This is a genomic window from Micromonospora sp. RL09-050-HVF-A (assembly GCF_019374995.1).
GTDB lineage: Bacteria > Actinomycetota > Actinomycetes > Mycobacteriales > Micromonosporaceae > Micromonospora > Micromonospora antibiotica.
The window spans coordinates 2,965,489-3,021,228 of record NZ_JAGKQP010000002.1; the positions used below are offsets into that span (position 1 = coordinate 2,965,489).

At 73.2% G+C, this 55,740-nt stretch carries 56 protein-coding genes, 4 pseudogenes and 1 riboswitch (2 of these 61 cut by a window edge); of the genes and pseudogenes, 22 read left to right on the top strand and 38 right to left on the bottom strand.

Annotated features, from left to right (window positions below; genetic code table 11):
* The 6 genes and pseudogenes from J7462_RS12695 to J7462_RS12715 form a co-directional block, all read left to right on the top strand.
* Nucleotides 1-694 carry the 3' portion of a metal ABC transporter ATP-binding protein gene (locus J7462_RS12695; RefSeq protein WP_219464258.1) on the top strand. The gene continues 68 nt to the left of window position 1, outside the view, so 694 of the gene's 762 nt are visible here — the last part of the coding sequence; its start codon lies beyond the left edge, outside the window; the stop codon is at nt 692-694.
* Nucleotides 695-697: 3 nt separating this feature from the next.
* Nucleotides 698-1,564, top strand: a complete 867-nt coding sequence (locus J7462_RS12700) for a metal ABC transporter permease (RefSeq protein WP_219464259.1) — start codon at nt 698-700, stop codon at nt 1,562-1,564.
* Between the two features lie 43 nt (nt 1,565-1,607).
* Nucleotides 1,608-1,910: pseudogene (locus tag J7462_RS12705) on the top strand (ArsR/SmtB family transcription factor); the annotation flags it as partial.
* A 67-nt stretch (nt 1,911-1,977) separates the two neighbouring features.
* Nucleotides 1,978-2,208, top strand: coding sequence for a hypothetical protein (locus J7462_RS32185; RefSeq protein ID WP_255597694.1), 231 nt, complete (start codon nt 1,978-1,980; stop codon nt 2,206-2,208).
* A complete protein-coding gene (locus tag J7462_RS12710; RefSeq protein WP_255597696.1) occupies nt 2,184-2,582 on the top strand; it encodes a hypothetical protein in 399 nt (132 codons plus the stop codon). The genes J7462_RS32185 and J7462_RS12710 overlap by 25 nt, the downstream gene beginning before the upstream one ends.
* Nucleotides 2,583-2,697: 115 nt before the next feature.
* Nucleotides 2,698-4,185, top strand: coding sequence for a cellulose binding domain-containing protein (locus J7462_RS12715; RefSeq protein WP_219464260.1), 1,488 nt, complete (start codon nt 2,698-2,700; stop codon nt 4,183-4,185).
* A gap of 90 nt (nt 4,186-4,275) precedes the next feature.
* On the opposite strand, the gene J7462_RS33280 is transcribed toward J7462_RS12715, so the two are convergent.
* A complete protein-coding gene (locus J7462_RS33280; protein WP_308290883.1) occupies nt 4,276-5,532 on the bottom strand; it encodes a cellulose binding domain-containing protein in 1,257 nt (418 codons plus the stop codon).
* A gap of 241 nt (nt 5,533-5,773) precedes the next feature.
* On the opposite strand from J7462_RS33280, the gene J7462_RS12730 reads away from it, so the two are divergent.
* Nucleotides 5,774-5,941, top strand: a complete 168-nt coding sequence (locus tag J7462_RS12730) for a hypothetical protein (RefSeq protein ID WP_204926308.1) — start codon at nt 5,774-5,776, stop codon at nt 5,939-5,941.
* Nucleotides 5,942-6,034: 93 nt separating this feature from the next.
* On the opposite strand, the gene J7462_RS12735 is transcribed toward J7462_RS12730, so the two are convergent.
* A complete protein-coding gene (locus J7462_RS12735; RefSeq protein WP_219464261.1) occupies nt 6,035-6,538 on the bottom strand; it encodes a DUF6328 family protein in 504 nt (167 codons plus the stop codon).
* A gap of 133 nt (nt 6,539-6,671) precedes the next feature.
* The gene (locus tag J7462_RS12740; protein WP_219464262.1) at nt 6,672-7,502 is read right to left on the bottom strand and encodes an alpha/beta fold hydrolase; all 831 of its coding nucleotides are present in this window, start codon (nt 7,500-7,502) and stop codon (nt 6,672-6,674) included.
* 111 nt (nt 7,503-7,613) lie between these two features.
* A riboswitch (TPP riboswitch) is annotated at nt 7,614-7,719 on the top strand.
* A gap of 75 nt (nt 7,720-7,794) precedes the next feature.
* Here J7462_RS12740 and J7462_RS12745 point away from each other — a divergent pair.
* Genes J7462_RS12745 through J7462_RS12755 form a run of 3 tightly spaced genes read left to right on the top strand, consistent with a single transcriptional unit; the run spans nt 7,795 to nt 10,649 of the window.
* Nucleotides 7,795-8,391 carry an ECF transporter S component gene (locus J7462_RS12745; protein WP_208570095.1) on the top strand — a complete coding sequence of 199 codons (597 nt, stop codon included), beginning with the start codon at nt 7,795-7,797 and terminating at the stop codon, nt 8,389-8,391.
* 33 nt (nt 8,392-8,424) lie between these two features.
* Nucleotides 8,425-9,852, top strand: coding sequence for an ABC transporter ATP-binding protein (locus tag J7462_RS12750; protein ID WP_219464265.1), 1,428 nt, complete (start codon nt 8,425-8,427; stop codon nt 9,850-9,852).
* Entirely contained in the window at nt 9,849-10,649 is an 801-nt protein-coding gene (locus tag J7462_RS12755) for an energy-coupling factor transporter transmembrane protein EcfT (RefSeq protein ID WP_219464266.1), read from the top strand. The genes J7462_RS12750 and J7462_RS12755 overlap by 4 nt, the downstream gene beginning before the upstream one ends.
* A 159-nt stretch (nt 10,650-10,808) precedes the next feature.
* Here the strand turns inward: J7462_RS12755 and J7462_RS12760 are convergent, their stop codons facing one another.
* Nucleotides 10,809-11,060, bottom strand: a complete 252-nt coding sequence (locus J7462_RS12760) for a hypothetical protein (RefSeq protein WP_219464268.1) — start codon at nt 11,058-11,060, stop codon at nt 10,809-10,811.
* 495 nt (nt 11,061-11,555) lie between these two features.
* Here J7462_RS12760 and gndA point away from each other — a divergent pair, with 495 nt between their 5' ends.
* A complete protein-coding gene (gene gndA, locus J7462_RS12765) occupies nt 11,556-13,001 on the top strand; it encodes an NADP-dependent phosphogluconate dehydrogenase (protein ID WP_208570099.1) in 1,446 nt (481 codons plus the stop codon).
* A gap of 173 nt (nt 13,002-13,174) precedes the next feature.
* Here the strand turns inward: gndA and J7462_RS12770 are convergent, their stop codons facing one another.
* From J7462_RS12770 to recO, 3 genes are all read right to left on the bottom strand, one after another.
* Nucleotides 13,175-13,363, bottom strand: coding sequence for a hypothetical protein (locus J7462_RS12770; RefSeq protein WP_219464271.1), 189 nt, complete (start codon nt 13,361-13,363; stop codon nt 13,175-13,177).
* A 71-nt stretch (nt 13,364-13,434) separates the two neighbouring features.
* Nucleotides 13,435-14,211 carry an isoprenyl transferase gene (locus tag J7462_RS12775; RefSeq protein ID WP_208570145.1) on the bottom strand — a complete coding sequence of 259 codons (777 nt, stop codon included), beginning with the start codon at nt 14,209-14,211 and terminating at the stop codon, nt 13,435-13,437.
* Between the two features lie 32 nt (nt 14,212-14,243).
* Nucleotides 14,244-15,140: a DNA repair protein RecO gene (gene recO, locus J7462_RS12780; protein WP_208570101.1), complete on the bottom strand. Its 897-nt coding sequence runs from the start codon at nt 15,138-15,140 to the stop codon at nt 14,244-14,246.
* A 102-nt stretch (nt 15,141-15,242) separates the two neighbouring features.
* Between recO and J7462_RS12785 the strand changes: the two genes are divergently transcribed.
* Entirely contained in the window at nt 15,243-16,019 is a 777-nt protein-coding gene (locus tag J7462_RS12785; protein WP_219464273.1) for a DUF4097 family beta strand repeat-containing protein, read from the top strand.
* Nucleotides 16,020-16,033: 14 nt separating this feature from the next.
* On the opposite strand, the gene J7462_RS12790 is transcribed toward J7462_RS12785, so the two are convergent.
* The 11 genes and pseudogenes from J7462_RS12790 to hrcA all read right to left on the bottom strand — a co-directional run bounded on the left by J7462_RS12790 (nt 16,034) and on the right by hrcA (nt 26,889).
* Entirely contained in the window at nt 16,034-17,116 is a 1,083-nt protein-coding gene (locus tag J7462_RS12790) for an acyltransferase (RefSeq protein ID WP_219464274.1), read from the bottom strand.
* 130 nt (nt 17,117-17,246) lie between these two features.
* A complete protein-coding gene (era, locus tag J7462_RS12795; RefSeq protein ID WP_208570104.1) occupies nt 17,247-18,143 on the bottom strand; it encodes a GTPase Era in 897 nt (298 codons plus the stop codon).
* A complete protein-coding gene (locus J7462_RS12800) occupies nt 18,140-18,526 on the bottom strand; it encodes a cytidine deaminase (RefSeq protein WP_208570105.1) in 387 nt (128 codons plus the stop codon). The genes era and J7462_RS12800 overlap by 4 nt, the downstream gene beginning before the upstream one ends.
* On the bottom strand, nt 18,519-19,901 hold the full coding sequence (locus J7462_RS12805; RefSeq protein WP_219470287.1) for a hemolysin family protein: 1,383 nt from the start codon (nt 19,899-19,901) through the stop codon (nt 18,519-18,521). The genes J7462_RS12800 and J7462_RS12805 overlap by 8 nt, the downstream gene beginning before the upstream one ends.
* Nucleotides 19,877-20,350: an rRNA maturation RNase YbeY gene (gene ybeY / locus J7462_RS12810; RefSeq protein ID WP_208570106.1), complete on the bottom strand. Its 474-nt coding sequence runs from the start codon at nt 20,348-20,350 to the stop codon at nt 19,877-19,879. Before ybeY ends, J7462_RS12805 begins: the two co-directional genes overlap by 25 nt.
* Before the next feature lie 18 nt (nt 20,351-20,368).
* Nucleotides 20,369-21,424, bottom strand: a complete 1,056-nt coding sequence (locus tag J7462_RS12815; RefSeq protein ID WP_219464275.1) for a PhoH family protein — start codon at nt 21,422-21,424, stop codon at nt 20,369-20,371.
* Nucleotides 21,425-21,561: 137 nt separating this feature from the next.
* Nucleotides 21,562-22,959, bottom strand: coding sequence for a serine hydrolase (locus tag J7462_RS12820; protein ID WP_219464276.1), 1,398 nt, complete (start codon nt 22,957-22,959; stop codon nt 21,562-21,564).
* 85 nt (nt 22,960-23,044) lie between these two features.
* Nucleotides 23,045-23,404, bottom strand: coding sequence for a histidine triad nucleotide-binding protein (locus J7462_RS12825; protein ID WP_219464277.1), 360 nt, complete (start codon nt 23,402-23,404; stop codon nt 23,045-23,047).
* A 379-nt stretch (nt 23,405-23,783) separates the two neighbouring features.
* The gene (locus J7462_RS12830; protein WP_219464278.1) at nt 23,784-24,518 is read right to left on the bottom strand and encodes a 16S rRNA (uracil(1498)-N(3))-methyltransferase; all 735 of its coding nucleotides are present in this window, start codon (nt 24,516-24,518) and stop codon (nt 23,784-23,786) included.
* A 130-nt stretch (nt 24,519-24,648) separates the two neighbouring features.
* Nucleotides 24,649-25,793 (bottom strand): annotated as a pseudogene (gene dnaJ, locus J7462_RS12835) (molecular chaperone DnaJ).
* Between the two features lie 73 nt (nt 25,794-25,866).
* Nucleotides 25,867-26,889, bottom strand: coding sequence for a heat-inducible transcriptional repressor HrcA (gene hrcA, locus J7462_RS12840; protein ID WP_208570111.1), 1,023 nt, complete (start codon nt 26,887-26,889; stop codon nt 25,867-25,869).
* Nucleotides 26,890-27,125: 236 nt separating this feature from the next.
* Between hrcA and J7462_RS12845 the strand changes: the two genes are divergently transcribed.
* Nucleotides 27,126-27,746, top strand: coding sequence for a DUF4870 domain-containing protein (locus J7462_RS12845; protein ID WP_219464279.1), 621 nt, complete (start codon nt 27,126-27,128; stop codon nt 27,744-27,746).
* A gap of 91 nt (nt 27,747-27,837) precedes the next feature.
* Here J7462_RS12845 and hemW read toward each other — a convergent pair whose 3' ends face one another.
* Complete coding sequence (gene hemW, locus J7462_RS12850) at nt 27,838-29,061, bottom strand: radical SAM family heme chaperone HemW (RefSeq protein ID WP_219470289.1); 1,224 nt, start codon at nt 29,059-29,061, stop codon at nt 27,838-27,840.
* 19 nt (nt 29,062-29,080) lie between these two features.
* Between hemW and J7462_RS12855 the strand changes: the two genes are divergently transcribed.
* Entirely contained in the window at nt 29,081-29,863 is a 783-nt protein-coding gene (locus J7462_RS12855; protein WP_219464280.1) for an enoyl-CoA hydratase-related protein, read from the top strand.
* A 97-nt stretch (nt 29,864-29,960) separates the two neighbouring features.
* The gene (locus J7462_RS12860; RefSeq protein WP_208570114.1) at nt 29,961-30,824 is read left to right on the top strand and encodes a hypothetical protein; all 864 of its coding nucleotides are present in this window, start codon (nt 29,961-29,963) and stop codon (nt 30,822-30,824) included.
* A 21-nt stretch (nt 30,825-30,845) separates the two neighbouring features.
* Here the strand turns inward: J7462_RS12860 and J7462_RS12865 are convergent, their stop codons facing one another.
* From J7462_RS12865 to J7462_RS12900, 8 genes and pseudogenes are all read right to left on the bottom strand, one after another.
* Nucleotides 30,846-31,487: an MOSC domain-containing protein gene (locus tag J7462_RS12865; protein ID WP_219464281.1), complete on the bottom strand. Its 642-nt coding sequence runs from the start codon at nt 31,485-31,487 to the stop codon at nt 30,846-30,848.
* 42 nt (nt 31,488-31,529) lie between these two features.
* The gene (locus J7462_RS12870; RefSeq protein ID WP_219464283.1) at nt 31,530-32,360 is read right to left on the bottom strand and encodes a carbohydrate ABC transporter permease; all 831 of its coding nucleotides are present in this window, start codon (nt 32,358-32,360) and stop codon (nt 31,530-31,532) included.
* On the bottom strand, nt 32,357-33,343 hold the full coding sequence (locus tag J7462_RS12875; protein WP_219464285.1) for a carbohydrate ABC transporter permease: 987 nt from the start codon (nt 33,341-33,343) through the stop codon (nt 32,357-32,359). Before J7462_RS12875 ends, J7462_RS12870 begins: the two co-directional genes overlap by 4 nt.
* Nucleotides 33,340-34,629, bottom strand: coding sequence for a sugar ABC transporter substrate-binding protein (locus tag J7462_RS12880; RefSeq protein WP_219464286.1), 1,290 nt, complete (start codon nt 34,627-34,629; stop codon nt 33,340-33,342). The genes J7462_RS12875 and J7462_RS12880 overlap by 4 nt, the downstream gene beginning before the upstream one ends.
* 299 nt (nt 34,630-34,928) lie before the next feature.
* Nucleotides 34,929-35,216, bottom strand: coding sequence for a GlsB/YeaQ/YmgE family stress response membrane protein (locus J7462_RS12885; RefSeq protein WP_208570119.1), 288 nt, complete (start codon nt 35,214-35,216; stop codon nt 34,929-34,931).
* A 212-nt stretch (nt 35,217-35,428) separates the two neighbouring features.
* Nucleotides 35,429-35,716 carry a GlsB/YeaQ/YmgE family stress response membrane protein gene (locus J7462_RS12890; protein ID WP_219464287.1) on the bottom strand — a complete coding sequence of 96 codons (288 nt, stop codon included), beginning with the start codon at nt 35,714-35,716 and terminating at the stop codon, nt 35,429-35,431.
* Between the two features lie 366 nt (nt 35,717-36,082).
* Nucleotides 36,083-37,960, bottom strand: a complete 1,878-nt coding sequence (lepA, locus tag J7462_RS12895) for a translation elongation factor 4 (protein ID WP_219464288.1) — start codon at nt 37,958-37,960, stop codon at nt 36,083-36,085.
* A 181-nt stretch (nt 37,961-38,141) separates the two neighbouring features.
* Nucleotides 38,142-38,677: pseudogene (locus J7462_RS12900) on the bottom strand (DUF4240 domain-containing protein).
* Between J7462_RS12900 and J7462_RS32195 the strand changes: the two are divergent.
* Both J7462_RS32195 and rpsT read left to right on the top strand, forming a co-directional pair.
* Nucleotides 38,676-39,677, top strand: a pseudogene (locus tag J7462_RS32195) (phosphotransferase family protein); the annotation flags it as partial. The pseudogenes J7462_RS12900 and J7462_RS32195 overlap by 2 nt on opposite strands.
* Nucleotides 39,678-40,127: 450 nt before the next feature.
* Nucleotides 40,128-40,394 (top strand): 30S ribosomal protein S20, encoded by a 267-nt coding sequence (gene rpsT, locus J7462_RS12910; RefSeq protein ID WP_067311213.1) that lies wholly within the window; start codon nt 40,128-40,130, stop codon nt 40,392-40,394.
* Between the two features lie 175 nt (nt 40,395-40,569).
* Here rpsT and J7462_RS12915 read toward each other — a convergent pair whose 3' ends face one another.
* The 5 genes from J7462_RS12915 to J7462_RS12935 form a co-directional block, all read right to left on the bottom strand.
* The gene (locus tag J7462_RS12915; RefSeq protein ID WP_208570149.1) at nt 40,570-40,998 is read right to left on the bottom strand and encodes a hypothetical protein; all 429 of its coding nucleotides are present in this window, start codon (nt 40,996-40,998) and stop codon (nt 40,570-40,572) included.
* Between the two features lie 80 nt (nt 40,999-41,078).
* Nucleotides 41,079-42,059 (bottom strand): DNA polymerase III subunit delta, encoded by a 981-nt coding sequence (gene holA, locus J7462_RS12920; RefSeq protein ID WP_208570124.1) that lies wholly within the window; start codon nt 42,057-42,059, stop codon nt 41,079-41,081.
* Nucleotides 42,060-42,282: 223 nt separating this feature from the next.
* Entirely contained in the window at nt 42,283-44,595 is a 2,313-nt protein-coding gene (locus tag J7462_RS12925; RefSeq protein WP_374197518.1) for a ComEC/Rec2 family competence protein, read from the bottom strand.
* A 236-nt stretch (nt 44,596-44,831) separates the two neighbouring features.
* Complete coding sequence (locus J7462_RS12930) at nt 44,832-45,665, bottom strand: helix-hairpin-helix domain-containing protein (RefSeq protein ID WP_374197576.1); 834 nt, start codon at nt 45,663-45,665, stop codon at nt 44,832-44,834.
* A 404-nt stretch (nt 45,666-46,069) separates the two neighbouring features.
* Nucleotides 46,070-46,288 carry a flavin reductase gene (locus J7462_RS12935; RefSeq protein WP_219464290.1) on the bottom strand — a complete coding sequence of 73 codons (219 nt, stop codon included), beginning with the start codon at nt 46,286-46,288 and terminating at the stop codon, nt 46,070-46,072.
* 68 nt (nt 46,289-46,356) lie between these two features.
* Between J7462_RS12935 and J7462_RS12940 the strand changes: the two genes are divergently transcribed.
* Nucleotides 46,357-46,746 (top strand): DUF5753 domain-containing protein, encoded by a 390-nt coding sequence (locus J7462_RS12940; RefSeq protein ID WP_255597701.1) that lies wholly within the window; start codon nt 46,357-46,359, stop codon nt 46,744-46,746.
* A gap of 19 nt (nt 46,747-46,765) precedes the next feature.
* A complete protein-coding gene (locus J7462_RS12945) occupies nt 46,766-46,954 on the top strand; it encodes a DUF397 domain-containing protein (RefSeq protein WP_219464291.1) in 189 nt (62 codons plus the stop codon).
* A gap of 75 nt (nt 46,955-47,029) precedes the next feature.
* Here the strand turns inward: J7462_RS12945 and J7462_RS12950 are convergent, their stop codons facing one another.
* The 5 genes from J7462_RS12950 to pepN all read right to left on the bottom strand — a co-directional run bounded on the left by J7462_RS12950 (nt 47,030) and on the right by pepN (nt 52,255).
* Entirely contained in the window at nt 47,030-47,881 is an 852-nt protein-coding gene (locus tag J7462_RS12950) for a DegV family protein (RefSeq protein ID WP_219464293.1), read from the bottom strand.
* Between the two features lie 48 nt (nt 47,882-47,929).
* Nucleotides 47,930-48,559, bottom strand: coding sequence for a histidine phosphatase family protein (locus J7462_RS12955; RefSeq protein ID WP_208570130.1), 630 nt, complete (start codon nt 48,557-48,559; stop codon nt 47,930-47,932).
* A complete protein-coding gene (gene rsfS / locus J7462_RS12960; RefSeq protein ID WP_208570131.1) occupies nt 48,556-48,960 on the bottom strand; it encodes a ribosome silencing factor in 405 nt (134 codons plus the stop codon). The genes J7462_RS12955 and rsfS overlap by 4 nt, the downstream gene beginning before the upstream one ends.
* Before the next feature lie 110 nt (nt 48,961-49,070).
* Nucleotides 49,071-49,667, bottom strand: coding sequence for a nicotinate-nucleotide adenylyltransferase (gene nadD / locus J7462_RS12965; protein WP_219464295.1), 597 nt, complete (start codon nt 49,665-49,667; stop codon nt 49,071-49,073).
* Nucleotides 49,668-49,738: 71 nt separating this feature from the next.
* Nucleotides 49,739-52,255 (bottom strand): aminopeptidase N, encoded by a 2,517-nt coding sequence (gene pepN / locus J7462_RS12970; protein ID WP_219464296.1) that lies wholly within the window; start codon nt 52,253-52,255, stop codon nt 49,739-49,741.
* Nucleotides 52,256-52,321: 66 nt separating this feature from the next.
* Between pepN and J7462_RS12975 the strand changes: the two genes are divergently transcribed.
* On the top strand, nt 52,322-52,540 hold the full coding sequence (locus J7462_RS12975; protein WP_067312494.1) for a DUF397 domain-containing protein: 219 nt from the start codon (nt 52,322-52,324) through the stop codon (nt 52,538-52,540).
* A 122-nt stretch (nt 52,541-52,662) separates the two neighbouring features.
* On the opposite strand, the gene J7462_RS12980 is transcribed toward J7462_RS12975, so the two are convergent.
* On the bottom strand, nt 52,663-53,055 hold the full coding sequence (locus J7462_RS12980; RefSeq protein WP_219464298.1) for a hypothetical protein: 393 nt from the start codon (nt 53,053-53,055) through the stop codon (nt 52,663-52,665).
* A gap of 228 nt (nt 53,056-53,283) precedes the next feature.
* On the opposite strand from J7462_RS12980, the gene J7462_RS12985 reads away from it, so the two are divergent.
* Both J7462_RS12985 and J7462_RS12990 read left to right on the top strand, forming a co-directional pair.
* Nucleotides 53,284-54,531 carry a cytochrome P450 gene (locus J7462_RS12985; protein ID WP_219464300.1) on the top strand — a complete coding sequence of 416 codons (1,248 nt, stop codon included), beginning with the start codon at nt 53,284-53,286 and terminating at the stop codon, nt 54,529-54,531.
* A 386-nt stretch (nt 54,532-54,917) separates the two neighbouring features.
* On the top strand, nt 54,918-55,740 hold the 5' portion of the coding sequence (locus J7462_RS12990) for a glycosyltransferase family 2 protein (protein ID WP_255597702.1). Its footprint extends 266 nt past the window's final position; 823 of the gene's 1,089 nt are visible here — the first part of the coding sequence; it begins with the start codon at nt 54,918-54,920; its stop codon lies off the right edge, out of view.

Consider the following 55,740-nt stretch of genomic DNA (forward strand, 5'->3'; position numbering starts at 1 on the left):
CGTCTCGTTGACCGTCACCGCCGGCGAGGTGGTGGCGGTGCTCGGCGCCAACGGCTCCGGCAAGTCCACCCTGATCCGGGCCGTGCTCGGGCTGGTCCCACTCGGCACCGGCTCGGTCGAGCTGTTCGGCGTACCGCAGCGCCGGTTCCGGCAGTGGCACCGGATCGGCTACGTCCCGCAGCGGCTCGGGGCCGGCAGCGGTGTGCCGGCCACCGTCCGTGAGGTGGTGGCCTCCGGGCGGCTGGCCCGCCGGGGTGTGCTGCGCCCACCGGGCCGGGCCGACCGGGCCGCGGTGGACGCGGCGCTGCGCGCGGTGGGGCTCGCCGACCGGGCCCGGGACCCGGTGGCCACCCTCTCCGGCGGCCAGCAGCAGCGCACCCTGATCGCCCGCGCCCTGGCCGGTGAGCCGGAGCTGCTGGTGCTCGACGAGCCGACCGCCGGGGTCGACGCGGCCAGCCAGGAGGCGTTCGCCGGGGCGTTGCACGACTTCGTCGGCACCGGCGGCACCGTGCTGCTGGTCGCCCACGAGCTGGGGCCGCTGCGTCCGCTGATCAGCCGGGCCGTGGTGGTGCACCAGGGCGGCGTCTGCCATGACGGCGCGGTGCCGGAACCGGCCGGGCACCACGCCGAGCCCGACCACGACCACGTGCACCCGCACGGTCCCGAGGAGCCCGCCGGGCTGTGGAGCAGCTGAACGATGGACCTCTTCCAGTACGACTTCATGCAGCGGGCGCTGGTCGGCGCCCTGGTGATCGGGCTGACCGCCCCGGCCCTCGGGATCTACCTGGTGCAGCGGCGGCTGGCCCTGATCGGTGACGGCATCGGCCACGTCGCGCTCACCGGCGTCGGGGCGGGCCTGCTGCTCAACCGGTCGCCGGTGCTGGTGGCGGTGGTCGCGGCGATCCTCGGCGCGGTCACCATCGAGCTGGTCCGGGCCCGGGGCCGTACCTCCGGTGACCTGGCGCTGGCGCTGCTGTTCTACGGCGGCATCGCCGGTGGCGTGATGCTGGTCGGCCTCTCCGACGCCAGCAGCGCCAACCTCAACGCCTACCTGTTCGGCTCGCTCACCACCACCTCCCCCGCCGACCTGACCACCATCGCGGTGCTCGGCGCGAGCATCGCGGTGCTCATGCTGGCGCTGCGCCCGGCGCTGTTCGCGGTCTGCCACGACGAGGAGTACGCCCGGGTGGCCGGGCTGCCCGTGCGGGCACTGAACCTGCTGCTGGCGGTCGCCACCGCGGTCACCGTCACCATCGCCATGCGGGCCGTCGGGGTGTTGCTGATCAGCGCGCTGATGGTGGTGCCGGTGGCCACCGCGCAGCAGGTCACCCGGGGCTTCCGCAGCACCATGACGGCGGCCATGGCGCTCGGCCTGTTCGCCGCCGGGGCGGGGATCTGGGTGGCGGCCACCGCCGACACCGCCCCCGGCGCGTCGGTGGTGCTGCTGGCGATCGCGTCGTTCCTGGTGGTGGCGTTGGCCGCCGCCGGCTGGCGGGTGCTGCGCCGCCGGGCCACCCCGGCCGCCGTCACCGCCCCGGAACCGCACGAGGTGGTGCTGCGGTGACGCCGACCGACGAACCGTCACTGGTATTGGTTACCGTTACGGGGTGACCGGCACCCAGGGCTACGACGCGTTCGAGGGCGCGGGCGAGCTGCTGCGGGCGCTGTCCGCCCCGATCCGGCTGGCCATCGTCAGCGAGCTGGCCCAGGGTGAGCGGTGTGTGCACGAGCTGGTCGAGCAGCTCGGCGCCCCGCAGCCGCTGGTCTCCCAGCACCTGCGGGTGCTCCGCGGCGCGGGGGTGGTGCGGGGTTCCCGGCGCGGCCGGGAGATCGCGTACGCCTTGGTCGACGAGCACGTCGCGCACATCGTGGCCGACGCGGTCAGCCATGCCGGGGAGGGGCCGTCGTCCCCCGGTGAGCCGGCGACCGGGCGCGCGGGGGGTGCCGGGCGGCCCGCGTCGTGGCACGCTGTCGGCCGTGAAGATCTACGCTGACCGTTTTCCGGTCGCCCTCCGCCAGTTCCTCACCGATCTCCTCGTCGTCGTCTGGGTCTACGCGGCGATCCGCTTCGCGATGTGGCTGTACGACCTGGTGGAGAAGCTCGCCGTACCGGGGCGGAAGCTGGAGGGGCCGGCGGCGGCCTCGCCGACAACCTGGCCGAGGCCGGCGGCAAGGTGGGCCGGGTGCCGCTGGTCGGCGACGAGCTGACCGGCCCGTTCACCAAGGCCGCCGACGCCGCCCGGGCGGTGGCCGAGGCCGGCCGCGACCAGCAGGACCTGGTCGGTCAGCTGGCGTGGGCGTTGAGCATCGCGGTGCTGGTCTTCCCGCTCGGGCTGGTGCTGTTCGGCTGGCTGCCGCTGCGGCTGCGCTGGATGCGTCGGGCCGCGTCGGCGAAGGCCCTCGCCGCCGGGCCGGCCGGCCGGGACCTGCTGGCCCTACGCGCGCTGACCAGTCAGCCGCTGCGCCGGCTGACCCGGATCGACCCGGACGTGGCGCAGGCGTGGCGGCGGGGCGACGACGCCACCGTCGACGCGCTCGCCGCCCTGGAGCTGCGCCGACTCGGCCTGCGCGGCGGTCGCTAGGCACCGTCACCTGTTGTGTCCCCCCGGCCCGCAGGCTTAGATGATGGTGAATGTCTTAAGTCTGCAAGCCGTCGTCGTGCGTCGGCACGGACGGCCCGGAGAGGGAGCGTCCCCCATGCCCGTGTCCCGCAGTCGGTCGATCCTCGCGGCGGGAGCCGCCGGGGTGGTGGCGGTGCTGGCCGCCACACTCATCGGCCTGCCCCCGGCCAGCGCCGCCACCGGTGACGGCTCCCCCACCGACGCGAACATCGCCTTCGTCGGCCGCTGGGACCGCAGCAACAGCAGCGCGTACGTGCCGAACTGGGCGGGCGCCTACCTCAGGACCGGGTTCACCGGCACCACGGTCAAGCTGCGGCAGCGCCGCACCATCGACCTCTACTACAGCATCGACGGGGCCGACTTCCGCTACCTGACCAACGTCAGCGGCACGGTCAACCTCACCCCGACCCCGCTGCGCGCCGGCAACCACACGCTGGTGGTGTCGTACCGGGTGGTCGCCGGCTCGTACACCGGGGACGCGGTGTTCCAGGGGTTGACCCTCGACTCGGGGGCGCGGACCCTGCCGGCGGCGGTGCGGCCCCAGCTGATCGAGTTCGTCGGCGACTCCATCACCCTCGGCACCACCTCGTCGCGCACGGCGCTGACCGCGTACGGGTGGCTGACCGGGGAGCAGCTCGGCACCGAGCACACCCAACTCGGCTACGGCGGAGGCTGCCTGGTCGCCACCGCCGACGGCTGCGTCAGCGTCGCCAGCCAGTTCCTCCGCACCGGATACTCGGCCACCAGCCCCGCCTGGGACTTCAGCCGCTACCGGGCGGACGCCGTGGTGATCAACCTGGGCACCAACGACCGCAGCCACGGGGTGAGCGGCGCGGACTTCCAGAACCAGTACGCCACGTTCATCCGTACCGTGCGGGGGAAGTACCCGCGCGCGGCGATCTTCGCGCTGCGCACCTTCAGCGGCCGGTACGCCGCGGAGACCGCCGCCGCCGTCAGCACGGTCACCGGGGGCGGCGACCGCAACGTGTTCTACGTGGACACCACCGGCTGGCTGCCGGCCGACGGGCTGAGCGACTCGGTGCACCCCAACGACGCCGGGCACCGGGCGATCACGGCCCGGCTCGCCCCGATCGTCGCGGCGAAGCTGACCACCACCCCGACGCCGACCCCCACCACCGCACCGCCCACCACGCCCCCGCCGACCACCGGACCGCCCACCACGCCCCCGCCCACCACCGCACCGCCCACCACGCCGCCGGTGACCACGCCGCCGGCCGGCGCGACCGGTTGCGCCGTCGGGTATTCGGTCACCGGGCAGTGGCAGGGCGGATTCCAGGGCGAGGTGACGATCCGCAACACCGGCACGGCCCCGGTCGACGGCTGGACGCTGCAGTGGAGCTTCGCCGACGGCCAGCGGATCAGCCAGGCGTGGAACGCGAGCTACACGCAGAGCGGCGGCACCGTCCGTGCGACCAACGCCGACTGGAACGGTGCGATCGCGGCCGGCGCGACGACGAGCTTCGGTTTCCTCGCCGACGCCACCGGCGCGAACAGCCGACCCACCGGGTTCGCCCTCAACGGCACCGCCTGCGCGCTGCCCTGACCGTGGTCGGGCGGCCCCGGTCCGGGGCCGCCCGACCGCACGCCAGCTATTCAGCTCACCACTGCTGAACCGACTCCACCAGGCTCACAGTCAGCGCAGGTAGGCCGCGAGGCCCAACTGCTGGTTACGCAGGGCGGTGGCCACCACACCGGCGATCTGCCGGGCCCCGGCCGTCTCGAAGTGGGTGTGGTCGGCGCAGAAGAACGCCCCCACCGCGCCCGAGTTGTAGTCCCCGTTGTTCGGGCACAGCTTGAGCGTGTTGTAGAGCGTGTAGCTCAGCTTGTGCAGGTCGATGACGGGGACGTTGTTGGCCCGCCCCGCGTCGAACGTCTCGGTGAGGAAGCCCCGGTTGCCCACGGCGGTGCTGCCCGAGCAGGTGATCGCGGCGGCCGGGGTGAGGAAGACCGGGTACGCGCCGCGCTGCTGGGCCGCGCGGGCCATCACGCCGAGCAGTTCCTTGTAGCGGGCCGAGCCGACGTGCCGGTTGCAGGTGGCGCTGCCGTCGTTGATGCCGAACTGGATGAACAGGTAGTCGCCGGCCTTCATCCCGCCGTTGGCGTTGAGCATGGCCTGCCAGCGGGTCGAGTAGGTCTGCGGGTTGATCACGCACTCGCCGGCCGAGTTCATCGTGGTGGTGACGTTGGGGTCGTACAGCCAGGTCTGGATGCTGCGCCCGCCGACCGCGCTGTTGACCACGGTGGCGTTGCCGTTGAGGTACTGGCCGAACTGGTTGCCCCAGCCCACCGGGCAGGCCCCGCTGGACGACGGGTTGGCGACCGTGGAGTCCCCGGCCAGCCACACGGTGACCCGCGGCTGCGTCGAGGGCGTCGGGGTGGGGGTGGGCGTCCGGGTGGGGGGCGGCGTGAGGGTGGGCGTGGGCGTCGCGGTCGGCGGGGTGGACGGCGGTGGGCAGGGCGTCGCGGTCGGCGTCGCGCCGGTGCACGACACCCCGTTGAGCGCGAACCCGGTGGGGACCGGGTTCGCGGTGGTCCACGCACCGTTGAAGCCGAAGCTGACGCCGGCACCGGTGCCGATGGCGGCGTTGTAGCCGACGTCCTTCGCGCTGACCGCCGTCCCACTCTGGGTGACGGTGGCGTTCCACGCCTGGGTGACCTGTTGCCCGCTGGCGAAGGCCCAGGTGAGCGTCCAGCCGGAGACCGGGTCACCGAGGTTGGTGATGGTCACGTCCGCGCCGAAGCCACCCTGCCACTCGCTGGTGACCTTGTAGTCGACCCGGCAGCCGGTCGCCGCCGCGGTGGCGTTCCCGGCCGCGACCGCCACCCCGCCCGCGAGGACCGCCAGCGTGATCGCGCCCAGTCCGGCGACACGTCGTCGCGCTGCTCTCATGATCTGCTCCTAGTCGCCGGTGCCGGGCCGGCGTCGCCCGCCCCCATCTGGACGGCCGCCCGAGCCCCGCGACGATGGCCGGACCCCGGGACGAGAGGAGGCGAAAATCGATGTTACTCGATATTAATCTGCTCTCCCACCTCCGCCCGGTCGAACCGGCACGCCAGATGACGCCGCACCGGGCCGCAGGCGGTCGCGCTCGGTCGCCAGGCACCGCAACCCCCTCGTCTAGGGTGGTGCGGTGCTCTACTTCCTGATCGTCATCGCCGTGCTGCTGCTGGCGTACGCCGCCGTACTGGTCAGCTTCGTCCGGCGCGGACGCAAGATCCCGCCGCAGGCGTACCTGGTGCTGGCGCTGCTCAACGGGCTCATCCTGGCCGCCGTGCTGGCCTGGGCCATCGCCCGCTGACGATCCGGCCGACACGCGAAGCGGGGCCCACCCCGACCGCCGTCGGCCCGGGTGGGCCCGGCCCACTGCGTCCCTCACCGCCCGAGGGCGGGATCAGTCACCGTTGGTCACCACCGGGTCGTCATCGTCGTCGTCGATGTCGTCCTCACCCCAGCTGCGCCGGACGAACGGCAGGATGACCCAGAACGTCAGGAACCACAGGCCGGTGACCACGGTGAGCACCACGGCGATGCCGGTGTCGAGCACGAAGTCGGCGATCAGCAGGACCGCACTCACCATGGCGACCAGCATGAAGGCCAGGCCGCCGGTGGCCATCCGGTGGGCGAACCGGACCAGCTCCGGCTTACGACCCTGGCGGAACAGCGCCCGGTGGAAGGCGACCGGCGAGATGATCATCGCGGTGGCCGCGGCGGCCGACAGCAGCGCGAGAATGTAGACGTCCCGCTGGAACTCGCTCGTCCGGGTGAAACCGTTGCTGAACGGCAGGGTCAGCAGGAAGGCGAAGAGGATCTGCACGCCGGTCTGGGCGACCCGCAACTCCTGGAGCAGATCGGCGAAGTTGCGCTGCCAGCGCTGCTTCTCGGATTCCTTCGACACGCGCTACCTCCGGATGAGACGGTACGACCGACGGGAGCACCTCCCGTCGGCAGCAACGCCAGTGCCCGATCCGCAATCGCCCGAAACCGATTCACGATCCCCGATCGGCCCGGTCCACCCTCGGCAGGGCGGCTCATGCCGCCGGGCACACCCGGGCCAGGATCGCCTCGGCCAGGGGCCCCGGCGCCTCGTCGGGAATCCAGTGCGTCACCCCGGCCAGCACCATGAACCGGTAGTCCCCCGTGACGTGCCGGGCACAGGCCTGCGCGGCGGTACGCCCGACTGCCACGTCCCGGTCGCTCCACACGTAGCTGGTCGGCACCGGCACCGGACCGACCGCCTTCAGGTCCCGCCCCGACATCGCCCGGTACCAGTTCAGCGCCCCGGTCAGCGCGCCCGGCCCGCGCATCGGCTGGGCGTAGCGGGCCACCCGGGCGGAGTCACCGACGCCGGCCAGCAGCCGACGCAGGACCACCGCCCGCCCGGCCAGCAGCACCCGCTCCGCCAGGCCCGCCCGGCGGAACAACGTCATGTACGCCGAACGCGCCCGCTGCCGACGGTCGGTGGACAGCGCGTACCCGAAGGCCGCCGGATGGGGCACCGAGACCGCGGTGAGGGTACGCACCCGCTCCGGGTGCCGCGCGGCCAGCGCCCAGGCGACGATCGCCCCCCAGTCGTGCCCCACCACGTTCGCGGTGTCGACGCCCAGCGCGTCCAGCACCGCCACCGCGTCGGCGACCAGTTCCGGCAGCCGGTAGCCGGCCACCTCCGTGGGACGGGCCCCGGGCGAGTAACCCCGCTGGTCGGGGGCGTACGTGCGCAGCCCGGCGGCGTGCAGGGCGGGCACCACCGCGTCCCACTCCCCGCCGTGCTGGGGGAAGCCGTGCAGCAGCAGCACGACCTCGCCGCCCTCGGGCCCACCGGCCCGTACGTCGAACGTCAGTCCCCGCGCCGCCACCCGCATGACCGGCAGCCTACCCAGCGCCCCGGTGTGCGCCCGGGACGTCGAATGCCGGGAACCATGACCTGCTGGGCCGTTGCCGCAGGTCGGTGCTAGCGTCTGCCGAGACAACTTCACATCCGACAGGGGAGCGCACAGCGCTGAGAGTGCGGGCACCGCCCGCAGACCCTCGAACCTGATCTGGGTAATGCCAGCGCAGGGAGTTCGGTCGACCTCCAGCCGCGCCGCCGTCCGGCAGCCGCCGGGCGCGGCGTGCGTCTTCTCCTGGTTCGATCGCTGGACTGGGAGCACCGACATGCCGCACACCACCACCAACAGCAACCGGTGGCGCACGATCGACATCGTGGTCGCCGCCGTGATCGCCGTGGCCTTCGGCGTCATCTTCTGGGCCTGGGGCCTGGTCTGGAAGGCCGCCGACCCGGCATTCGCCGCCGCACCCGCCAGCCAGGCGGTGATGTACGGCGTGTGGCTGGTCCCGGCGGTCCTCGGCGGCCTGGTGATCCGTAAGCCGGGGGCGGCCCTGTTCTGCGAGGCCGTCGCCGCCACCGTCTCCGCACTGCTCGGCGCGGAGTGGGGCGGGATCACCATCGTGCAGGGGCTGATCCAGGGCCTCGGCGCGGAGCTGGCCTTCGCCGCGTTCCGCTACCGGTCGTTCCGGCTGCCGGTGGCGGTGCTGGCCGGGGCGTTGACCGGGCTGAGCGCCGCCCTGTTCGACTTCTTCGTCTGGAACGCCGAGTACGCCCTGACCAGCTACCGCCTGCCGTACGCGGCGTTGACCGTGCTCAGCGCCGCCGTCGTCGCCGGGGTCGGCGGTTGGTACCTGACCCGCGCGCTGGCCGAGACCGGAGTGCTGGACCGGTTCCCCGCCGGCCGTGACCGCACCCTGGTCTGATCCTCTCCTGACGATCATGGAGGTGCCGGCGACGTGGCGAGTGTGAGGCTGGTCGGCTTCGGCTGGCGGCACGCCGGTCGGCGGGCCTGGGCGGTACGCGGGGTGGACCTGCGCATCGACCACGGGGAGCGGGTGCTGCTGCTGGGGCCGTCCGGGGCCGGCAAGAGCACCCTGCTGGCCGCGCTGGCCGGGCTGCTGCCGGCGGACTCCGGCGAGCAGGAGGGCACCGTCGAGATCGACGGCCTCGACCCGGCCAAGGCCCGCGAACGGGTCGGCACCGTCTTCCAGGACCCGCAGTCCCAGCTGGTGATGGCCCGCTGCGGTGACGACGTCGCGTTCGGCCTGGAGAACCGGGGGGTGCCCGGCGACGAGATCTGGCCCCGGGTGGACGAGGCGCTGCGCCGGGTCGGTTTCCCCTACCCCCGGGACCGGCCCACCGCGGCGCTGTCCGGCGGCGAGCAGCAGCGGCTCGCCCTGGCCGGGGTGCTGGCGCTGCGGCCGGGGCTGCTGCTGCTCGACGAGCCGACGGCCAACCTCGACCCGGCCGGGGCGGAGCTGGTGCGCGGCGCGGTGGCCGGCGCGCTGGACCCGGACACCACCCTGGTCCTGGTCGAACACCGGGTCGCCGACGCCCTGCCCCTGGTCGACCGGGTCGTGGTGCTGACCCCCGGTGGCGGGGTCCGGGCCGACGGGCCACCGGCGACGGTCTTCGCCGCGCACGGTGCCGCGCTCGCCGCCGAGGGTGTCTGGGTGCCCGGCCACCCCACCGGGTCCCGGCCGGCCACCGGGCCGCCCGGTGCGGGGTTGCTCACCGTCGACCGGCTCGGCCTGCCACCCCGGCTGGCCCCCACCGACCTGACGGTACGCGCCGGCGAGGCGCTCGCCGTCCTCGGTCCCAACGGGGCCGGCAAATCCACCCTGGCGCTGCTGCTCGGTGGGCTGCTCCGCCCCGGCGTCGGTCGACTGACCGGCACCGCCGCCCTGGCCGACGGGGACGCCCGTACGCCCCCGCACCGGTGGCGGGCCCCCGCGCTGGCCGGTCGGATCGGTTCGGTCTTCCAGGACCCGGAGCACCAGTTCGTCACCCGCACCGTCCGCGACGAACTGGCCCTCGGGCCGCGTCGGACCGGCCGCCCGGAGGTCGCCGTCCGGGCCACCGTGGACGGGTTGCTGGACCGGTTGCGGCTGACCCGGCTCGCCGGGGCCAACCCGTACACCCTCTCCGGTGGGGAGGCCCGGCGGCTCAGCGTGGCGACCGCCCTGGCCACCGCGCCCCGGCTGCTGATCTGCGACGAACCCACCTTCGGCCAGGACCGCCGCACCTGGGGTGAGCTGGTCGACCTCTTCGCCGACCTGCGTGACGCCGGGCACGGCGTGGTCACCGTCACCCACGACCGGGACTTCGTCGCCGCGCTCGCCGACCGGACGGTCACCCTGCACCCCGCCCGGGAGCAGCCGTGATCGGCCTGGAGCCCGTCGCGGTGCCGGGTGCGCCGCTGGCCCGGCGTAACCCGGTGGCGAAACTGGCAGCCGGGCTGATCTTCTCGTTCGTGCTGGTGGCCAGCCTCGACCCGGTCGCACCGGCGGTCGCCATCGCCGTCGAGCTGGCGCTGCTGCCGCTGTTCGGCATCCGCTACCGGGTGCTGGCCCGACGGGCGTGGCCGTTGCTGGCCGGTGCCGTCGGCATCCTGGTCACCCTGCTGCTGTTCGCCGCCGACCGGTCCGGCCCGGTGCTGTGGACGGCGGGGCCGCTGCTGGTCACCTCCGGGGTGCTGGTCACCGCGCTCGGGCTGGTGCTGCGGATGCTCGCGGTCGCCCTGCCCGGAGTGATCGTCTTCGCCACCACCGACCCGACCGACCTGGCCGACGCGCTGGTGCAGAACGCGAAGGCCCCGGCCCGGTTCGCCATCGGCGCGCTGGCCGCGTTCCGGCTGGTGCCGCTGCTCGGCCAGGAGTGGCAGATGCTCACCATGGCCCGCCGCGCCCGGGGCGTGGACGCCGGCCGCAACCCGCTGGCCCGGCTGCGGCTCTTCGTCGCCACGGCGTTCGCCCTGCTGGTGGGCGCGATCCGGCGCGGCACCCGACTGGCGGTGGCGATGGACGCCCGGGGGTTCGACGCCGGCACCCCGCGCACGGTGGCCCGCCGGCAGGTGTTCCGTCCCGCCGACTGGCTGCTGGTCGCCGGTGCCGCCACCCTGGCCGGCGGCGCGCTCGCGGTCAGCGTCGCCCTCGGCACCTTCCGGCCCCTGATCGGCTGACCCGCGCCCCACCGGGCCGTCGCCCCACCACCCCGTCGGGCACGCCAGCCACCAGGCGCACCGGCACACGCCGGCACCACTGTGCTGAAACAGCGGTATCCGGAGGTCCGGATACCGCTGTTTCAGCTATCTGGTGTGGGACGTCTGCGCCCGGGCGGCTCAGCTGCGCCGGAAGGCGTACCGGCGGCCCTGGCCCTGGGCGGCGGTGGAGCCGGCCCGGACCGACCGGCCCGACCGCGACGGCGGCCGGGGTGGGTTCGACCGGACGAGAGCGTCCGGGTGGGGCGGCGTCACGGCGACCGGGACCGGGTGCGCGGGCGTCACGGTGAGTGCCGCGAGCGCCGCCGGATCCACCTCCACCGGCGACGGTACGACAGGTCGGGACTTCTTGGGACTGCGCTTGGCGGGCATTCGCTGCCTCCTGGGACGTGCGGAGGACCACACCGTCGCCTCAGCGGCGGGCGGTCGACGGACGGGATCGGCTCCGGACGACCGGCCACGAGTCATCCCCGGTCAGCAGGGGACGGGAGACGCGGACGCCCGAGCACGCGGACCCGCGGCCACGGCGGCGGGTCGGCTCTCAGAAAGGGCGTCAGATGCGCATGTCGTCACGGTAGCCGACCCCCACGCCCGGCGCACCCGCTTTTCCCGACGAGCATCCCGGCCCGACGAGCATCCCGGCCCGACGGCGGAAGTCCCGACGACCCCGCCGCCCGACGACCATCCCGGCCCGACGACCCCGCCGCCCGACGGCGGAAGTCCCGACGACCGGCCCGGCCCGGCGGCGGGACGGTCGCTGCCGCACGCACGCGACCACCCTGTGACACTGGGTGGACGGCGGCTGCCGGCCGTCGCGGGCGCGCGATACGGTCGCAGCACACAGGTGACGTGAGAGGGCGGGTACGGATGACGCAACAGGCGACGGCGCAGATCGGCGTGACCGGGCTGGCGGTGATGGGTCGCAACCTGGCCCGCAACCTGGCCCGGAACGGGTTCACCGTGGCGGTGCACAACCGCTCCCCGGAGCGCACCCGCAGCCTGGTCGCCGAGCACGGTGACGAGGGCACCTTCGTGCCGTCGGAGTCCCTGGCGGACTTCGTCGGCTCGCTGGAGCGGCCCCGCGCGGTGATCGTCATGGTCAAGGCGGGCGCCCCCACCGACGCGGTCATCGACGAGCTGGTGCCGCTGCTGGAGGAGGGCGACATCGTCGTCGACGCCGGCAACGCCCACTTCGCCGACACCCGCCGCCGGGAGGAGACGCTGCGCGAGCACGGGCTGCACTTCGTCGGCACCGGTGTCTCCGGTGGCGAGGAGGGCGCGTTGCTCGGGCCGAGCATCATGCCGGGCGGCTCGGCGGAGTCCTACCAGAAGCTCGGGCCGATGTTCGAGAAGATCGCCGCGCAGGTGGACGGCGTCCCCTGCTGCCAGCACGTCGGCCCCGACGGCGCCGGCCACTTCGTCAAGATGGTCCACAACGGCATCGAGTACGCCGACATGCAGCTCATCGCCGAGGCGTACGACCTGCTGCGGGCCGGGCTGGGGGCGACCCCGGCGGAGATCGCGGAGATCTTCCGGGAGTGGAACACCGGCGAGCTGGAGTCGTTCCTCATCGAGATCACCGCCGACGTGCTGGCGCACACCGACGCCGCCACCGGCAAGGCGTTCGTCGACGTGGTGCTCGACCAGGCCGAGCAGAAGGGCACCGGCCGTTGGACGGTGCAGATCGCCCTCGACCTGGGCATCCCGATCACCGGCATCGCCGAGGCGACGTTCGCCCGGTCGCTGTCCGGGCACGCCGGTCAGCGGGAGGCCGCCCGCCGTACCTTCGGCGACGCGGGCGAGAAGTGGCAGGTCGAGGACCGGGACGCGTTCGTCGAGGACGTCCGCCGGGCGCTGCTGGCCAGCAAGATCGTCGCGTACGCGCAGGGCTTCGACCAGATCCGGGCCGGCAGCCGCGAGTACCACTGGGACATCGACCTGGGTGGCACCGCCACCATCTGGCGGGGCGGCTGCATCATCCGGGCCCGCTTCCTGGACCGCATCCGCGAGGCGTACGACTCGCAGCCGGAGCTGCCGACGCTGCTGGTCGCGCCGTACTTCGCCGACGCGGTGAGCGACGGCGTGCCGAGCTGGCGTCGGGTGGTGGCGGACTCGGCCCGGGCCGGCGTGCCCACCCCGGCCTTCTCCTCGTCGCTTGCCTACTTCGACGCGCTGCGCGCGGAGCGGCTGCCGGCGGCCCTGATCCAGGGCCTGCGGGACAACTTCGGGGCGCACACCTACCACCGGGTCGACCGGGAGGGCGCGTTCCACACCCTGTGGGCGACCGCCGACCGCTCCGAAGTGGCCGGCTGACCCACCACACCTTCCCGGCGTGCCGCGGTGTCCCTGGTGGGGCACCGCGACCACCGGACCCGCACCAGTGCCACGCGAACGCCCCGCCATCCCGGTGAACAACCGGGTGGCGGGGCGTTCGCCGTGAGGTCGGTGGTGACCCGCTGGTCACCGGGGAAGCCGGTGCCGGGTGGTCACCAGAACCGGCGACGTCGGGCGGCCTTGCGGGGGCGCAGCACGTCGGCTCCCTTGGAGAGCATCCGGCTCACTCCGCTGGGCCCCCGTCGGGACTCCAGGGTGTGGCTCAGCTGGCGGGCACCGGCTGCGGCCAGCGGCACGGCGACCGCCATGATTGCCCACTGCGCGATCCGCTTCTGAATCATGTGTGCTCACCTCCGCGATTGGCTGTCGGGGTGGTGGTACCCCGCAGGTGAGATCACCAATCGTGGGCCGGTCAGCGCGGCGGGGCCACCGGGTTGGGCAGCGCGCCGCCGAACCGGCGGTCCCGCTGGGCGTACAGCTCGCAGGCGTACCACAGGTGGCGGCGGTCGAAGTCCGGCCAGAGGGTGTCCAGGAACACCAGCTCCGCGTACGCCGACTGCCAGAGCATGAAGTTGGAGATCCGTTCCTCGCCGGAGGGGCGCAGGAAGAGATCGACCTCGGGGACCTCCGGGTGGTAGAGGTACTTGGCCACGGTCTTCTCGGTGACCTTGTCCGGGTCGAGCCGGCCGGCGGCCACCTCCCGGGCGATCGCGGCGGCGGCGTCGGCGATCTCAGCCTGGCCGCCGTAGTTGACGCAGAACTGGAGGGTCAGCGTCGAGTTGCCCCGGGACATCTCCTCGGCGGTCTGCAACTCGGAGATGACGCTCTTCCACAGCCGGCCCGCCCGCCCCGACCAGACCACCCGCACCCCCAGGTCGACCAGCTGGTCGCGGCGGCGACGGATGACGTCCCGGTTGAAGCCCATCAGGAAGCGGACCTCGTCCGGCGAGCGCCGCCAGTTCTCGGTGGAGAAGGCGTACGCCGACAGGTAGGGCACACCCAGCTCGATCGCCCCCTCGACGGTGTCGAAGAGGCTGTATTCGCCCTGCTCGTGGCCCTTGGTGCGGGGCAGTCCACGCTCCTTGGCCCAGCGGCCGTTGCCGTCCATCACCACGGCGACGTGCTTCGGCAGCGCCTCGGCGGGCAGCGCCGGTGGCCGGGCGCCCGACGGGTGCGGGGTCGGCGGCACCGGCGTCCGCCGGTCGGCCCTCAACGATCGGATCACTCGGTCATCTCCTTGTCCCCACCCTCCACACCGACCCGGGGCGGCGGCACCCGGCCACCCGGGGCACCCCCGTCGTCCCCCGTCGGCCCGCCGCCCACCGGGCCGGTGTCCGGCGCACCGGGCGTCGGGCCACCCCGGTCGACCAGCGGCAGCGAGCGTAGCGCGCGTTCCAGGTGCCACTGCAGGTGCGCCGCGACCAGGCCACTGCACTCCCGGCGTACCCCGGTGGCGGTGGCGTCGGCGACCTGCCAGTCGCCGCTGGTGAGGGCGGACATCAGGTCGATGGTGGCCGGCGCGGGGTGGGCCGCGCCGGGTGGCCGGCAGTCCGGGCAGACCGCACCCCCAGCGGGTACGGAGAACGCCCGGTGCCGCCCCGGGGTGCCGCAGACCGCGCAGGCGGTCAACGCGGGCGCCCACCCGGCGAGGCTCATCCCGCGCAGCAGGTAGGCGTCGAGCACCAGCGTGGTGGCGTGCTCACCCCGGGACAACGCCTTGAGCGCGCCGAGGGTGAGCTGGAACAGCCGCAGCGACGGTTCCCGCTCGACGGGGGTGAGGCGTTCGGCGGTCTCCGCGATCGCGCTGGCCGCCGTGTACCGGGGGTAGTCCCCGAGGAAACGTTTGCCGTACAGGTCGATGCCCTCGACCTGGCTGACGCTGTGCAGCGAACTGCCGGTGTTGCCCTTCGGGTCGCCGGCGAGTTGCAGGTCGACGTGGCCGAACGGTTCCAGCCGGGCGCCGAACTTGCTGGTGGTGCGGCGTACCCCCCGGGCCACCGCGCGCAACCGGCCGTGCCGGCGGGTCAGCAGCGTGATGATCCGGTCGGACTCGCCCAGCTTCTGCACGCGCAGCACCACCGCGTCGTCGCGGTAGAGCTGTCGGCGGTACCCGGCCATCCGGTCATTCTCCCTCGGGGTGGGAAATCAGGGTCGGCTCGGGGTGGGCCCGCGCTTCGCCCCCGATGTGCCGCAGGTGGCGACGGTCGTAGGTTGCTGGGCATGGCTCTTCCCCGCAGCGCGGTCGCCCTGGGTGCGACCGCCGCCCTCATCCTCGTCACCGGGTGCGACACGCTCTCCTTCCGGCGGCTGGACTTCGACACCACCGAGGCGGCGAAGATCGCCCGGATCACCGTACGGCCCGGCTCGGGGGACGTGGTGGTCCGGGCGACCGGCCCCGCCACCGGCGTACGCGTCAAGCGGGTGCTCCGTTACCAGGGTGACCAGCCGGACACCACGTACGAGATCACCGGTGACGAGTTGGTGCTGGACACCGAGTGCGGTCCCCGCTGCTCGGTGTCGTACGAGGTGACCGCCCCGCCCGGGGTGCGGGTGCAGGGGGAGACCGGTTCGGGTGACGTGGACCTGACCAGGATCGGCTCGGTCGACTTCACCCTCGGCTCGGGCAACATCCGGATCATCGAGGCGGCCGGCCCGGTGCGGGCCGAGACCGGGTCGGGCAACATCGAGGTGCTCAACGTCACCGGCCCGGTCGACCTGCGGGCCTCCTCCGGCGACGTCACCGGCACCCGGCTCGGTGGCGACGTCTCCGCCGAGACCGGTTCCGGCAACATCACGCTCACCCTGAGCAGGCCGGCTTCGGCGCGGGCCCACGCCGGCAGCGGGGACGTCGAGCTGACGGTGCCGGCCGGCCGGTACCGGGTGAAGTCGAATGTCGACTCGGGGGACACCGAGATCGGGGTCACCAACGACCCGGGCGCACCGCTGGTGCTGGACCTGGAGGCTGGCAGCGGAAACGTGACGGTCGTGCAGCGCTGAGCGGGTGGCGTACCTCAGCGGGCCCTGATCTCGGCGGTGTCGGCCTCGGGTGTCCGGGGTGCCGGGACGCCGGGCGACGCCGTCGCCGGGCGGGGGTGCGGGCGGCCGGGGACCAGTTCGGGGCGGCGGTGGGCCGCCACGTCCTCCACCCAGCCGACCAGCAGGGTCACCACCGCGACCAGGAGGAAGACCAGCACCACCCGGATCGCCAGCCCCCACGGGTCCCGGGGTGACCAGCCGACCAGGCCCACCAGCGGGGTGAGCGCCACCACGAAGGGCATGTGCCACAGGTAGGCGGTCAACGCGCGCCGGTTCGCCACCGTCACCAGCCGGCTGAAGATCCGGTTCCGGTCCACCCAGGCGGCGGTGGCCGGGGCCCGGCCGATGACCACCAGGATGAACGCCGCCGACCACAGGGCGTTGCCCAGCGGGATGTCGTTGAGGTCGTAGCCGCGCGGCCCCGGGTGGGTGAGGATCCACGTCGCGCCGGCCCCGGCCAGCAGCACCGCCACCGGCACCAGCACCCGGTCGGCCAGCCGGCACAACATGCCGTCGTGGTGGGCGAAGCCGAGCAGCCAGGCCCCGAAATAGAGGCCGAAGGCGCGCAGCACCGCCGAGGTGGTCGGTAGGAGACCCACCTCGATCGCGACCAGCAGCAGGTAGGGGGCGGCCAGGGTGGGCAGTGGGGCCCGGCGGAACAGCCACAGCGCCACCGGGGAGGCGAGCAGGAACCACAGGTAGTCCCGCAGGTACCAGATCGGGCTGAGCGCGAGCCCGCCCCAGTAGTTGGCGGGCGGGTCGGTGATCGGGAACAACCAGATCACCACCCGGGGGGTGAACTCCAGCCCGGTGAGCAGCATGGCCGGCACGAAGATCACCGCCACCACCCACAGCGAGGGCAGCAGACGGCGCAGCCGACGCCGTAGCGCGGACACGCCGTACCGGTCCATCGACGCCGCCATCAGCGACCCGGCCAGGGCGAACATGATCGACATCGCCGGGAAGATCAGCGTCAGCGTGGCCAGCCCGGTGACGTGGTAGACCACGACCCGGACGATGGCCAGGAAACGGAGCAGGTCCAGATATCGGTTACGCATCAGGCTGCATCTATGTCGGGGACGGATGAACGTCCCCTACCCTGCGCACCCGACCTGTGAAACCGCTGCTAATCGGGGCCTGACGTGAAACTTCCCATATCGGTGTCCGGATTTCACCCCGGCGTACGGGTCAGAAACCCAGCTTGCGCAGCTGCTTCGGGTCCCGCTGCCACTCCTTGGCCACCCGCACGTGCAGGTCCAGATAGACCCGGGTGCCGAGCAGCTCCTCGATCTGCTTGCGGGCGGTGGTGCCGACCTCCTTGAGCCGGCTGGCCCGGTGGCCCAGCACGATCGCCTTCTGGCTGGGCCGCTCGACGTAGACGTCGGCATAGATCTTCATGAGCTGACCCTCGGGGATCATCTCCTCCACCACCACGGCGATGGAGTGCGGCAGCTCGTCGCGGACCCCCTCCAGGGCCGCCTCCCGGATCAGCTCGGCGACCAGCACCTGCTCCGGCTCGTCGGTGAGCATGTCGTCCGGATACAGCTGCGGCGACGGCGGCAGGTAACCGGTCATCACGTCGACCAGGGTGTCCACCTGGTGCCCGGAGACCGCGCTGACCGGCACCACGGCGGCGAAGTCGGCCAGCTCGCTGACCGCGAGCAACTGCTCGGCCAACCGCCGCTTGTCGACCAGGTCGGTCTTGGTCACCACCGCGAGCACGGTGGCCTTCAACTCGCTCAACTCGCCGCTGATGAACCGGTCGCCCCGACCCACCGGCTCGTCGGCCGGAATGCAGAGGCCGATCACGTCGACCTCCGTCCAGGTGGTGCGCACCAGGTCGTTGAGGCGCTCACCGAGCAGCGTCCGGGGCCGGTGCAGGCCGGGGGTGTCGACCAGGACCAGCTGCGACTCCGGCCGGTGCAGCACCGCGCGGATCACGTGCCGGGTGGTCTGCGGCTTGTTGGAGGTGATCGCGATCTTGGTGCCGACGATGGCGTTGGTCAGCGTCGACTTGCCGGCGTTCGGCCGCCCGACGAAACACCCGAAACCCGCCCGGTACGGCCGCTGCTCCACGCCGGTCACTCGACCACCGTGCCGAGGACCGTGCCATCCGGGGCGGCCACGTGGATCGGCGCGTCCGCAGCCAGATCCCGCACCGCCGCGTGCCCCGCCCCGTCCAGGGTCGACGCCTCGGTCACCACCGCCGCCGCCTCCAACCGGCTCGCCCCCGCCGCCGCCGCCGAGGCGACCGCCAACTGGAGCGCCGTGACGGTCAACGAGGGCAGCGAAACGCTCGCCGCAGCGTACGTCCGGCCGTCCTGGTCGCGGACCGCCGCGCCCTCCACGGCAGCCACCCGGGCCCGGGCGCCACGGGCCAACACGACCAGCTTGCCGTCCTCGGCGCTCAACTCGGCCGGATCGGACGGGGTGGGCCGGGCGGCCGGCACGGCGGGTGTCTCAGGCATCGGCGGGTTGCCTCTCCTCGGTGCTGTTCTGGTTGTCACGGGAATCGGGGCCCCCGGTCGACGGCACCCGGCTGACCAGCACGCTGTCGATCCGGTTACGTCGGCCGGTGGTGCCCTCGGCGACCAGCTTCAGGCCGGCCACCTCGGCGTCGGCACCCGGGATCGGCACCCGCCCCAGGGCCTGCGCCAACAGGCCACCGACCGTCTCCACCTCGTCGGTGGGCAGGTCGGTGTCGAACAACTCGCCCAGGTTCTCCACCGGCAGCCGGGCGGTGACCCGGACCGCACCGTCGGCCAGGTGCTCCACCGGCGGGCGCTCGACATCGTACTCGTCGGTGATCTCACCGACGATCTCCTCCAGGATGTCCTCGATGGTGACCAGGCCACCGGTGCCGCCGTACTCGTCGACGACGATGACCAGGTGGTTGCGGGCGGCCTGCATCTCCGACAGCAGGTCGTCGACCGGCTTGGACTCCGGCACGAACGTCGCCGGTCGCATCAGCTCGGCCACCGGGGTCTGGTGCGCCCGCAGGTCACCACCCCGGGTATGCCGGATGAGGTCCTTGAGATAGAGCACACCGAGCACGTCGTCGACGCTCTCCCCGATCACCGGGATGCGGGAAAACCCGGAACGCAGGAACAACGCCAACGCCTGGGAGAGGGCCTTGCCCTCCTCGATCCACACCATCTCGGTGCGCGGCACCATCACCTCCCGGGCGATGGTGTCGCCGAGCGCGAAGACCGAGTGGATCATCTGGCGTTCGCCGTGCTCCACCACCCCCCGCTGCTCGGCCAAGTCGACCAGCTCCCGCAGCTCCACCTGGGTGGCGAACGGCCCCTCCCGGAAACCGCGCCCCGGGGTGACCGCGTTGCCGATCAGGATCAGCAGCGAGGCCAGCGGGTTGAGCGCCCGGCCCAGCCAACGCACCAGCGGCGCCACCGCCCGACCCACCGCGTACGCGTGCTGCCGGCCCAGGGTGCGCGGGGCCACCCCGACCACCACGAAGCTGACCACCGTCATCGCCCCGGCAGTCACCAGCGCCGCCCGCCAGCCCGCGCCGAAGCTGTCCACCGCCACCAGGGCGACCAGGGTGGTGGCGGTCAGCTCCGCGAGCAGCCGGAGCAGCAGCAACAGGTTGAGGTGGCGGACCACGTCACCGGCGACGGCCTGGAGGGTACGCGCGCCGCGCGCCCCGTCGCGGGCCAGCTCCGCAGCCCGCGCCGGGGAGACCGCGGCCAGCGCGGCCTCGGTCATCGCGATCAGGCCGGCGAGCACCACCAGCCCGGCCGCGAAGAAGATCAGCTGAAGATCGGGAAGGCCGGCGGTCGGGCCGGCCGCGACTATGTCCATCACCGCGACCGGGTCGACCGCCAGCTGGCCAGCAACCGGGCCTGGAGGGCGAACATCTCCCGCTCCTCCTCCGGCTCGGCGTGGTCGTAGCCGAGCAGGTGCAGCACCCCGTGCACGGTGAGCAGGTGCAGCTCGTCGGCGGCGGTGTGCCCGGCGGTGGCCGCCTGCTTCGCCGCCACCTCCGGGCAGAGCACGATGTCACCGAGCAGGGCCGGCTCACCGCTGGCCGGGGCGCTCTCCCCCGGGCCGTGGTCGACGCTGCCCTCGTCCATGGGGAAGGCGAGCACGTCGGTGGGGCCGTCACCGCCCATCCAACGATGGTTCAGCTCGGTCATGTAGCCGATGTCGACAAGCAACACGGACAGCTCGGCGAGCGGGTTGACCCCCATCTCGTCGAGGGCGTGCCGGGCCACGGCGAGCACGGAGTCGGTGTCGACCTCGACACCGGACTCGTTGGCGATCTCGATGGACAACTGTCTTCCTCTGGTTGGTTAGCGGCGGCGGCCGGCCCGGCCGCCCTGGGCGGTCCGCCCCGGCACGGCGTGCACGCCCTGCGCCTGCTGGTTCTCCCGCTCGTCCCAGCGGGCGTACGCGTCGACGATCTCCCCGACCAGCCGGTGCCGGACCACGTCCGCGCTGGAGAGCTGGGCGAAGTGCACGTCCTCGACGTTCACCAGGATCTCCCGGACCACCCGCAGCCCGCTGGCCGTCCCACCGGGAAGGTCCACCTGGGTGACGTCACCGGTCACCACGATCTTGGAACCGAAGCCCAGCCGGGTGAGGAACATCTTCATCTGCTCGGGCGTGGTGTTCTGCGCCTCGTCCAGAATGATGAAAGCGTCATTCAAGGTCCTACCCCGCATATAGGCCAGCGGCGCGACCTCAATCGTGCCGGCGGCCATCAGCTTCGGGATGGACTCCGGGTCGAGCATGTCGTGCAGCGCGTCGTAGAGCGGGCGCAGGTACGGGTCGATCTTCTCGTTCAGGGTGCCCGGCAGGAAGCCCAGCCGCTCGCCCGCCTCGACCGCCGGCCGGGTCAGGATGATCCGGCTGACCTGCTTGGCCTGGAGCGCCTGGACGGCCTTCGCCATCGCCAGGTAGGTCTTGCCGGTGCCGGCCGGGCCGATGCCGAACACGATCGTGTTGGCGTCGATCGAGTCGACGTACGTCTTCTGGCCCAGCGTCTTGGGGCGGATGGTGCGCCCGCGCCGGGAGAGGATGTTGAGGGTGAGCACCTCGGCGGGCCGCTCGGTGCCGCCCTGTTCGAGCATGCCGACGGTACGCCGGACAGCGTCAGTGGTCAGGGTCTCGCCCTTCTCGATCAGTTCGAGCAGCTCGCTGAAGAGGCGCTCGGCGAGAGCATTGTCCGCGGGCGCACCGGTGATGGTGATCTCGTTGCCACGGACGTGCACGTCACTGGTGACCGAACGTTCGACGAGTCGCAGGATCTCGTCGCCCGCGCCGAGCAGGTTGACCATGATCTTGGCATCGGGAACCGTGATCCTGGTCTGCACCCGGGGCGGGCCGGGAGGTGGGGTGCCGGTCATAGGTCGGGCCGTGGGGCCCTGCGCCACCTGCTTCCATCTCGCGCCGTGCCCTGCTGGCACGGCGTGCGGACGATACGCCTATCGTATCCGCTCCGCACCGGCGGCACCGCGTCGAATTTCCCGGCCCGGTCGCCCGGTCAGGCCCGGAAGTCGTACCGGTCGAAGGTCTCCTGGTGACGGGTGAAGCGGTAGGTGGCCCAGTGCATCGCGACCACCGTGCCGTCAGCGTCCCGGGTAAGCCGCAGCAACTCCCCGACCTCCCGCCCGGCGACGGTCCGGAACACGTCAGGCGACTGCGGGGTCGACGCGAAGACCGCTGGGGGCCGGCCCACCGGATCGTCCGCGCCCCGGGCCCGCAGCGTCCCCTCGTGCCAGCTGAAGACGTACTCGAATCCCTCGCCCCACCAGCGGCCCAGCACCCCGCGCAGCGGCTCCGGCGCGCCCGGGCCCGGACGCCACGGCGGGATGTCCGCCGGGTCGTGCTCGGCGGCGGCGGCCAGCAACCGGTGCGGCAGCTCCAGCACCTGCGCCGCCGTGCCCGAGGAGGCGAGCACCGCGCAGCCCATCGCGCCGGCCGTGCCGTCACCACCGCGCCGGCCGTAGACCCCGGCCAGGAAACCGGGCATCGCACCGTCGTGCCCCACGTGCACCACCCGGTCCGGGTACGGCACCAGGATCAGCCCGAGCCCGAAGCCGGCCTTCCAGGCCGTCTCGTCGGTGGTCGTCACCGGCCAGCGCATCTCGTCCAGGGTGGCCGGGGCGAGCACCGCCCCGGTCGGGTCCAGCGCACCCGGGTCGGCCAGGAACGCCGCCCACCGGGCCATGTCCGTCGCGGTGCTCCACAACTGGCCGGCCGGTCCGACCGCCCCGAAGTCGGTCGGCGGCTCCGGATGCGCCTCGTCGGAGTACGCGTCGACCAGGAACCCGGTCACCGCCTGCGACCCCGGGTCGACCGAGGTGTCGGCCAGCCCCAGCGGGGTGAGCACCCGGTCGGCGAGCACTTCCGCCCAGGTGCCGCCCCGCAGCGCGCCGACCAGCCGGCCGAGCAGCGCCATGCCCAGGTTGGAGTAGTGGTAGCGGCGGCCGGTGGGTAGGACCCGCTCGACCCGGACCAGGTCGGCGATCAACTCGTCCACCTGCGGCGCGCGCAGCGTGTCCCAGACGTCCCCGTACGGCTCCCGTTGCAGCCCGGCGGTGTGCGACAGCAACCGGCGTACGGTCAGCTCGCCGTGCGCCGGCAGGTCCAGGTGCCGGCCCAGCGGGTCGTCCAGGTCGAGCAGGCCGTCGTCGCGGCACTGCAACACCAGCACGGCGGTGAAGGTCTTGGTGACCGAACCGATCCGGAACCGGCTGCGCGGGCCGAGCACGGTGTCGTTGCCGGTGCCGCCGACCTCGCAGGTCCACAGCGGACGGTCGGCCCGGTGCAACGCCACCGCCAGCGCCGGCACCCGGGCCTGCGCCTGGACCTGCCGGACCAGCCGCGCCAACCGGTGGGTGGCGGCCGGGCCGGTGCCCGGTCCCGCCTCGGACGTCACACCGGTCTCCGATCGTCGACGACCGTCACGTCGCAGGCCGGGTCGCCGGCGGTGGTCACGCCTGGCCCCGGGCAGCCTCCGCAGGTCACGCCAGGTCCCGGGCCAGCATCGGTCCGAGCGGCGCGCCACCGAGCAGGTGGGCGTGCACGTGGAAGACCTCCTGCCCGCCGTACGCGCCGGTGTTGAACATCAGCCGGAAGCCGTCGCCGGTCAGCCCCTCGTCCTCGGCCACCGCGGCAGCCGTGGCCAGCACCTCACCGGCCAGCGCCGGGTCACCCTGGCCGAGCGTCGCCACGTCGGCGTAGTGCTCCTTGGGGATGACCAGCACGTGCACCGGCGCCTTCGGCCCGATGTCGCGGAACGCCAGGGTGCCGGCGGTCTCCTTGACGATGGTGGCCGGAATCTCCCCGGCGACGATGCGGCAGAACAGACAGTCAGCTCCCATCCCCCCACTCTAAAGACCACCCCCACCACCCCCACTCCCCACCACCCCCACTCCCGCCACCCCGACCCGCCCCATCCCCCGCCAGCCCACCCCACCCAGCCCAGCCCGCCGACCCCACCCAGCCCCGCCCCACCCAGCCTCGGCCAGCCCTCTCGTCCCGGTGATCAAGAGCTTTACGCCAATTTCAAGCCCCCAGATGACCCAAACCTCTTGATCACCAGCCACCAACGCCGAGGGTTGGGTGGTGGGCTCGGTGATCAAGAGGTTTAGGGCGGGATTGGGCTCGCGGATGACGTAAAGCTCTTGATCACGGGACGAGGGAGGTTGGCCGGGGCGAGGTGGGGCGGAGGTGGGGCGAGGGAGGGAGGGGAAGAGGGGGTTACCAGCGGGGGAGGCGGGTGGAGAGGACGGAGAGGGCGGCCACGCCGGCGGTGGAGGTACGCAGGACCGAGGGGCCCAACCGGACCGGGCGGGCGCCGGACTCGGTGAAGGCGGTCAACTCGGTCGGGGCGATGCCGCCCTCGGGGCCGACCACGAGGATGATCTCGCCGGTGGTCGGCAGCTCGACCGTGGTCAGCCGCTCCTCGGCCTCCTCGTGCAGGACGAACGCCGCGCCGGCCCCGGCGATCCGGCGGGCCACCGTGGCGGTGGACTCGTCCGGTGCTCCCGCCACCACCGGCAACCAGGCACGACGGGCCTGCTTGGCCGCCTCCCGGGCGGTCGCCGCCCACTTCTCCCTGGCCCGTACGCCCCGGTCGCCGCGCCACTGCACCACCGAGCGGGACGCCGCCCAGGGCACGATCTCGTCCACCCCGACCTCGGTCATCGCCTGCACGGCGAGTTCACCCCGGTCGCCCTTGGCGATGCCCTGCACCACGACCAGCCGGGGGACGTCCGCGTCGACGTACCCCCGGGAGGTGACGGTGAGGTCCAGGGTGCCCCGGCCGACGGCGGTGACCACGGCGGTGGCGGTGCCACCCCGACCGTCGGCGAGCAGCAGCTCCTCGCCGACGCGCAGCCGTTGCACGGTGGCGGCATGGTGGCCCTCGGGGCCGTCCAGGATGAGCTGGTCGGCGGTGGGCAGCGACTCGACCAGGAACAGCGGCGCGGACACGCCGATCAGGCTAACCGGCCCGGCCCCACCGCCCCGGACCGGGCCACCACCCGGACCAAGAAACCCAGACCGGGAAACCACCGGACCGGGAAACCGTCCGAGGGCCGAGCTGACCGGAGCCGGCCCGGGGTCAGGCGTGGCCGTTGAAGGCGTCGCGCATCCGGGAGAAGAAGCCGCCCTGCTTGCTCAGCTCGGCGACCTCCTCGCCCCGGGTCTTGGCGAAGTCCCGCAGCATCTTCTCCTGGTCGGCGTCGAGCTTGGTGGGGGTACGCACGTCCAGGTGGACGTAGAGGTCACCCCGGCCGGTGCCCCGCAGGTGCGGTACGCCCCGGGCGCGCAGTCGCAGCGTGCTGCCCGGCTGGGTGCCGGCCTTGACGTCGACCGTCTCCTCGCTGTCGAGCGTCTTGATGGTCAGTCGGGTGCCCAGCGCGGCGGCCGTCATCGGGACGGTGACCCGGCAGTGCAGGTCGTCGCCCTTGCGGGAGTAGACGTCATGCGGGCGCTCGTGGATCTCGACGTAGAGGTCACCGGCGGTGCCGCCGCCCGGGCCGACCTCACCCTGCTGGGCGAGCCGGATCCGCATGCCGTCCTCGACCCCGGCGGGGATCTTGACGGTCAGCGAGCGGCGGGTCCGCACCCGGCCGTCGCCGGCACAGGTCGGGCAGGGGTGCGGGATGGTGGTGCCGTAGCCCTGGCAGACGGTGCACGGGCGGGCCGACACCACCTGGCCGAGGAAGGTCCGCTGCACCGACTGCACTTCGCCCCGGCCCCCGCACGCCTCGCAGGTCGCCAGGTGGGTGCCGGCTGCGGTGCCCGCCCCGGAGCAGGTGGTGCAGAGCACTGCGGTGTCGACGGTGATTGGGGCCTCGACGCCGAAGGCGGTCTCGTGCAGGTCCAGTTCCAGCCGCAGGATCGCGTCGGCTCCGGGGCGGGTACGCGGGCGCGGACCGCGCGCCCCACCGGCCGCACCACCGAAGAAGGCGTCCATGATGTCCTGGAAGCCGACGAACGGGCCGGCCCCACCGGGGCCGCCCGGGCCTCCGGCGCCCCGCCGCCCGGGGCGAGCGGGTCGCCGCCCAGGTCGACGATCTGCCGCTTCCGGTCGTCCGAGAGGACCTCGTACGCGGCGTTGATGTCCTTGAACTTCTCCTGTGCCTCCGGGTCCGGATTGACGTCCGGGTGGAACTGCCGCGCCAGCTTGCGGTAGGCGCGCTTGATCTCGTCATCGGAGGCTTCCCGGCCGACGCCGAGAATGCCGTAGTAGTCCCTGGCCACTGCGTTCCGTGTCCTCATGTTCGTCTCGCGTTGCGCCGGTCGGCGGCCGGAGCCGGCCGTCGGCCCTGACTGGTCAGTTCTGGGCCAGCAGCTCGCCCACGTAGCGTGCCACGGCCCGCACCGTGGCGATGGTGCCGGGGTAGTCCATCCGGGTCGGGCCGAGCACGCCCAGCCCACCGACGATGGTGCTGCCGGGGCCGTACCCGGTGCTGACCACCGAGGCGGCCCGCAGGTTGTCGACCTCGTTCTCGTCGCCGATCAGCACCCGGGTGGTGCTCGGTTCGGCCTCGCCGATCAGCTTGAGCAGGACGACCTCCTCTTCGAGCGCCTCCAGGATGGGTCGCAGCGAACCCTGGAAGTCGAGCAGGCCGCCCCGGGTGAGGTTGGCGGTGCCGGCGAGCGCCAACCGCTCCTCGGTGCGCTCGACGAGGGTCTCCAGCAGCACCGTGGACAGGGTGGTCATGGCCCCGCGCAGGTGCGGCGCGGACTCCTCGACCAGCGCCTGGACCAGCGGTGGGGTGTCGGACAGCCGACTGCCGACCAGTTTCTCGTTGACCAGCCGACGCAGGTCGGTGACGTCGTCGGCGGGGACCGGCGTGGGCAGTTCGACCAGCCGCTGCTCGACCCGCCCGGTGTCGGCGATCATGACCAGCATCAGCCGGGTGGTGGAGATCGGCACCAGCTCCAGGTGCCGCACCGACGAGCGGGCCAGCGACGGGTACTGCACGACGGCGACCTGCCGGGTGAGCTGCGCCAGCAGCCGTACGGTGCGGTGCACCACGTCGTCGAGGTCGACCGCGCCGACCAGGAACCGCTCGATGGCCCGACGTTCGGCGGGGCTGAGCGGTTTGACCCGGGAGAGCCGGTCGACGAAGAGGCGGTAGCCCCGGTCGGTGGGCACCCGGCCGGCGCTGGTGTGCGGCTGCCGGATGTAGCCTTCCTCCTCCAGCACCGCCATGTCGTTACGGACGGTCGCCGGGGAGACCCCGAGCTGGTGCCGCTCGACGAGCGTCTTGCTGCCGACGGGCTCCTGCGTGGCGACGTAGTCCTCGACGATCGCCCGCAGCACGGCGAGTTTGCGGTCGTCGAGACCCATCTCCCACCTCCTGTCGCACGGCGACCGGACTTCTGACGCGTCCGGCGAGCGCTCTGGCACTCGACTGTAGCGAGTGCCAGTCTACGACGGCAGTACCGCCGCTGCGTTGATCAACGACGGACCGTCGGTGCGACCGCCCCGGTGGGTTGCCGGCGTGGCCGCTGACCGAATGTCGAGGCCAACCTCACCAGTGTCGCTCTGGTGCACCCTTGCCAGCAGCCCCTACCGTGACGGGCATGACTGAACCACCTCGCCCGCCCGGCGCGGGGGACGGCTACCCGCCGGACCCGAACGCTGGCCAGGGCTCGCCATATGAGCCGCCCACCGCACCACTGTCCGGGGCACCGGGTGCAGGCGGGTATCCCCCGCCCGGCGGGTATCCGCCGCCCACCGGTGACCAGCCGCCGTCGGGTGGCTACGGCCCGCCGGGTGGCTACGGCCCGCCGGGTGGCTACCCCCCGGCCGGTGGCGGATATCCGACCGCCGGCGCGTACGGCGCCCCGACCGGTGGATACGCCAACAGCGAGGACAAGACCTGGGCGCTGGTCGCGCACTTCGGCGGGGCCGCCGGCGCGCTGATCAGCCTCGGCCCGCTCGGCTTCGTCGCCCCGCTGATCGCCTACCTGGTACGCGGTCAGCAGTCGCCGGCCGTCCGGGCGCAGGCGTTGGCCGCGCTGAACTTCCAGATCCTCTGGTCGATCATCGCGTTCGTGCTGCTCTTCGTGAGCTGGTGCCTGCTCTTCCTGCCCAGCATCGCGGTCGTGGTGATCCAGATCCTGTTCGGGATCATCGCCGGCATGAAGGCCAACGAGGGTCAGGCCTACCGCTACCCGATGTCCACCAGTTTCATCAAGTGAACCCCGGCCGGCCGCTCCCCCGGCCGGTCGGGCACCACCGCCGGCCCCGGCCCGCCCCGCTGCGGTGCGCGGCGGGCCGGCGGGGCCACGCTCAGGGCAGCAGGTCGCGGACCACCGCGTCGGCCAGCAGCCGGCCCCGCAGGGTGAGCACCGACCGCCCCTGCGGGTAGGCCACCGGGTCCAGCAGCCCGTCGGCGAGCGCACGGGCGGCGGCGGCCCGGCCCGCGTCGTCCAGCACGTCCAGCGGCAGCCCGGAGGCGAGCCGAAGCCGCAGCATCACGTCCTCCATGTGCGCCTCGGCCGGGGTGAGGATCTCCCGGGCCAGGCCGGGCGAGTGCCCGGCGGCGAGCCGTTGCGCGTACGCGCTGGGGTGTTTGACGTTCCACCAGCGCACCCCGCCGACGTGGCTGTGCGCCCCCGGGCCGAGGCCCCACCAGTCGGCCCCGGTCCAGTAGAGCAGGTTGTGCCGGCACCGGCCCGCCTCGCTGCGGGCCCAGTTGGAGACCTCGTACCAGGAGAACCCGGCCGCGTCGAGGGCGGCCTCCGCCGCCAGGTAGCGGTCGGCCGCCACGTCGTCGGAGGGGTACGGCAGCTCGCCGCGCCGCATCCGGGCGGCCAACCGGGTGCCGTCCTCCACGATCAGGGCGTACGCGCTGACGTGGTCGACCCCGGCGGCGACGACCTGCTCCAGCGAGGCGGCGAAGTCCTCGGCGCGCTCCCCCGGCGTGCCGTAGATCAGGTCCAGGTTGACGTGGTCGAACCCGGCGTCGCGGGCCTCCCGGGCGGCCTCGGCGGCCCGGCCGGGGCGGTGGGTCCGGTCGAGGACCGCCAGCACCCCGGCGGCGGCGGACTGCATGCCCAGCGAGATCCGGGTGTAGCCGGCGGCCCGCAGGGTCTTCAGCGACTGCGGGGTGACCGACTCGGGGTTGGCCTCGGTGGTCACCTCGGCGTCGGCGGCCAGTCCCCAGGTGCGGTCGATGCCGTCCAGCAGGCGGGCCAGGTCGTCGGCGGGTAGCAGGGTGGGGGTGCCGCCGCCGACGAAGACCGTGTCGACCCTCGGTGGCGGGGCGTCGCCGAGCACCCGGGCGGCGAGCGCCAACTCGGCGAGCACGGTGTCGGCGTACGACTCCCGGCTGACGCCTGCGCCCAGCTCGGCGGCGGTGTAGGTGTTGAAGTCGCAGTAGCCGCAGCGGCTGGCGCAGAACGGCACGTGCAGGTAGACGCCGAAACCGCGCGCGCCGACCTCCCGCAGGGCGGTGGTGGGCAGTGCGCCGTCGACGGGAACGGTCTCACCATCTGGAAGGACGCCGGGCATGGCCACTAGTGTGCCCGGCATGACCTCTCCCGACCGACTCGTGCGGGTCGCCACGGCCCGTGGGGTGACCACGCTCACCCTGGACAGCCCGCACAACCGCAACGCGCTGTCCACGGCGCTGATGACCGAGCTGCTGGCCGGGATCGCCGCGGCGGTCGCCGACGACGCGGTCCGGGTGGTCGTGCTGGACCACACCGGTCCGGTCTTCTGCTCCGGGGCGGACCTGAAGGAGACGGCGGCGGCGTACGCCAGCGGGTCGGTGCCGGCCGGGATGCTCGGTGACGTGCTGGTGGCGGTGCGGGAGTGCCCGAAGCCGGTGCTGGCGAAGGTGGCCGGGCCGGCGCGGGCCGGCGGTCTGGGCCTGATCGCGGCGGCGGACCTGGCGGTCTGCGCGCAGGAGGCGACGTTCGCCTTCACCGAGGTGCGGATCGGGGTGATCCCGGCGGTGATCTCGGCGACCGTGCTGCCCCGGCTGCATCCCCGGGCCGCTGCCGAGCTGTACCTGACCGGCGACACCTTCGACGGTGGGCGGGCCGCCGAGGTGGGCCTGGTGACCGCCGCCGTGCCGGCCGCCGAGCTGGACGCGGCGGTGGCCGGGTACTGCGCGTCGCTGGTCCGGGGGGCGCCGGGGGCGTTGGCCGGGACGAAGGAGTTGCTGCGCCGACCGCCGGCCACGGACCTGCGGGCGGAGATCGCCGACCTGTCCGCCCGCTCCACCGGTTACTTCCTGTCGGCCGAGGGCCGCGAGGGCGTGGCGGCGTTCCGCGAGCGGCGGGACGCCGCCTGGGTACCGACGGATTGAGCTGGTTTCTTCCGATTCCGTGCGGGAACGTGAACCGGTCGACCGACCCGGGGTCCCCGGATGACGACGTAGGCTGGCTCCGACCCTGAAACAGGAGGTGCGGGTGCGGACACGGACATTCGTGGCAGCCGGTGTCGTGGTGGCGTTGTTCGCCATCGTCGGGGGCTGGGGAGTCCGTCAGTTCGACGGGGAGCTTCGGCTCCCCATCGCGGGCCGCAGTTGCACCGTTCAGGCCGACGGCACCGTGAAGCTCGACGCCGACCAGATGGCCAACGCGGCCACCATCGCCGCGATCGGCATGCAACGGCAGATGCCCGAACAGGCCGTGGTGGTCGCCCTGGCCACCGCCTACCAGGAGTCGGGGCTGCGCAACCTCACCCACGGTGACCGGGACTCGCTCGGCCTCTTCCAGCAGCGCCCCAGCCAGGGTTGGGGCACCCCGGAGCAGATCCGCGACCAGCGGTACGCGGCGACCCGGTTCTACAAGGCGTTGAAGAAGGTGCGCGGCTGGGAGCGGATGGAGGTCACCGACGCCGCCCAGGCGGTGCAGCGGTCGGCGTACCCGACGGCGTACCAGAAGTGGGCCGACGAGTCCCAGGTGCTGGCGCGGGCCCTGCTCGGCGAGGCGACCGGCGCCGTGGCCTGCACGGTGGGGCGTACCCCGGTGATGCGCGGGCAGGCGGCGGCGGCTGAGCTGACCCGTGGCCTGACCCTCGACTGGGGTCTGCCCGACGCCGGGGCGGTGGCCGAGCTGACCGACGTGACGGTGCCCGCCACGGACGTCCGCGACGGCTGGCGGTACGCGCACTGGTTGGTCTCGCACGCCCCCGACCACGGGGTGAAACGGGTCCGCTTCGACGGTCTGGAGTGGAGCGCCGACAACGGCCGGTGGGCGAAGGTCTCCGACGGCCGGCCGACCGAGGCGAGGGTGCTGGCCGAGGTCTTCGCCGACCGCGCCTGACGGGTCGACGGGCCGGTGCGGTCAGCCGGCGACGTTCAGCCGGCGACGCACCTTCTCCCGGGTCGATTCGGGCAGGTCGGGGACGTCGAGCAGCCGGGGCAGCAGTTCCGGTTCCAGGCTGGTGGCCCGGAACACCTCGCCGATGGTGACGCCGTGCGCCGGCCGGTCCACCACCTCGACCGGGTCGCCCGCGCCGACCTCGCCGTCGCGCAGCACCCGCAGGTACGCCCCGGGCATGGCCCGGACGGTGAACCGCTTGATCAGGTCGGGCACCCCCCAGAAGCCGGCGAAGGTCAGGCACGGGGTACGCGGCTTGGTGACCTGGAGCAGCGCCGACCCGACGGCCCAGCGTTCGCCGATCACCGCGCCGGTGACGTCCACCGCCCAGGTGGTGAGGTTCTCCCCGAAGCCGCCGGGGCGGATGTCGCGGCGCAGCTCGGCCGACCACCAGCCGGCGTCCTCCTGGGCGTAGGCGTAGACCGCCTGGTCGGGGCCGCCGTGCTGGGCCCGCTCACCGATGAAGTCACCGACCACCCCGTCGGCGCGCAGCAGCACCGGGCCGTCGACCGGCCGCTTGTCGATGCCGCTGCGTCCGCTCGCGTCGCCCGCCCACTGCGCCTGCGTCACCACGCCGAGGTTCACCGCCGCCACCCTGCCCGTCATGGCCCCAGGGTACGGCCGGGCGCGGGTGGTCACCGTCCCGGCTCAGCCCTTGACCGCACCGGCGACCAGACCGGAGACCATCCGCCGCTGCACCAGCAGGAAGAAGACGATCACGGGGAGGGTGAACAGGGTGGAGGCGGCCATCACCGATCCCCAGGCGGTGTCGTCCCGGCCGAAGAAGAACGTCATCGCCACCGGCAGGGTGTAGCGGCTCTGGTCGTTGACGAAGGTCAGCGCGAAGATCAGCTCGTTCCAGGCGGTGATGAAGGAGAAGATGCTGGTCGCCACCAGGCCCGGCGCGACCAGTGGGAAGAGGACCTTCCGGAAGATCTGCGACCGGCTCGCCCCGTCGATCGCGGCGGCCTCCTCCAGCTCCTTGGGCACCGCCGCGACGAAGCCGCGCAGCATCCACACCGCGAACGGCAGGGAGAAGCCCAGGTAGGTCAGGATCAGGCTGGGCAGGGTGTTGTAGAGGCCGAGCCGCTGGATCATCAGAAACAGCGGGATGACCAGCGCCTCCAGCGGGATCATCTGCACCACCAGCAGCAAGATCAGGAAGGTGGTCCGCAGCCGGAACCGGAACCGGGCCACCGCCGTCGCGGCCAGCAGCGCCACCAGGCCGCTCAGCACGACCGTGCTCACCGCCACCAGCACGCTGTTGAGCAGGAAGTCGCCGAAGGTCACGCCCGGGATCAGGTTGCCGGTGAGGATCTCCCGGTAGTGCTCCAGGGTGGGGTGTGCCGGCACCGGCCGGGGGGTGGCCGAGAAGATCTCCCGGTTGGGCTTCAGCGAGGTGGCGACCATCCAGTAGACCGGGAAGACGGCGAAGAGCGCCACCAGCAGGCCCGCACCGTTGAGGGCGACCTTCTTCACGACTCGTCCTCCTGCCTGAGCACCATCCGGACGTACAGGCCGGTCACCAGCAGCAGGATAAGCGTGAGGATGACCGCGATGGCCGAGCCCACGCCGTACCTGGGCGGTGGGGAGAACGCCTCGGCGTACGAGTAGATGGCGAGCATGAACGTCGGCCGGTCCTGGGTGCCGCCGGCCAGGACGAACTGCTGGGTGAAGACCTTGAAGTCCCAGATGGTGGAGAGCACCACCAGGATGCCGAAGACCGGCCGCAGCAGCGGGAAGGTGATCTTCCAGAACACCGTCCACGGGCCGGCCCCGTCGACCCGGGCCGCCTCGTGCAGCTCGCTCGGCACGCTCTTGAGCCCGGCGAGCACGCTCACCGCGATGAACGGGAACGAGTGCCAGACCACCACCAGGGTCAGGATCGCGAAGAACAGCAGCGGCGAGTTGAACCAGCCGTAACCCGACCAGTCGGTGCGGCCGAAGAGCGCCTGCGACAGCCCGTCGGGCAGGGCGTTGAACGCCCAGGTGACCAGGCCGGAGGTGTCATCGAAGATCCATTTCCAGACGATCGTGCCGGTCAGCGCCGGGGTGGCCCAGGCCAGCATCACGCAACCGGCCACGAAGGTGGCCATCTTCCGGCCGAGCCGGTGCAGCAGCAGCCCGACCAGGGTGCCCAGCACCATCGTCAGCAGCACGTTCGCCGCGGCGAAGAGCACCGTGTTGCGCAGCACCGTACGGAAGAACGGGTCGCCGAGGATCTGGGTGTAGTTCGCCAGCCCGACGAACGGCCACTCCCGGTCCCCGCGCAGCTGCCGGACGTTGTCGAGCCGGAAGAACGACATCGTCACCACCTGACCCAACGGCCAGAGCAGCAGCACCCCGATCACGACCAGGCAGGGCAGCAGGAGCAGGTACGGCAGGCGGTCCACCCGGGACCGTCGCCGCGCGGGGGTCTCCCGCGCGGCGTCCGTCCGGGTGTGCTCGGTCAGCATGCTCACTTGGCGTTGAGGATGCTTTCCATCTCGGCGGCGGCGTCACCGGTGGCCTGCTCGACCGATTTCTGCCCCTTGATGACCGAGCTGTTCATCGCCTGGGTGACCGTCTTCGTCCGGCTGACCTCCACCCACTTGGGGGTCAGCGGCGTCACCCGGGTGCGCTGCATGGTGCTGGCGAACGCCGACATCAGCTTGTCGTCGGCGTAGTTCCCGCCCTGCACGAGGTCGGCGTAGACCGGGAAGAACCCCAGGCTGCCGGCGAAGGTCTGGGCGTTCTTCTTGTTCAGCAGCACGGTCAGGTAGTCCCAGGCCAGGTCCTGCCGCTTGCTGTCGCGCCACAGGGCGATGTCCGAGCCGCCGGCGAAGGCCGGGGCCGGCCTGCCGTCCGGGCCGGGGATCGGGAAGGTGCCCCAGACCTTCTCGATGTCGGGGTTGTCCTTCTTGATCGCGCCGGCCTGCCAGCTGCCGGCGAAGGCCATCGCCGCCTTGCCGGTGGCGAACTGGGTACGGGCGTCGATCTCGTTCCATCCGGCGGCGGCGGGCGGGGCGACCTTGTGCACGGTCACCAGGTCGGTCCAGAACTTCACCGCCTGCCGCGCCTGCGGGCTGGTGTAACCGGACTTCCAGGTGCCGCCCTGGTCGGTGGCGATCTCGCCGCCGGCACCCCAAAGGAAGGAGTAGAAGGGCAGCTCGGAGTTGCCGGGCAGGGCGATGCCGTAGGTGCCGGGCTTCTTGGCCTGCACCGCCTTGGCGACCGCGACCAGGTCGTCCCAGTTCTTCGGCGGCTGCACGCCGGCCTCGGCGAACCAGTCGGTGCGGTAGTAGATCGCGCGCACCCCGGCGTACCAGGGGACGCCGTACTGCTTGCCGTCGAGTTGCGCGTTGCGCACCAGGTCGGGCAGGACGTCCTTGCCGTCGGCCCAGCTGCCGAACCTGCCGGAGACGTCGGCGAGGGCCTCCTGGGCCGCCCAGCCCTGGGTCTCGGTGTTGCCGAGTTCGGTGACGTCCGGGCCCTCGCCGCCGGCGAGCGCGGCCTGGAACTTCTTCGGCGCCTCCAGCCAGGGTATGTACTGGACCACCACGTCGGTGTCGGGGTGCCGCTGCCGGAACTCGGTCTCGACGCCGTCGAGGAACGTCGTCTGGGCGTCGCTCCCCTCGCCCATCATCCAGACCGTCAGCTTGCTGTCGTCGGCGGCTTCGTCGTCGCCGGAACCGCCGCAACCGGCGAGCACCATCGCGGCCGAGGCCACGATGGCGGTGACCGGGGCCAGCCGTTTCCACCTGTTCACGCCACTTCTCCCTCGCGCTGTCCGGCATTTACCTTCTCAGCCGCACCCTAGTAGGAAAATTTCCTTTACGACAGGGGTGGGTGCCGCCCCGCGCGAGCGGACCGTCGACGGCACGGCGGCGGACGGCGGGGCGTTCGGCGAGGCGACCGTATCGCAGGCGGGGGCCGCTCTGGCAGGCCCCGCGACGACCCGTCGGGATCGATGGTCACCATCCGGACGAGCGGATGCCCGCCCCCGAACCGGGGGCGGGCATCCGCTGAGTTGGTCCGTGCCGGCCGGTCACCGACCGACGGGCGGGGTCACCGGTGGCTGACGCCCCGACGACGACCCACACCGGCCACCAGGGCCACGGCGATGGCGGCGAGGACGACCTGCACCAGCAGCTCGGTCCAGTCGATGCCGGCGGTCTGAGTGGCGATGCCCATCGCCCGGGCCAGCACGGTGCCCAGCAGCGCGGCGCCCACACCGATCAGCATGTGCAGCCAGATCGGCATGTTCTGGCGGCCCGGCACGACCAGGCGACCCAGAGCGCCGATGATGAGACCGACGACGAGCGCGGTGATGATGCCCCAGACGGTGAACTCCACGGCCGTCCTCCTTCAGTAGATATGTCGTTGGTGAGTGTTTGTTGCTGTGGTGATCGATAGGTTCCCGAAGCGGAGAATTTCCAAACCGACTCCGGTAACGATCTGGTCTAGACCGCCCGCCACCGGCGACGACCCCCGGCCGCCCGGCCCCGTACGCCAGCGGGCGCCCGACCCCGTGGGGGTCGGGCGCCCGCTCAGCGGTGCCGCTTGACTTACCGGTGGGTGACGCTGCGGCGGCGACCCACACCGGCCACCAGGGCCACGGCGATGGCGGCGAGGACGACCTGCACCAGCAGCTCGGTCCAGTCGATGCCGGCGGTCTGAGTGGCGATGCCCATCGCCCGGGCCAGCACGGTGCCCAGCAGCGCGGCGCCCACACCGATCAGCATGTGCAGCCAGATCGGCATGTTCTGGCGGCCCGGCACGACCAGACGGCCCAGAGCGCCGATGATGAGACCAACAACGAGCGCGGTGATGATGCCCCAGACGGTGAACTCCACGGTCGCCCTCCTCCTGAAGATTGAGTCACACGGTATGTGTGGTTCCTGTCGTGACAGCTAGATTCCCGACCCGCCGGAAAACCAAACCGACTCACCACCACACATGTCGCCGCACGTCGATCGAACACCGCTGCGTCGGTTCGCCGGCCGTCGATGTCCGTGCAGCTCAGGGCACTCGCGCCAGCCCATCCGGCAGCGACGCCGGGGCGGAAAAATTCGTCCGTACGACACCGGGGCGCGCATGCCGACGGCCGGCGGCCCGGTCGGAACACCGGGTCCGCCGGCCGTCGTGGGACACCTGGACCGGCCGTGCCGCGCGGGCGCGGCCGAGCCGACGGGCCGGGCGTACGCGCCCGCTGCGGGCGGCTACTTCTTGCCGGCCGGCTTGGCGTCGCCGGAGTCCGAGGAGAGCGCGGCGATGAATGCCTCCTGGGGCACCTCCACCCGGCCCACCATCTTCATCCGCTTCTTGCCCTCCTTCTGCTTCTCCAGCAGCTTGCGCTTACGGCTGATGTCACCGCCGTAGCACTTGGCCAGCACGTCCTTGCGGATGGCGCGGATGGTCTCCCGGGCGATCACCCGACTGCCGATGGCCGCCTGGATCGGCACCTCGAACTGCTGGCGCGGGATCAGGGTGCGCAGCTTCGCCGCGATCGTGGTCCCGTAGTTGTACGCCTTGTCCTTGTGCACGATCGCGCTGAACGCGTCCACCGGCTCACCGTGCAACAGGATGTCCACCTTGACCAGGTCGGACGCCTGCTCGTCGGTGGGCTCGTAGTCCAGCGAGGCGTAGCCCTTGGTGCGGCTCTTCAACTGGTCGAAGAAGTCGTAGATGATCTCGGCGAGCGGGAGGGTGTAGCGCAGCTCCACCCGGTCGGCCGAGAGGTACTCCATGCCGAGCAGGCTGCCGCGCCGACCCTGGCACAGCTCCATCACCGCGCCGACGTAGTCGTTCGGGGTGAGCACGCTGGCCCGCACCACCGGCTCGTACACCTCGGCGATCTTGCCGGTGGGGTACTCGCTCGGGTTGGTCACCACGATCTCCTGGCCGTCCTCGGTGATGGCCCGGTAGACCACGTTCGGGGCGGTGGAGATCAGGTCGAGGTTGTACTCCCGCTCCAGCCGCTCCCGGATGATCTCCAGGTGCAGCAGGCCGAGGAAGCCGCAGCGGAAGCCGAAGCCGAGCGCCCCGGACGTCTCCGGCTCGTAGTCGAGCGCGGCGTCGTTGAGCTTGAGCTTGTCCAGCGCCTCACGCAGGTTGGGGTAGTCCGAGCCGTCGATCGGGTAGAGGCCGGAGTAGACCATCGGCTTGGGGTCCTTGTAGCCGCCGAGCGCCTCGGTGGCCGGCCGGGCGTTGATCGTGACGGTGTCACCGACCCGGGACTGCCGGACGTCCTTGACACCGGTGATCAGGTAGCCCACCTCGCCGACGCCGAGCGCGTCGGCCTTGACCATCTCGGGCGAGATGACGCCGATCTCCAGCAGCTCGTGCACGGCGGCGGTGGACATCATCTTGATCCGGTCCCGGGCGCTGATCCGGCCGTCGATGACCCGGACGTAGGTGACCACGCCCCGGTAGACGTCGTACACCGAGTCGAAGATCATCGCGCGGGCGGGCGCGTCGGCGTCACCGACCGGCGGGACGAACTGCCTGACGATCTCGTCGAGCAGGTACGGCACCCCGTCACCGGTCTTGCCGGAGACCCTGATGCAGTCGGCCGGGTCGCCGCCGATCAGGTGGGCCAGCTCCTCGGCGTACTTCTCCGGCTGGGCGGCCGGGAGGTCGATCTTGTTGAGCACCGGAATGATCTTGAGATCGTTCTCCAGCGCCAGATAGAGGTTGGCCAGCGTCTGCGCCTCGATGCCCTGGGCGGCGTCGACCAGCAGCAGCGCCCCCTCACAGGCGGCCAGCGACCGGGACACCTCGTAGGTGAAGTCCACGTGGCCCGGGGTGTCGATCATGTTGAGGACGGCCTGCTCACCCGTCCGCTCGCCCTCGCGGATGGTCCACGGCATTCGGACGGCCTGGCTCTTGATGGTGATGCCGCGCTCGCGCTCGATGTCCATCCGGTCGAGGTACTGCGCGCGCATCTGCCGGGGATCGACCACGCCGGTCAGCTGCAACATCCGGTCGGCCAGGGTCGACTTCCCGTGGTCGATGTGGGCGATGATGCAGAAGTTCCGGATGCGCGCCGGGTCGGTGGCACCAGGAGCGTTCGCGCCGGGATCGAGCGTCGGTGGCACAGCGGTCCGTTCTGGTCGGCTGACGGGAGCGGGCCGACGCACGCCGGCCCCCTCTATGCTCCCACGTCGCCGCGAACCCGGTCCGATCACTCCTGGGGTACCCGGACCGGACCCGACGCGGCAGGGCCCGGCGGGGTGCACTCCTCGGCCACCTCGACGGAGAGGGCGGGCCCGGCGGGGTTCACTCCTCGGGCGGCTCGACGAAGAGGGCGGCGAGCTTCGGCAGCCGACGGCGGGCCTCCTGCTCGTCGTCGAAGTCCCAGAAGTCGTTCAGGTCGGGCACCGGCACCCGGTCCCGCTCCGCCGGCAGGTCGGTGGCGGTCGCCTTACGGTAGGCGTCCCACGGCACCGCCAGCATGTCCTCGCACTCGAACTCCTCACCGCTGAGCGCCGCCGACCGGACCCGGGGCACCTCGGCCAACGAATCCGGCGCGGTCACCGCGGCGGCGAAGACCGCCCGCCCCTGGGTCATCAGCCAACCCCGGAAATACTCGAACCCGTCGTCGGAGCAACCCCCGTTGATCAGGTACGCCGCACCCCACAGGTCGACCCGGTAGGAAGCGGCAAGCACCCGCTGCTGGTGGTGCGCGTACCCGACGATGTCCTGCGGGGTGCGTTCGGCGAGCAGCGCGACCGCCCGGGCGGCGACCGCGCCGGCCTCGCCCCGCCCCCGGCCCGGGCCTGGTCGATCAGCTGCCAGAAGTCGTCGGTCCTCATGGCCTGGAGTCTCCCAGACCCCCGCCGGCACCCGGTCGACGCCGGGCCACCGTCGTCCCGGCCGGGGCGCACGCGCCGCGCGGGTCGGCGGTGCACCCGGTTCGGCCCGACCGGGCACGATGGTGGGGTGTCCACGACGCCGCCGCCGTACCACCGCACCGCCGTGCGGCCCGACTGGCGGGAGCTGCCCGCCGGCCTGCGGGACGCGGTCACCGCCCGGCTCGGTGCGCCGGTGGTCACGGCCCGGACCGCGACCGCGGGCTTCACCGGCGGCTTCGCCGCCGTGCTGGAGACGGCAGCCGGCACCCGGGTCTTCGTCAAGGCCGCCGAGTTGGCCCGGCAACGCCACCTGGCCGACTGGTACGCCCGCGAGCTGGCCGTCCTCGCCCGGCTGCCGGCCGGCCTGCCGGTCCCCCGCCCACGCTGGGCGCTCGACGCGGCCGGTTGGTACGCGGTCGGCCTCGACGCCCTGGACGGGCGGACGCCCCGCCTGCCCTGGGACCCGGCCGACCTGGCCGCCGTGCTCACCGGCTACGCCGAGGTGGCCGCCGCGCTGGTCGACCCGCCGGCCGCACTGACCGCCCTCGGCCTCCCCCGGCTGGCCCAGCTGGCCCGCGACGACATCCTCTGGTGGGGTGAGGTGGCCGCCGGCCGGGAGCCGATGCCCGCACTGCCCCCGGCGGCCCGCGACCGGCTACCCGACCTCGTCGCGCTGGAGTCCCGGCTGCCCGGCTACGCGGCAGCCGCACCCGGCCTGGCCCACGGTGACCTGCGGCTGGACAACGTGCTGCTCGACCCAGCCGGGCGGGCCTGGTTCTGCGACTGGAACTGGCTCTGCCACGGCCCCGCCTGGTTCGACCTGGCCGGCCTCCTGATCACCGGGTACGGCGACCGGGTGGACCTGGATGCGGCCTTCGCCGCCCACCCGGCGGCGGCCGACGCCCCGCCCGACGCCCTGGACGTGACGCTTGCCGCCCTCTGCGGCTACTACCTCACCGCCGCCGGCCCACCCTCAGCCGCCGCCTCCCCGCCGGCTGACGCTCTCCCGCCGATTGGCGGCCCCCCGCCGGCTGGCGGCCTCTCAACGGTCGCCGGCTCCTCAGCGGCTGATTGCCTCGCGGCGGCCAGCGGCTCTCCACCGGCCGGGGGCTCCCCACCGGCCGGGGCTACCCGGCGGCTGCCCAGGGGGCGGGCGGCCCGGGGCGGCGGGCCCGTCCGCGCTGCTGGGAGTGCATCGACGGTTCAGCGGGGAGCAGGCTCTGCGCTGGCTCGCCGCCCGGCAGGGCTGGTGGTGACCACCTGCCGTGCCGGGCTGGCCGGTCCGGGCGGGGGTGGGGCGTTTTGGCTCGTCCGGACCGACCTGGTAGCCTGGCTTTTCGCGTGGCGATGACGCATGCTCGTCGCGCGCGGTAATGCAGACCAAACCGAGCTATCAAGACGAGGCTGTCGCGTGGCGAACATCAAGTCCCAGATCAAGCGCAACCGGCAGAACGAGAAGCGCCGGCTGCGTAACAAGTCGGTCAAGTCGTCGCTGAAGACCGCCATCCGGAAGTTCCACGAGGCTGCGGAGGCCGGTGACGCCGAGAAGGCCACCGCCCTGATGCGTGACGCCGCCCGCAAGCTCGACAAGGCCGCCAGCAAGGGCGTCATTCACGCCAACCAGGCGGCCAACCGGAAGTCGGCCATCTCGAAGCGCGTCGGCTCGCTCTCGGCCTGACCGAGCGACCCAAACCCGACCGTAGGCCCCGGAGCAGTGCTCCGGGGCCTACGGCTTCGTACTTTCCGGGCCTCGACCCGTCGTCCGCGCTGCCCTGACGAGTCAGGTCTACCCGGGAGAGACGAGCGGCGAGTCGCGTCTACCCGTGGGAGACGGGCGGGGCGGCGGGTCGGGTCTACCTGCGGGAGACGGGCGGGGGCGGCGAGTCGGCCGGCTCCCAGCGGGCAGGTGCGGTGGTGACCATCGCGCCCGGCAGGGCGTAGGGCACCCGGGCGCGTCCGACCACCGGCTCGACCTGCCGCCGGAACCGGTCCCGCTCCTGCTCCGGCACCAGCGCCGCCGAGTGGACCACCCGCTCGGCGACCTCGTCGTTGAGTTTCACCATGACCGCCACCGCCATCGGCAGCACCGGCACCGCCCACCAGTTGACCAACTCGGCCAGGGCAAGAAGCACCGCGAGCGCCACCGCCCCCTCGAAGAAGAGGAAGCAGAGCACCCCACCCGGGTTGACGAAGCGCAGGCCGAGCAGCCGGGCGTAGAGCGGTCGGTAACGCTGGTCGTCCGCCGGCACGGTCGACCAGCCCGGCCGGCCGTGCCCCGTCACCGGGCGGGTGGTCCCGCTCACCGGCCGGTGCACGCCATCCACCTGCCGCAGGTGGCCGGCCGCCGGGCGGATCGGGCCGGTCACCGGGCGGTGCCCTGCCGGGCGGCGGCGACCGAGAAGACCGCCTTCTCCAGGGCGTACGCCCGGTCGTCGGCACCGCCCTTGACCGCCGCGTTGCACTCGGCCGCCGCCCGCATCGCCTCGACCAGCCCTTCCGGTGTCCAGCCCCGGGCCCGCTGCTGGGCATTCTTGATCTTCCAGGCGGGCATGCCGAGGGTGCTCGCCAGCTGGTACGGATCGCCCCGGCCGGCGGCTGCGACCCGGGCCACCGTCCGGACCCCGTCGGCGAGGGCGTCGGCGATCGGCACCGGGTCGACCCCGACGTGCAGCGCCCAGCGCAACGCCTCCAGCGCGGCGGGGACGTCGCCGATCATGGTGGCGTCGGCGACGGTGAAGCCGCTCACCTCGACCCGACCCCGGTAGTAGCGGGACACCGTGTCCGCGCCGATCCGCCCATCCGTGTCGGCGATCAGCTGGGAGCAGGCGGCGGCCAGCTCCCGCAGGTCGGTGCCGACGGCGGCGATCAACGCGTCGGCCGCGTCGTCGGTGCACCTGCCACCGCCCCGGCGGATCTCGTCGCGGACGAAAGCCACCCGCTCGCGGTGCCCCTTGAGCTTCGCCGCCGCGATGACCGTCGCCCCGGCGGCGCGCAGCCCGTCGGCGAACGCCTTGCCTTTGCCCCCGCCCAGGTGCAGCGCCACCAGTTGGACGTCCGGGTCGGGGTTCTTCGCGTAGCCGAGCAGGGCGGTGACCAGGTCCTTGCGGGCATCCTGGGCGGACCGCAGCACCAGCACCCGCCGCCCGCCGAACAACGACGGGCTGAGCATCTCGGCGATCTCGCCGACGGCCAACGCCCCGGCCTGGTATTCCCGGACGTCGACCTCGGGGTCGACGCTACGGGCCTTCGCCACGGCTTCGCTCACCGCGCGCGTGGCGAGCAGCTCCTCGTCGCCGAGGACGAGCAGAATAGGAGCAAGGTCGACGCCGGTCACGTCGCTCATCTTGGCACGCTCGGCGGCTGATCGTGCCTGCTCGTCGACGGCTGCGACGGCCCACCCCGCACTCAGCGCAAATATAGACATTTACCTTGATTGTCGGGCAGTGGGCGCAATATGGCTCTGATTCCGGATTTCCCTTCACCTTCGTCCGGCCTGCCCCGGGCTGGCCAGCCGCCCACCCCACCAACCGGGGCAGGCCCGGAAGCACCGTTTCGTCCCACCCGGGTCAGCGGCGACCCGGGGGCAGGCCCCGACCGACCACTGCCAGCCGGCCGGACCGCAGCACCACCGCCACGTCCCCGTCGGTGTCGGTACGCAGCACCCGGGCACCGGCTCGGGTGAGCCGATCCAGGATCACCGGACTCGGATGGCCGTAGTCGTTGTCGGCTCCCACCGGCACCAACGCGACCATCGGCCGGACCGCATCGAGGAAGGCCGGCTCCTGGTATGCGCTGCCGTGGTGGGCCACCTTGAGCACCTCGGCCCGCAGTTCCTGCGGCGGCGTCCGGTCCAGCAGTGCCCGCTGCTCCTCCGTCTCCGCGTCCCCCGGCAGCACGATGCGGACACCGGCCACGGTGGCCCGCAGGACGAGGGAGTTGTTGTTCGGGTCGGACCGGGTGCCCCGCATCGGATAGGGCGGACCGAGCGCGACCAACTCCACCCCACCCGACCGGTACGACCAGCCCGCCGCCGGCACCACCTGCCGCGCGGCACCGGCCGCGAGCGTCACCGACTCCCGTCCCGCCGCCGGCTCGGCCAACGCCGGGGCGACCACCATGGCCACCCGTCGGCCCCGGGACACCCCGGCCACACCCCCGACGTGGTCGGCGTGGAAGTGGCTGACCACCAGCAGCGAAACCTCCCGGACGCCGAGCCGGCGCAGGCAGCCGTCCACCGCCGACGGCTCCGGGCCGGCGTCCACCACCACCGCCCGGCCTGCCGTCACCGGCAACACGAGGGCGTCTCCCTGGCCGACGGCGCAGGCCACCACCACCCACCCGGGTGGCGGCCACCCGCTGGCGACCAGCCGGACCGGGAGGGTGCCCAGCACCACCGCCACCGCACCGACCGCCACCAGCCGGCGGACCAACGGGCGGCGGACGGCCAGCAACAACCCCAGGGTCAGCCCGGCCAGCAGCAACGCGCCCGGCAGTCCGCCCGGCCAGGGCAGGGTGCCGGCCGGCAGACGGGCCCCGACCCGGGCCACGGTGACCAGCCACCAGGCCGGCCAGCTCGCCAACCAGGCGGTGAACTCCGCACCGGCCGGCCACACCGGGGAGACGACCGCCGCCGCCACCCCCAGCACCGTGGCCGGGGCGATAGCCGGCACCACGAGCAGGTTCGCCGGTACGGCCACCAGGCTCACCGTGCCGGAAATGCCCGCCACCACCGGCCCGCAGGCGAGCTGGGCCGCCGCCGGAACGGCGAGCGCCTCCGCCAACCCCGCCGGTACGCCCCGGCGACGCAGCCCGTCCCGCCAGCCCGGGGCGAGCAGCAGCAGCCCACCGGTGGCCAGTACGGACAGCGCGAAACCGGCGTCACCGGCCAGCTCCGGGTCGACCAGCACCAGCACGGCCACTGTCGCGGCCAGCGCAGGCAGGGTCGCCCGGGGACGCCCGGCAGCCAACGCGGCCAGCCCTATCGCCCCCATGGTGGCCGCCCGGACCACGCTGGGCGAGGGGCGGACCAGGACGACGAAACCGATCAGGGCGAGCCCACAGAGGATCACCGCCAGCCGGGGACCGGCCCGGACCCAGCGGGCCAGCAGCAGCACCGCGCCGACCACGATCGCCACGTTCGACCCGGACACCGCGTTGAGGTGGGTCATCCCGGTGGCGCGGAAGTCCTCCTCCACGGTGGCCGGCAACCGGCTGGTGTCCCCGACGACCAGGCCGGGCAGCAGACCACCCTGGTCGGGCGGGAGCGGGGCGCACGCGCGGTGCAGACCGGCCCGCAGGGTGCCGGCGGCACGCTGGAGCCACGGCGGTGGCCCGTGCCGCACCGGTGGACCGGGCACGCTCAGCACGGCAGCGGTGAGATCACCGCCCCGGGGTGCGGCCAGCCGCCCCTGGGCGGTCAGTCGCTGTCCGGGCAGCAGACCACGCCAGGTCGGGTCGGTGGCGAGCACGAGCACGCGTACCGGGGCCCGCAGGCGGTGCCCCTCGGGGTCGGTGAGCGTGGCCAGGTCCGCCGTGACGAGCAGGGTCGCCGGGCGGCCGGGTGCGCCGCGTACCGGGCGGGGATCGTCGCGGAGCACCAGGTCGGCGGTGACCCGGGCCCGGTCGTCGACCAGGGCACGCACCGGGGCGGCGTCCCGCACGTGCAGGCGGGCTCCGGTGGCGGTGCTGCCACAGACCACGCCGAGCAACACGGCGACGGCGATCCAGCCGTACCGGCGGACCGGGGTGGCCGGGGTGCCCAGCACGCCGTGCAGATGCCCGGCGAGCAGCGCGGCGAGGACGGCGGCGGATGCGGCGAGCAGGACCGCCGTGCGGGTGGTGAGGTGCAGGCAGCTCAGCGCCGCCAGCCAGGCCGCCACCGCCAGCCCCGCCAGTCGCAGGTCGGGGGTCCGGTCGGAGGCAGGACCGCCGGGGTCGGTGAGCGGCGTCCCGGCCGGGGTCCGGTAGGGGGCAGGACCGCCGGGGTCGGTGGCCGGTGTGCAGCCGTCGGCAGCCGGTCCGCCCGGCCCTGGCCACCGACCGGCGGTGACGCCCCACCGATCCGGGAGCGGCCCGGGACCGCCGGTCGCACCGTCATCCCACCCGGGACCGCCGGTCACACCGTCACCAGGTCCTTGAGCTGCTCGTACCGGGCGTCGCCGATGCCGTCGACCTGACGCAGGTCGCCCACGCTGCGGAAGCCGCCCTGCTGGTCGCGGTGGGTGAGGATGCGTTGGGCGAGCACCGGACCGACCCCGGGCAACGCGTCGAGCTGCGCCAACGTGGCGGTGTTCAGGTTGACCCGGCCACCCGGCACACCCCCGCCCGGCGCGGCTGGGCCGGCCGCAGCGGCGTCCGGCCCGGTCGCGCCGGGCGGGGCGGTCACGCCGACCAGGATCAGCTCGCCGTCGGCCACCTTCCGCGCCGGATTGAGCAACGCCACGTCGATGCCGGGCAGGACACCGCCGGCCGCCTCGACCGCGTCGGCGACCCGCGCCCCGGCCGGCACCCGGACGAGCCCGGGGCGGCGTACCTTGCCGGCCACCGCCACCACCAGCTCACCTGTCGGCTTCGGGGCCGGGCCCGACGCGGACCCGGCGGAGGACTCCGGCCCGGCCACCGCCGTCGCCGTCGGGACCGGTTCCGCCTCGGGGCGCGACCGCCAGGCCCAGAACCCGGCACCGAGCACCACGACCACCGCCACGGCAGCCAACGCCCGGACACCGCGCCGGCCAGGGTCGAAGGCACCGGGGCCGGGCAGCCGACCGACCGACGCCGGGTCGTCACCGTCGGCGCGGGGCAGCCGGTCGGGGTCGAGTGCCTCGCGGCGGGGCAGCCGGTCGGGGTCGAGTGCCTCGCGGCGGGGCGCCCCACCACCCGGGACCGGATCGTCCAGGTCTGCCTGACGCGACCGGTCGACAGCGGGAGGGTCGACGACGCGCGCGCCCACCCCGGGTGAACCGCCGACGGGGAGACCACCGACCTCCGGTGAGGCGGCCCGGCGGGATCTGGAGCCGCCGGCCGGGCCGGGCCGTCCGGCCGGCACCCCACCTGCGCCGTCGCCGGACGGTACGCGAAGCCCGACCGCCGGCCGGTACGGGCGGGGTGGCGGCTCCGGCGGCCCTGCCGCCCGCACCGTCGACACCCCGTCGGTCAGCCGGTACAGCCGTCGCCGCACCATGGTTTCCTCATCCTCCGACACGGCGCGAGGTTAGGCCGACGGACGGCACCCGCTCAGCCCGACGGAGGTCGGCTGTGGACGACGACGAGGGCTGTGGACAACCACCTGACCATGGCCGGGATCTGCTATGGCACGGGCAGGCAGGACGTGTCGGCCCGTACGTACACCGGCCCTCATCCTCGGGCCCGCGCCCAGGCGACGACGCGGTCCGCCAGGTCCGCGTGCCGGTCGGGGTTGAGCTGGGTGAGTTGGCTCGCCGCCTCCTGCATCAGGGTGCCGAGGTAGACGAGCAGGGCGGTCCGATTTCCCCGGTACTCGACGAGGAGCGCGAGCTTGGCCGGCTGGCACGGCCACTCCCTGCCGCAGTTGCGGCAGCGGCACAGCGGGCGCATGGCGACGTGCGGTACGGGCGGACGGCCTGCTCAGTCGGATACGGGACGCCCTGATCAGGGAGAGCCTGATGCCGTGGTTCCGCGAGTGGGTCACGATCGAGCGGCAGGAGATCCTTGAGCGGGACAGTCCGCCACTGTTCGTGGCGGTGTTCGACTACACCGCCCTGGAGCGCCCGATCGGTGGCCAGAAGGTGATGCACGAGCAGTTGCTCCACCTCCGGGAAGTGGCGCAGCGGCCACGAGTCCACATTCGCCTGGTCCCGAAGGGCACGGGGGCGTACCACGGGCTGAACGGCGCCTTCGTGATCGCCACCCCGGCGGAGGGTGACGACGTCGCCTACCTGGACAACCAGCTACAGGGATCGATCGTCGAGCGGGCGGCGGACGTACACTCTCTGCGGCAGGCCTGGGAGTCTGTGCGCGCAGCGGCTATGCCCAAAGGGCCACCCTCAAGTTGATCTCGGAGGTGGCAGAGTCGTGGAGCTGACCGGCGCGATCTGGCACAAGAGCACGCGGAGCAGTGGCAACTCCGGCGACTGCGTCGAGGTGGCGGACAACCTGCCCGGTGTCGTGGCCGTGCGCGACAGCAAGGACCCGTCCGGCCCGGTGCTGGCCTTCGATCCGACGACCTGGCGGTCGTTCGTCGGGTTCGCCAAGCGCGCCTGACCCCGGCACGAAACGACCCGCTCCGCGCGCGGTACGGGCGGGAGCCGGCCATCGGTGCCGCTCACCCACCCCGCGTCAGGCCGGCCGGCGGTGGACCACGACGCTGGCCAGTCCCGGTCCGGCGTGGGCGGCGACCACCGCACCCGCCTCGGAGGCGTAGGTGTCGTGCAGGCGGTCGCCGAGCCGGGCGGTGAGCGCCTCGACCAACTGCTGGGCGCGTTGCGGGGCGGCGAGGTGGTGCACCCCGAGGTCCACGTCGGCGTCGCCGGCTGCCTCGACGGCCAGGTCGATCAGGCGGGCCACCCCCCGGCTGGCGGTACGCACCTTGTCGCGCACCACGATCGCGCCGTCCGGCATGTGCATGATCGGTTTGACTGACAGGGCGGTGCCGAGCAGTGCCTCGGCCGCGTTGATCCGGCCGCCCCGGCGCAGGAACTCCAGCGTGTCGACATAGAAGAAGATGGTCGTCCGGTCGACGGCGGCCAGCGCTGCGGCGCGTACCCCGGCCAGGTCGGCACCGGTCTCGGCGGCCGAGGCGGCGGCGAGCACCGGGAAGCCGAGCCCCATCCCGGCGGACCGGCTGTCGACGACCTCGACGCGGCCACCGACCTCGGCGGCGGCGAGCCGGGCCGCCGCCACCGTGCCGGACAGCTCCGCCGACAGGTGCACCGACACCACCCCGTCCGCACCGTCGGCCAGCAACCGCCGGTACGTCGTGACGAACTGGGCCGGCGACGGTCGGGACGTGCTCACCGAGACCCGCCGGCCGCCGAGTGCCCGGGTGGCGTCGGCGGGGAAGGTCTCCACCCCCTCCAGCCCTTCCGCTCCGTTGAGCACGACGGTCAACGGCACCACGGTCAACCGGTGCGCCCGCACCGGCTCGGGGGGCAGGTAGGCGGTGGAGTCGGTGACGACCGCGACGGACATGACCGGCACGCTAGCCGATGCCGGGGCGGGTCGCCCGCGCCGGCCGGCTCAGACCGGCTCGGACGACGCCGGCCGGGCCGGCGGGCCGACGTTGTGGGCGCGCAGGTGCCAGCCCCGGACGTCGTTGCGACGCAGCTCGGTCCAGTGGCAGTTGGCCAGTGCGCCGACGCTGCGCAGCACGTCATGGTCCCAGCCGAGCAGGTGACCGACGCCCTGCCGGGCCGCGCCGCCGTGGGTGGCGACCACGACCGTGCCGCCGTCGGCCAGCTCGACGGCGGCCAGCAGCGCCGTACCGACGCGCTTACCGAGGTCGTCGAGGGGTTCGATGCCCGCGCCCGGGTCCGGGTCGCCGGCCCGCCAGCGGGCGTACTCGGTGGGGAACCGTTCGGCCGCGTCGGTCAGGGCGAGGCCCTGCCAGTGGCCGAAGTGGCGTTCCCGCAGCCTCGCGTCGGGGCGGACCGGATGGCCGGTGAGCTGGGCGAGCGCGGCGGCGGTGTCGGCGGCGCGGCACAGGTCGGAGGCGACGACGACGTCCGGGCGCAGCGCCGCGAGCAGCGGCGCGGCGCTACGGGCCTGCTCCCGGCCGAGGTCGTTGAGGGGTACGTCGGTCTGCCCCTGGACCCGGCCGGCAGCATTCCAGTCGGTGTTGCCGTGCCGCCAGATGATCAGGCGGGTCATTCGGCGGCGGCACCCGTGGCGTCGGCGTCGACCAGGTCGCGGTCGACGAACGGGAGCTGCGGGCAGTCCTTCCAGAGCCGGTCGAGGGCGTAGAACTCGCGCTCCTCGGTGTGCTGGACGTGGACCACCATGTCGACGTAGTCGAGCAGCACCCAGCGGCCACCGCGCTCGCCCTCGCGGCGGAGCGGCTTGGCCTTCTCGGGCAGCTCCAGCAACCGCTCCTCGATGGCGTCGACGATGGCCATCACCTGGCGCTCGTTGGGCGCCGAGGCCACCAGGAACGCGTCGGTGATGGCGAGCTGGTCACCCACGTCGATGATGACGATGTCCTGCGCCTTTTTGTCAGCCGCAGCCTGGGCGGCGGCCATCGCCAGCTCGTGAGCGCGTTCGGAAACTGTCACCGTTCTCCTTCGATCAACCGTGCGACCCGTCAAGCGTCTCACACCCGACGCGGAGACGACTTGTCAGTTCTGGCCGGTTACCGGGACGAACTGGCGGTTACCGGGCGGAATCACTGCTGGTAGAGCCGTCGTTTCGCGATGTACTGCACCACACCGTCGGGCACCAGATACCAGACCGGTTCCCCCCGACCGACCCGGTCGCGGCAGTCGGTCGACGAGATCGCCATCGCGGGCACCTGCACCAGGCTGACCGTGTCGGCGGGCAGGTGCTCGTCGGTCAACGCGAACCCGGGCCGGGTGACCCCGATGAAGTGGGCCAACGCGAAGATCTCGTCCAGGTCTTTCCAGGACAGGATCCGCTCCAACGCGTCCGCGCCGGTGATGAAGTGCAGCTGCGCCTTCGGGCCGTACTCGTGGTGCAGGTCACGCAGGGTGTCGACGGTGTAGGTGGGGCCACCACGGTCGATGTCGACCCGACTGACCTGGAAACGCGGGTTGGAGGCGGTGGCGATGACCGTCATCAGGTAACGGTCCTCGGCCGGGCTGACCGGGGTGTCCGCCTTCTGCCACGGCTGGCCGGTCGGCACGAAGACCACCTCGTCCAGGCCGAACCGGTCCGCCACCTCGCTGGCCGCCACGAGGTGGCCGTGATGGATCGGGTCGAAGGTGCCGCCCATGATGCCGATCCGCCGGATGTCTTCCTCCACCCGATGATCGTAGGCCCGGCCCACCCCGCCTGAGCGGCCGGTGGGGATGCCGGGCATCCCCACCGGCCCCGTCAGGCGGCGGCAGCGGCGACCGCCGTCCGGGCGACCAGCGCCCGGCGCAGGTCGTCGGCGGCGTCGACGACGCTGCGCCGCAGCCCGGGGGTGAGGTCGTCCCGGCTGAGCAGGGCCGCGGCCGAGTCCAGGGTGGGCTGGGCCACGGCGTACCGGGGGAAGGCCAGCCGGGCGACCCGTTCGGCCACCCACGCGGTACGCCGTCGCGCCGCCGCCGGCATCTCGGTGAAGTACCGGTCGACGTACGTGCCGGTCAGCTCAGCCTGCTCGGGTTGCCAGAACCCTTCGGCCGCCGCCTCGACGAGCCGGTTGGAGCAGCTGGTGTCCCGGGTGATGATCTCCCAGGCGGCGTCCTTCGCGGCCACCTCGGGCCGGGCCGCCCGGCACCGGGCGGCCCGCTCGGCACCGGTGGCGCTGCGGTCGGCCGACGCCTCGGCGGCGATCTCGGGCTCGCCGGCCGCACCCAGCACCACCAGCCGGTGCAGCAGCGCCCAGCGCAGCTCGGCGTCGACGGCCAGCCCGGCCGGCACCTCCCGGCCCGCGAGCCACCCGGCCAGCAGGTCGGCGTCGGCGGTGGCGGAGAGCAGCCCCCGGGCAGCGGCCAGTTGCAGCGAACCGCCGGCCGGGGCGGCGGCGAGCAACGTGGCGCACGCTTCGGCCGTCCGCAGCAGGGCGGCGTCGCGGGCGAGCGGGTCGAGGTAGCGGTCGACCAGGTTGCGACTGCGGGCGAGCACGCTCTCGGCGACGGCCACCTCGGTCTCGGCGGGCAGGGCCACCGTCAGCAACGACACCACCGCCGACACCGGCCGCTCGCCGTCGGTCGCCGCGTCCAACGACTCCTCCCAGAGCAGGGCGCGGGCCAGCGGGTCGGTGAGCGTGGGCAGCACGGTGCCGACCGCGTCCGCCGACGCCGGGTCGAGCCGGATCTTGGCGAAGGTGAGGTCACCGTCGTTGGGCAGGAGCAGGCCCTCGGCGACCCGACCGGTCAGCTCGGGCAGCTCGGTACGCCCCCGGTCGGCGGCCGGGTCGAGGTCGACCTCGATCCGTTCGGCCGCGCCGTCGGGGGTGTACCGGCCGACGGCGATCCGGTGCGGGCGCAGCACCGGGTACTCCTGCGACGCGGTCTGCACCACGGCCACCGAGGACCACCGGCCGTCGGCGTCCACCGAGGTCTCCGTCCGCAGCGTGTTGACCTGCGGTTGACGCAGCCACCGGGCGGCCCAGTCGGTGAGGTCCCGCCCGCTGGCGGCGCTGAGGTTGGCGAGCAGGTCGGCCAGGGTGGCGTTGCCGAAGCGGTGGGCGGCGAAGTGCCGGTTGAGCCCGGCCAGGAAGGCGTCGTCGCCGAGCCAGGCGACGAGCTGGCGGAGCACGCTGGCGCCCTTGGCGTACGAGATGCCGTCGAAGTTGAGCAGGCCCTGGGCGGCGTCGGCGACCTCGTCCGGAGCGACCGGATGGGTGGACGGGCGCTGGTCGGCGGCGTACCCCCAGGCTTTGCGGCGGATCGCGAAGGTCGTCCAGGCCCGGTCGAACCGGGTCGCCTCGGCGGTGACCCGGTTGCCCAGGTACTCGGCGAAGGACTCGTTGAGCCACAGGTCGTCCCACCAGCGCATGGTGACCAGGTCACCGAACCACATGTGGGCCATCTCGTGGGCGATGGTGGTGGCCCGCTGCTCCCGCTCGCTGTCGGTGACCGCCGAGCGGAAGATGTCGTCGTCGCGGATGGTGACCAGGCCCGGGTTCTCCATCGCCCCGGCGTTGAACTCCGGCACGAACGCCTGGTCGTACTTGACGAACGGGTAGGGCTCGGCGAAGAGCTGGTGGAAGCGGTCCAGGCACTGCTTGGTGACGGTGAGGATCTCGTCGAGGTCGGCATCGAGGTGGGTGGCCAACGACTGCCGGCAGTAGACGCCGAGCGGGATGCCGTCGTGGTCGTCCCGCCGGACGTGCCAGGGGCCTGCGATCAGCGTGACGAAGTAGCTGGCCAGCGGCGCGGTGGGGGCGAACTCCCAGCGGCCCGGGGCCGGGTTGGCGGTGAGCGGGCCGTTGGCGGCCACCGTCCACTCTGGCGGGGCGGTCACCGCGAGGGTCACCGGGGCCTTGAGGTCGGGCTGGTCGAAGGCGGCGAAGATGCGCGGCGCCTCGTCCAGGAACGACATCGCATAGAGGTACGTCGCCCCGTCGGCCGGGTCGACGAACCGGTGCATCCCCTCACCGGTGTTGGAGTAGGCCATCTCGGCGGTGACCGTGAGGGTGTTCTCCGCCGCCAGCCCGGTGAGGGGGAACCGGCCGTCGGTGAGCGCTCCCGGGTCCAGCTCCCGGTCGTTGAGCCGGACCGTCTCCAGGGTCGCGGGCTTGACCTCGACGAAGGTCTCGGCACCGGCGGTGGCCCGGAACCGGATGGTGGTCGTCGACCGGAAGCGCTCCTCGCTACCGGTCAGATCGAGGTCCACCTGATAGGACTCGACATCGATCAGTGCGCGACGCGCGGTCGCCTCTACACGGGTCAGGCTCGGCATCCGCTTATCCTGCCCGACGGGGAGCCGGCCGGGCTTCCCGATACGCGCGGCAATGGAGGATCAACAATGGGTCAGCACCCCAAGGGCGACTTCGACCTGTCCCGGGCGGTCTGGCAGCGAGCCGAGGGAGACACCTCCGACAGCGCGGTCGAGGTGGCCTTCGTGGACGACCTGATCGGGATGCGCAACTCGGCCGAGCCGGACGGCCCGGTCCTGGTCTTCACCCAGGCCGAGTGGGACGCGTTCGTCGCAGGCGCGCAGGACGGCGAGTTCGACCTCGACTGAGTGCCGGACGCCGACCCCCGGGCGGTAGGTGGCGAGACACCCTACCCCCGGGGGCACCGGCCCGGTGGGCGTCCGGCTGGCCATCGGGCGGCCGGCCGGTCGACCGGTGTCGGGCCCCCGGCTCACCCGTCCCCCTCGCCCCAGCCGAGCCCGCCCGGCCCGGGTGCGTAATGGAACCCCGGGTGGCCGGCGACGTCGACGCAGCGCTCGCCGTCCGGGCCGACGACGTGACAGAAGAGCCGCTGCGCGGCCCGCCAGGAGCCGGCCGGTGACAGGGCGGCCGAGGCCAGCACCAGCTCCGGGCGGAGCAGGCTCAGTGCCTGCGCGTACGCCACCGCCAACTCCCGGGCCTGCTCCGGCCCGTCGGCGGCGAAACCCAGGTGCACGGTGAAGTCTCGGGGTGGCCGACGGGGACGCCGGATAAGCGGCTGATCCGGCGGGCGGACCCCACCCGGCCCACCGGGCAGGTCGACCAGCCGCCGCTCCCGCCAGTACGGCGGTGTGTTCTCCCGCATCGGGCCTCCCCCGTCGTCGAACCGGCCCCCGTGGTGGCCGTACCGCTGAGCCAAGCAGGTTTCCGGCGTCGCGGGAGGGGCCAGCGGTCGCCCGGCTGCTGGCCCACAGCCGACCCGGCCCGCCGCGGTGGCGGGGGCCGGCCGGGGGATTAAATGCCCCAAACCCGGGTAGAACACCCAAGGCCGACCAGCCGGGTCCGCCCACCGTCACCGCGTCAGGAGAGCCCGATGGCCACCACCCCGGCCGACCGCAGCCCGGAGAGCACCCTGGCGTTCTTCCGCGAGGGCTACCGGTTCATCAGCACCCGGTGCGAGCGCTACGACACCGACATCTTCACCGCGCGGCTGCTGCTGGAACCGACGATCTTCCTACGCGGGCGGGACGCGGCGGAGCTGTTCTACGACACCGAGCGGTTCCGGCGGGCCGGGGCGGCACCCAAGCGGGGCCAGCGGACGCTGACCGGGCAGGGCGGGGTGCAGGGCCTCGACGGCGCGGCCCACACCGAACGCAAGGCCATGTTCATGTCGATCATGACCCCGTCGGGCGTCGCGCGGCTCGGCCAACTCTTCGCCGACCAGTGGCGCACCCGACTGGCGAGCTGGGGTGGACCCGGCCCGGTGGTGCTGCGCGACGAGGTCGGCCCACTGCTCCTGCGGGCCGTCTGCGCCTGGGCGGGCGTACCGCTGCCGGAGAGCGAGGTCGTCCGGCGCAACGCCCAGATGCAGGCCATGATCGACGGGCCGGCCGCACTGGGTCTTCGGCACTGGCGTGGTCTGCGCGGACGCCTGCGCGCCGAACGCTGGATCGCCGACGTGGTGGAGCGGGTACGGATCGGCACCCTGGCCGCGCCGCCGGGAAGCGCGCTGGCGGTCATCGCCGAACACCGCGACGCCCAGGGGCGGCTGCTGCCCCGCCGGGTCGCCGCGGTGGAACTGATCAACGTGCTGCGCCCCACCGTGGCCGTCGACCGGTACGTGGTCTTCGCCGCCCTGGCCCTGCACGACCACCCGGCCTGGCGGGACCGGGTCCGCACCGGCGACGAGCCGACCGAGTGGTTCGTCCAGGAGGTACGCCGCTACTACCCCTTCTTCCCGGTCGCCTTCGCCCGGGTGCGGCACTCCTTCGAGTGGCAGGGACACCACTTTCCCAAGGACCGCCGGGTGCTGCTCGACCTGTACGGCACCAACCACCACCCCCGGCTCTGGCCCGAACCGGAGCAGTTCCGCCCGGAGCGGTTCGCCGGCTGGCGCGACGACCCGTACGGTTTCGTGCCGCAGGGCGGAGGCAGCCACCTGGGCGGCCACCGCTGCGCCGGGGAGTGGATCACCATCGAGCTGATGAAACAGGCGGTCGGTCTGCTGGCCGGGGCGATGGACTACCAGGTGCCACCACAGGACCTGGCCCTGGACCTGTCGCGGGTCCCGACCCTGCCCCCCAGCGGCTTCGTGCTCACCGGCGTCCAGCGCGCCGACTGAGCCGCCGGGCCGACTGACCAGTCCCGCCACCCGAACCCGACCGGGGAGCCGACCCGGGAGCCGGAAACCAGAAGCCTGACGTCGGGCGCCGGGCGCCGGGCGCCGGGCACCGGGCACCGGGCGCCGGGCACCGGGCACCGGGCACCGGGCGTCGGGCATCGGGCATCGGGGACTGGAAGCCGGTAGCCGGGCGCGGGGTTGCCGGACACCGGCGGGTGAACCGAGGCGTACCGGGGAGCCACGCGGTTTGTCACGGCGCGGGTGGGGGATGCCCGGGGACCGCCGTCACCGGGAGGACCCTTGCCCGCCACCGTCACCCGCCGGGCCCGCCGCACCGGCCGGCACCGCCGTACCGGCACCTTCCAGGGCCACTGGGCGGCGGGCGGATGAGCGCCCCCGCCGCGCGGCCGGTCCCGGTCGGGTCCCGCCCGACCGCCACGCCGGGCGGCCCACCCCGGCTCCCCGTCGAGTACGTCCTACCGCTGTGCCACGGTGACGACGACAGCCCGGACGAGCTGACCGGCTACCTGCGCACGCTGGGCCGGCTGGTCGACGTGACCGTGGTCGACAGCTCACCGCCGGAGGTCTTCGCCCGGCACGCCGCCCGCTGGCACGGCCTGCTGCGCCACCTGCCACCCGATCCGACGGTGCACGGCGTCAACGCCACGGTGCGCGCGGTGCTGACCGGGGTGGCGGCGGCGCGGCACGAACACGTGGTGATCGCCGACGACGACGTCCGGTACGACGAGGCGGGGCTGCGGGCGGTGCACCGGTTGCTGGACACCGCCGACCTGGTCCGCCCGCAGCACTACTTCCACCCGCTGCCCTGGCACGCCTGGTGGGACACCGGTCGGACCCTGCTCAACCGGGCGTTCGGCGCGGACCGGCCGGGCACCCTGGCGGTGCGGCGCAGCACCTTCCGGGCGATGGGCGGCTACGACCCGGACGTGCTCTTCGAGAACCTGGAACTGGTCCGCACCGTCCGGGCGTACGGCGGGACCGAGGCCAGCCCCGCCTGGCTCTACGTACGACGGTTGCCGCCCGGTGTGGCGCACTTCCGCAGGCAGCGGGTCCGCCAGGCGTACGACGACCTGGCCCGGCCGGCACGGCTGCTGGTCGCGCTGGCGGTGCTGCCCGGGGCGCTGACCGCGGTGCTGGCCCGCCGGCCGGGTCTGCTGGCCGGCGCGGCGGCCACTGCGGTGGCGGTGG

Bases quoted from the DNA above. Each gene is read 5' to 3' on its own strand.
- J7462_RS12985 (WP_219464300.1), top strand. From the start codon at position 53,284: ATGGCCACCACCCCGGCCGACCGCAGCCCGGAGAGCACCCTGGCGTTC.
- J7462_RS12940 (WP_255597701.1), top strand. From the start codon at position 46,357: ATGCCGTGGTTCCGCGAGTGGGTCACGATCGAGCGGCAGGAGATCCTT.
- J7462_RS12950 (WP_219464293.1), bottom strand. From the start codon at position 47,881: ATGTCCGTCGCGGTCGTCACCGACTCCACCGCCTACCTGCCCCCCGAG.
- pepN (WP_219464296.1), bottom strand. From the start codon at position 52,255: ATGCCGAGCCTGACCCGTGTAGAGGCGACCGCGCGTCGCGCACTGATC.
- J7462_RS12770 (WP_219464271.1), bottom strand. From the start codon at position 13,363: ATGATTCAGAAGCGGATCGCGCAGTGGGCAATCATGGCGGTCGCCGTG.
- J7462_RS12825 (WP_219464277.1), bottom strand. From the start codon at position 23,404: ATGGGAGCTGACTGTCTGTTCTGCCGCATCGTCGCCGGGGAGATTCCG.
- J7462_RS12760 (WP_219464268.1), bottom strand. From the start codon at position 11,060: ATGCCCGCCAAGCGCAGTCCCAAGAAGTCCCGACCTGTCGTACCGTCG.
- recO (WP_208570101.1), bottom strand. From the start codon at position 15,140: ATGGCCGGGTACCGCCGACAGCTCTACCGCGACGACGCGGTGGTGCTG.
- J7462_RS12800 (WP_208570105.1), bottom strand. From the start codon at position 18,526: ATGCCTGAGACACCCGCCGTGCCGGCCGCCCGGCCCACCCCGTCCGAT.
- J7462_RS33280 (WP_308290883.1), bottom strand. From the start codon at position 5,532: ATGAGAGCAGCGCGACGACGTGTCGCCGGACTGGGCGCGATCACGCTG.
- J7462_RS12935 (WP_219464290.1), bottom strand. From the start codon at position 46,288: ATGCGCCCGCTGTGCCGCTGCCGCAACTGCGGCAGGGAGTGGCCGTGC.
- holA (WP_208570124.1), bottom strand. From the start codon at position 42,059: ATGAGCGACGTGACCGGCGTCGACCTTGCTCCTATTCTGCTCGTCCTC.
- J7462_RS12815 (WP_219464275.1), bottom strand. From the start codon at position 21,424: ATGACCGGCACCCCACCTCCCGGCCCGCCCCGGGTGCAGACCAGGATC.
- J7462_RS12745 (WP_208570095.1), top strand. From the start codon at position 7,795: ATGCCGCACACCACCACCAACAGCAACCGGTGGCGCACGATCGACATC.
- J7462_RS12955 (WP_208570130.1), bottom strand. From the start codon at position 48,559: ATGACCCGCCTGATCATCTGGCGGCACGGCAACACCGACTGGAATGCT.
- J7462_RS12740 (WP_219464262.1), bottom strand. From the start codon at position 7,502: ATGCGGGTGGCGGCGCGGGGACTGACGTTCGACGTACGGGCCGGTGGG.
- hrcA (WP_208570111.1), bottom strand. From the start codon at position 26,889: ATGGGTCTCGACGACCGCAAACTCGCCGTGCTGCGGGCGATCGTCGAG.
- J7462_RS12865 (WP_219464281.1), bottom strand. From the start codon at position 31,487: ATGACGGGCAGGGTGGCGGCGGTGAACCTCGGCGTGGTGACGCAGGCG.
- J7462_RS12980 (WP_219464298.1), bottom strand. From the start codon at position 53,055: ATGCGGGAGAACACACCGCCGTACTGGCGGGAGCGGCGGCTGGTCGAC.
- hemW (WP_219470289.1), bottom strand. From the start codon at position 29,061: ATGCCCGGCGTCCTTCCAGATGGTGAGACCGTTCCCGTCGACGGCGCA.
- J7462_RS12975 (WP_067312494.1), top strand. From the start codon at position 52,322: ATGGGTCAGCACCCCAAGGGCGACTTCGACCTGTCCCGGGCGGTCTGG.
- J7462_RS12855 (WP_219464280.1), top strand. From the start codon at position 29,081: ATGACCTCTCCCGACCGACTCGTGCGGGTCGCCACGGCCCGTGGGGTG.
- J7462_RS12715 (WP_219464260.1), top strand. From the start codon at position 2,698: ATGCCCGTGTCCCGCAGTCGGTCGATCCTCGCGGCGGGAGCCGCCGGG.
- J7462_RS12700 (WP_219464259.1), top strand. From the start codon at position 698: ATGGACCTCTTCCAGTACGACTTCATGCAGCGGGCGCTGGTCGGCGCC.
- J7462_RS12845 (WP_219464279.1), top strand. From the start codon at position 27,126: ATGACTGAACCACCTCGCCCGCCCGGCGCGGGGGACGGCTACCCGCCG.
- J7462_RS12790 (WP_219464274.1), bottom strand. From the start codon at position 17,116: ATGCGTAACCGATATCTGGACCTGCTCCGTTTCCTGGCCATCGTCCGG.
- gndA (WP_208570099.1), top strand. From the start codon at position 11,556: ATGACGCAACAGGCGACGGCGCAGATCGGCGTGACCGGGCTGGCGGTG.
- J7462_RS12785 (WP_219464273.1), top strand. From the start codon at position 15,243: ATGGCTCTTCCCCGCAGCGCGGTCGCCCTGGGTGCGACCGCCGCCCTC.